Here is a 57,671-nt window from a genome sequence, read left to right as displayed (position 1 = left end):
TCGAACGCGGTTTAATGACCGAGGGGGAGCTGGACGAGATCTTCTCGGTTGAAAACCTGATGCATCCTAAGTATCGCGGTAAACGTTTTAACGCGTAGTGGGTCAGTCATCGTAGTGGGTCACTCACAACAGACACCGACGACCGATAGAGACAACAAAGGGCGCTGAAAGCGCCCTTCTTTTATACCGTAAACCGCCGTTACAGCACCTGCGTAATCAGCAAACCACAAGCGATACTGAACACCATACTCAGCAAGCCTGGTGCCATAAAGCTGTGATTAAAAATGTACTTACCTATCCGCGTGGTGCCGGTTCGGTCAAAGTCGATGGATGCAATGATAGGCCCGTAGTTAGGAATAAAGAAGTAGCCATTCACCGCTACAAAGGTCGCAATAATCATCGAAGGCGGCAGCCCCAAGGTAATCGCCACCGGCACCAATACCGCTGTCGTCGCACCTTGACTGTTCACCATCACTGACAAGGCGAACAGCGCAAACGCAAATGTCCATGGCGCCATTTCTACCAAGCCAGACACCGCCTCTTTCACCATCTCACCATGGCCACCAATCAAGGTATCACCTAGCCACGCAATACCAAAGATAGCGACAATGGCACGCATCCCCGCATGGAATACCGAACCTTGGCTAATCGCATTGCCATCTGGCTTACAGGTCAAAATGATCAGTGCACCGACTGACAACATCACGATTTCAATGGTATGCGCCATTCCCATTGGCTCGCCATCAAAGGCCGGTCGCAGGGTTGGGAATGCCCCCATGACGACGACCGCTAAAGCACCAAATAAGAACAAGCCAACCGATTTCTTCGCTGCTGGCGTGACTTCGATATCTTCCACCGCCAAATCCGCTTCCATTTCTCGACGAAAGTCGGGATCTTGTAAACGGCGTTGATATTCAGGATCGTCTTTAAGCTCTTTACCCAGCTTATTAACAATCACACACGCCAAAGCAAGACCAATAAAGGTGCTAGGAATGGTGACCGACAGCACATCGGTAAGGGTAATGCCTTGCGGCTCTAAAAAGGCCACACAGGCAACCACCGCTGCCGCGATGGGGCTGGCTACAATCGCAAATTGCGAGGCAATGACCGCCATACCCAAAGGGCGAGCCGGACGAATGCCGCTTTTACGACTGACTTCAGCGATAACAGGTAAGACCGAATAGGCAACGTGTCCGGTTCCCGCCATCATGGTGAAGACATAAGTCACTAAAGGGGCAACAAAGGTAATGTGACGTGGGTTTTTACGTAATATATTGGTGGCAATTTTAATTAAAAAATCCAAGCCACCTGCAGCTTGCATGGTTGCTGCAGCGGCGACCACCGCCATGATCATCAGCAACACGTCGATAGGTGGATGCGTGGGTTGCAAACCGAAACCAAAACTGAGTACCGCGAGCCCGACCCCGCCCATCACACCTAAACCAATGCCGCCGATACGGGCACCGATTAAGATGCAGCTGAGTACCACTAATAACTCAACCAAGAACATAACTTTCTCCTACTTTGGATAGACGTCCCCACACGCCCGTTCACATGCATTCATTGTCTTATGGCACGCACATGGCGTATTGGGGCGTAGATACGATATGACGATTCCTCCGTCTGCTTACCACCACCGATAAGCACCATCCTTGGTGGGAGATGTGAGCAACCGCGCTCAGCACCATGGCCAAATCCTAACCAGGTACAGTCACGCGCATGTTGATTCAGGTAAGAAAAAGTAACACTTTTCGCGAACTGACAACAAAAAGTTCAGAAATTGAGATCTTTCACCTAGACACTGATGGACTTTTCATCCTCCTTAGTAAGTGTTATGTTATATCATAACAAACAATAGGGAGTCGTTATGAAAGCCAATATCCACCCCGAATATCGTTCTGTCGTTTTTCATGACACCAGCGTTGACGCCTATTTTATTGTCGGCTCAACCTTGCAAACATCACGTACCATCGAGTGGCAAGATGGCAAAACCTATCCTTACTACCCGCTAGATATCTCAAGCGCATCACACCCGGTGTATACCGGAAAGCAACGAGCGACGAACAAAGAAGGCCGTGTTGCCCACTTTGCGCGTAAGTTTGGCCAAGTCGGTCGCCGCAAAAAGGAACAGGCATGAAAGTCGTCAATTCACTAAAAAGTGCCCGTCAACGCCATCCTGACTGTCAGGTCGTTCGGCGTCGCGGGCGCATGTTCGTCATTTGCAAAACCAATCCACGTTTTAAGGCGGTGCAAGGCCGCGCAAAAAAACGCAGCTAAGCGTCGGCGACGCACTGCCACTGATGTGGCAGTGCCTCACGATGTGAGCACATCTTGAGGTCATCATTTCCTTTTTCGAGGCGAGTCATGGTATGTGTGTATACTCATCCTATCTGCCGCAAAAGGAAAAAGTATGAAACCGGGTCGTCGCTTCACGCTGGCTGCTGGATTATTGATTGCTGCACTGGGTGCCAGTGCGCTTTATATTGCGCGAACCCACCAAGCGACAGTGCCACCGACAACCTCTGCTACCGCACCGCCATTTATCACCGTCAACTCGCAAGAAGCACTTGATGCAGAGCTCGCCAGCGCTGCGGCTAATCAACAAATCGCCTTGGTTGATTACTACGCCGATTGGTGCATTCCGTGTAAACAATTCGCCCAAAAAACCTTCACGGATCCGGCTGTGGCTCAGCAGCTCAGCCGTATGCACCGCATTAAAGTGGATCTGAGTGAAAATCGTCCTGATGATTTTGCGTTAATGCGCACCCAAGACGTGGCCGGGCTACCCACACTCGACTTTTGGTTGCCCAATGGAGAGCGTCATGCGACAGCTCGCATTACCGGCTTTTTAGCACCTCAAGCTTTCATTACTCACCTACGCCAGTATGGATTGAAACATGAAGTAAAAAGCGAGCAATGATCAATCTCTTAGTTCTCTTGTTACAAAATTGATAAACCCCATATCTGGTGGTAGCTTTATTGAAAACAAAGGGAAGATAGCCTCATTATGGAAGCGCAACACACCATCGTTATCGCTGATGATCATCCACTGTTTCGGAACGCCCTCTTTCAATCCGTGCATATGGCGATAAGCGGAGCCAACCTGCTAGAGGCAGACAGCTTAGACAGTTTAAATCAGATCTTAGCGCGAGATGCTGAGGTCGACTTGGTGCTGCTCGACCTAAAAATGCCTGGCGCGAATGGCATGTCAGGGCTGATTGCGCTGCGTCACCAGTATCCAACCCTACCGATTGTGGTGATCTCTGCCAGTGAAGAGCCGAGTGTGATCCGTCAGGTACGCGCTCATGGCGCCTTTGGCTTTATTCCCAAATCCAGCGATATGCGTGCGTTGGTACAGTCGTTAACCCAAGTGCTCGACGGCACACCTTGCTTTCCAGATAATCTCGGCGAAGACGATGAGAGCGAAAGCTTATCTGACAAACTCGCCACACTGACCCCACAGCAGTACAAAGTATTGCGAATGCTTTGCGATGGCTTGCTGAATAAGCAGATCGCTTATGACTTAGCGGTATCCGAAGCGACCATTAAAGCCCACATGACGGCTATATTTCGCAAACTGGGCGTGAAAAACCGCACTCAGGCGGTGATTTTATTGCAGCAATCTAATATCGAACTTTGATACGCTAGCGCTCTAGACACCGACTTTGGAGCGCCTATGTTAAGTATTCTTGCTACGCAATTCGTGATTTTATGGGCCGTGATCGACCCTGTCGGTAGCGTGCCCATCTATCTGTCGCAAACCAGCCACATGTCCGCCAAACAAAAGCGCCGCGTCGCGGTGAAAGCCGTGGCAATTGCCTTTGCCATTTTGCTGTTCTTTTTAATTGTCGGTCAGATTTTGCTTGAAGCCATGCAAATCCCGTTACCCGCATTCCAAGCGGCCGGTGGCTTGGTGTTGCTATTGTTTTCCCTCACCATGATTTTCGGTGAAGGAAAACCCGGCCAAGAAGCCAAAATGCTGAGTGAAGACGTTGATAAAGCAGAAATTGCCGCCACCGCGGTTTATCCACTCGCCGTCCCTTCTATTGCCTCCCCCGGTGCCATGATGGCGGTAGTCATGCTCACAGATAACAATCGGTATGCCATTGCGGAACAAGCGGTGACCGCTGGGGTGATGTTTGTTGTTTTGGTCGCGACCTTGGTCTTACTCCTCGGCGCCAATGTGATTCACAAAGTGATTGGGAATGTGGGGGCGTCGATTATCAGCCGCGTCATGGGGCTGATCCTTGCCTCGGTCGCCGTTGCGAATTTACTCGAAGGCATCCAAAAGTTTTATCACCTCAGTTAGACCTTTGGCGAAAGACTTGGCTGGCTCAACCCGAGTCAGCCGTACCTAGCTCACAAAAACCCTGCTTTTTCCGCTCATTATCGCTGACTGCGCTCGACTAAAGTTGCAATGTCGCTTCGTCCATCCCCTGCTATCGTCTTCAAGTAACATTCCATTAACGTGCTAAACAAGGAGAAGGCGATGGCGTTTCAAAGCAAGGAACACGCGAAAGCCTACTGGGACAGAAACGTAAAACTGATGATCAGTCTGCTGATTGTCTGGTTTGTTGTCTCATTCGGCTGTGGGATCTTATTCGTGGATGCCCTCAATACTATTCAAATTGGTGGCTACAAACTTGGGTTCTGGTTTGCTCAGCAGGGATCGATTTATACCTTCCTCGGCATCATATTTGTGTATGCCAAACAAATGCGCAAACTCGATCGCGAGTTCGGCGTGGACGACGAGTAAGAGGACTAACACATGGATTTAAGAACCATTACTTATATTGTTGTCGGGTTCACGTTCGCCCTCTATATTGGGATTGCGATCTGGGCACGCGCAGGCTCCACCAAAGAGTTCTATGTCGCCGGTGGCGGGGTGAACCCAGTGGCGAACGGGATGGCGACCGCTGCCGACTGGATGTCAGCTGCCTCGTTCATTTCGATGGCCGGCTTAATCGCGTTTATGGGCTATGGGGGCTCGGTCTTTTTGATGGGCTGGACGGGCGGCTTCGTGCTCCTCGCACTGTTGCTCGCCCCTTACCTACGTAAGTTTGGCAAGTTTACCGTGCCAGAGTTTGTCGGTGAACGCTTCTATTCAAAAACCGCGCGCATTGTTGCCGTCGTTTGTTTGATCATCGCCTCCGTCACCTATGTTATCGGCCAGATGAAAGGGGTGGGCGTCGCCTTTGGCCGCTTCTTAGAAGTCGACTATTCCACCGGGCTATTAATCGGTATGGTCATTGTCTTTATGTATTCCGTGATGGGCGGGATGAAAGGCATTACCTACACCCAAATTGCTCAGTATTGCGTGCTCATTTTAGCTTACACTATTCCCGCAATCTTCATCTCCCTCAAACTGACGGGTAACCCATTCCCACAGCTTGGTTTAGGTAGCACCATGGCGGGAACGGATCAGTACTTGCTAGACCGACTCGATCAGGTGGTGACCGAACTCGGCTTTGTCGAATACACCACCGCCGTGCGGGGTAGTACTCTCAACATGTTTGCCTACACCATGTCACTGATGATAGGTACGGCCGGTTTACCCCACGTTATTATTCGCTTTTTCACCGTCCCTAAGGTGCGTGATGCACGGACATCTGCCGGTTGGGCGCTGTTCTTTATCGCGATTTTGTATACCTCAGCACCGGCGGTGGCGGCGATGGCGCGCTTGAACTTAATGGACACGGTGAATCTACCGAACGGTGACAACCTCGCCTATGACCAGCGTCCAGACTGGTTTAAGAACTGGGAAACCACCGGGCTGCTAGGCTTTGAAGACAAAAACGGTGATCAGAAAATTCAATACACCTCGAATTCAGAAACCAATGAGCTACGTGTTGACCGCGACATCATGGTGCTGGCCAACCCAGAGATTGCCAAGCTACCTAACTGGGTGATTGCCCTGGTCGCCGCCGGTGGCTTAGCCGCGGCACTGTCGACTGCCGCCGGGTTGTTGCTTGCGATATCGTCAGCCATATCCCACGACTTAATTAAAGGGGTCGTCAATCCGAATATCAGCGAAAAAGGCGAGCTGCTGGCAAGCCGGATATCTATGGCATTAGCCATCGCTGGGGCCGGCTACTTAGGGCTCAACCCACCAGGCTTTGCGGCCGGGACGGTGGCACTGGCGTTCGGCTTAGCCGCGTCATCGATTTTCCCGGTACTCATGATGGGGATCTTTACCAAGACCATTAACAAAGAAGGGGCGATTGCCGGTATGGTCGCGGGGATCAGCGTCACCCTGTTCTACGTATTCCAACACAAGGGGATTTTGTTTATCTCTGACTGGACATACTTAGAAAGCCTCGGTAGCAACTGGATACTGGGTATCGAGCCCAATGCCTTTGGCGCAGTAGGGGCCGTGTGCAACTTTGCCGTGGCGATCATTGTCTCGCGCATGACGAAAGAAACACCGCAAGAGGTGCAAGATTTGGTCGAGCACGTTCGTATGCCGTCTGGAGCCGGTGATGCGCAATCACACTAATCCCGTGTTAACCTATCAAGCCCCTGCGGGGGCTTTTATACTGTTGGTTACGACCAGCCAAGGAGAGGCATGATGTCAACGGTCACGCGTTTACTCACCAATAAACATGTGGTTATTGCGATGCTGGTTGCGCCAGTGTTAGCGGTGATCGCCTATTTTGCCGTCGATGCCAGTGTGTCTGAGACGCCCAAAGCCGCTCAGCCAGGGCAAAGCTATCCGCTGGCGGTCCGTTCTAATTGCCGTTATACCAGCGGGTTTTGTCAGCTCGAAAATGGCGATATGAAACTCAAACTGGAATCGCAAGGCGTCGAAAACAACCGGTTAACGCTGCGGTTGGTCAGCGAGCTGCCCCTGGAAGGCGCACAAATCGGCCTGACAAACATCGCACCGCAAACCATGCAAATCCGCGATGAACAAGGCATGACCTGGACGGTCTCTCTGCCAGCACCACGCAGCGAAGAGACGCAAATCCGCCTGGCCGTGAGTATGAAAGGGAGCCACTATTATGCCGAAACGCCAGTGACCTTTATCGAACATAAAACGTTTTATACCGAGCACCAACAGGCGCAGGATGCGTCATAATGTGAGACGTCACGCGTCAATTGACATCAACGATGTTCGGATCGCCACTACGATGGTGGCGATTTTGTTTTCATACGCTTGCTCTGTCAGCCAATGACTCACATCCGCCCACCCATCACCGTCTAGGTGTGCTAATTCATCAACCTCGATATGCCCATCAACAGGGTTAAAGTGCCCTGCCACTTTAACAATACCCACATCTGTTTCTAGGCGCGGTAGGGTAAAAGGGGTCATCGTTTTCCTCGCTGTTGTAATAATGCACGCAACTTAAGCGGCTTTACCGGTTTAGAGAGATACATAAAGCCTAGTCCAGTCACGGTCTGTTGTGTCTCGGCGCTGCGGTCAGCACTGATGATCACCCCCTGAAAGCAGCACCCTACTTTTAGTTGGCATTGTTGTAGCACTTGCAACCCCGTTTGCTGGTTCGTTAAGTGATAGTCACTCAGGACAAACTCAGGCTGCCATTGATCGCCGATCGTCTTGATCGCACCACTCACGTCAGGGGCGCAGCGAACGTCGCATCCCCACAGTGATAAAAGCTGCGCCATCCCATCCAAGATGTCTTGCTCATTGTCCACACATAAGACACGGCAACCTTCGAGCTCTCGCGCCGATGAGGTGGCAGGCGCCACAGGACTTGGCTCGACCTTTTCCGCTTGGCTCGCATTCACTGTCATCGAGAACACCGTGCCTCGACCCGGCCAGGATTTCAACGCCAGAGGCTGAGTGAGGATTTGGCTAATGCCCTTCGCGATCGCCAACCCTAAGCCCAACCCCTGCTCCGCACCTTCGTGATCAATGCGTGTGAACTCTTGAAAGATATCTTGCTGACGATCGACAGGGATCCCGTCGCCATCGTCCCACACCTCAATGCGGTAGTCGCGTCCTGCTCGTCGCACACCTAACAACACTCGGCCCTCAGGGTTGTAGCGAAAGGCATTGGTCAAAAAGTTTTGCAGCACCCGGCGCAGCAAGTTCTTATCAGACTGAACAAACACCTGGCTGGTCACAACGCGAAAGTCCAACCCCTGGCGGCGAGCCAGTACGCCAAACTCCGCCTCTAGCGCATGAAACACCTCGCTTAATGCAAAGGTCTCGATACGTGCTTTCATTTTGCCCGACTCCAGGCGTGAGATATCGAGCAAATCACCAATCAACACTTCCGCACTTTCTAGTGCGCTTTCTATGTGCTGAGCAACGGCTTCAGTATCTCGGTTTGCCGCCATCTCACTGAGTGACGAAGCAAACAAACGTGCAGCATTAAGTGGCTGCATCAAGTCGTGACTGACCGCGGCCAAAAAGCGACTCTTCGACTGTGAGGCGGATTCAGCCTTGCGGGTCGCATCAATCAATCGGCTATTTAGCCGCTCTAATTCACGCGTTCGCTCAGTCACCCGCGCTTCAAGGGTTTCATTAGACTGCTTGAGCGCCGCTTCCGCATCCCGAAACGCGGTGATATCGGTAAATGTCATGACAAAACCACCGCCCGGCATCGGGTTGCCCTGCAGCTCAATCACTCGTCCGTCTGGATGCACTCGCGAAGAGGTATGCGGTTTTCGTCGTGTTAAGTGCAGCACTCGCTTGCTGACATGCTCTTCCGGATCACCCGGCCCACAAAGTCCGCGCTGAGCATTGAATCGGATTAAGTCCGCGACCGGTCGCCCGACCTGGATAAGCCCAGGTGGAAATTGAAACATATCAATGTAGCGCTGATTCCATGCCACCAGCCGGAGTTGCTTGTCCACCACAGAGATCCCTTGGTTGATATGCTCGATAGCCCCTTGCAGTAATCCCCGCGAGAAATCAAACAGCTCAGAGGCCTCATCAACAATGGTGGCAATTTCTTCCAACTGCATATTGCGCCCCTGAAGGGCCGATGAAAGGACTAAGCGTGCCGACGACGAACCAAACACGCCTGCCAACACCCGCTCGGTATGACGTATCAGCGGTGCGCTGGCTTGTTGTTGGGGCATCAGCTCTTCACCACGCTGCTCTGCAAATTGGCTAAACGCCTGGCGCATGCGCCGGCGACCCACGAAGCGAGCCGCGAGCATCTCCAGCTCCGCCACTGTCACCCGGCTTTGATACAAGCGCGCATCATCGTTTTCCGGCAGTGGCATGCCAACAAACGCGGCGGCCTGTAAACGCTCACTCAGTGATGGTCGCGTGAGTAAAGAAACCACCACAAAGCCAAGAGCATTCATTAACACACTGAAGGCCAGTCCCCAATCCACGGTATTGAGGTGAGTAAACGGTGAAAAATCGGGAGGGGTGATAATCCAAATCAATAGGTTAGATTGGCCATCTCCTGCCAGCATGCCGGTTTGGGTCATCATGGTCACCAACCACAGTGAAAACCCCACGAGTAAGCCAGCATATACGCCTTTTTTGTTGCCTTGACGCCAGTACAAGGCGCCAATCATCGCAGGGGCAAACTGAGCAATGGCCGCAAAGGAGAGAAAGCCAATTTCCGATAACGTGGGCACAGTGAGGATCAGATGATAGAAGCCCCACGCGGCAATTAAGATCAAAAAGATCAGCGCACGACGAACGTTAAGTAACAGCCCAGAGAACTGCGCAAAGTTACGGGATTTCAGCTTCATTCGCCGCAACAACAGTGGCATCACCAGATCATTCGATACCATGATCGCCAACGCAATGGTTGAAACAATCACCATCCCGCTGGCAGCCGATGCCCCCCCCATAAAAGCCAGTAGCGCCATCCCCTCAGCCCCTACCGATAGCGGCAGCCGAATCACATACGTATCAGCAGGTGCCCCAGGTAACAACGCTTGCCCCGCATAGGCGAGCGGTAGCACAAAAATCAGCATCAGTAACAAGTAGGTCGGAAAGACTTTACGCGCCGTATTCAAATCACTCGCGCGCGTGTTTTCCACCACCATGGTGTGAAACTGGCGCGGCAAGCAAATGATTGCCGCCCCTGTGAGCAAGGTGTGAATGATTAAGCTGCCCACATCCGGGCGACCAATCACGCCAGAGTCCTCAAGACTCACGGGCAAGCTGGGCGCTTGGAATAGCAGCCATACCACAAAAATACCCACCCCGAGAAACGCGACCAGCTTGACGATCGACTCGAAAGCGACCGCCATCATCATCCCTCGGTGGTGCTCCGTACTGTCAATATGACGCGTACCAAATAACACGGTAAATGCGGCCAAGGAGATACACACGAGCCAGGCGATTTGGGGCTGTGCCAAGCCAATGCTTTGCCCCAGCTCTGGCGACAGAACATCGAGCCCCATGGCAATACCGCGCAGTTGCAACGCGATATAGGGCAGCACACCGACCACGGCAATCAAGGTCACCATCACCGCTAAGCCCTGCGATTTGCCATATCGCGCCGCAATAAAGTCGGCAATGGAGGTAATGTGCTCGCGCTTGGCGATCAAGATCATTCGGGCAAGAAAACGCCACCCAAGGGTAAACACCAAGATAGGGGCAAGATAAATCGGTAGGAATGACCATGGTGAGCTGGACGCTTGGCCAACCGTGCCAAAAAAGGTCCAAGAGGTGCAATACACCGCGATAGAAAGGCTATAAATCCACGGGCGCCATGAGCGTAACCAGCGCGGTTGACGATCACCATACCAAGCAATCGCGAACAGTGCGCCCATATAAAGCAGTGAAACAGAGACAATTACCCAGCCTTGTGTCATGGCTCCCTTCCTGACGCAATCCTTTGCCGAACCCTTGAGCTGGGTGTAACACGGTATCGGCGCCCACTCAATCGTCTCGTATTCGCTTTGTGGGCACCTTAGCTAACTTTACTGCAAGCCTAATCGTGGTTTATTACAGCTTAGGCCTGTTTATGCCACCTTAGCTTGCTTGGCACGCCAAAATGCCGGCTCACGCAGGGGTAAAACGAAAACAGGCAACGCAAGCAGCGCCATGGTATAAAAAGTGCCAGAGGGCGATACAGCATAAATCCACCCACTTGCCGTGGTCAGCGCCGCCACCACTGCGCCCATTGGTAGCGCATTGTACGCCGCTTGTGTGGCCACCAATCGCGCCCCACACTCGCGCTGGATGTACTGCATCGCGCCAAGGTGTGCGCCGGCAAACGTAATGCCATGAAGCAGTTGCACCAGTATCACAGGCACCGCAGCGGTCGTCGTCCCTGTGATCCCCCAGCGCAGCAATACACCCACAGCCGCCAATTGGAACAAGGCTTTTGATGACCAGCCATTAAAAAGCCGCGCCCCCAAGGCAAATACTGCCACTTCCGCGACAACCCCGAGGCTCCACAAATAGCCCACGATGCTCTCGCTATATCCAGCCTGCTTCCAGTAGATCGCACTAAAACTGTAATACGCTGCGTGGCTGCCTTGCAGCAGGGAGGCGATTAACAAGAACACGACCACCTGACGGTCGCGGAAAAGCTGACGCATCGAGACTTTGCTATTGGTCATATCGTGCTCGCTTTGTGGCATCAATGTCGGTCGACGCAACGTCAGTAGCAAACAGGCAGACAAGCCGCCAATCGCGATCCAGGGAATAATCGCCGCCGATTGCTCGGTCACCAGCCATCCGGTCAAACTCGACCCAACAATAAAGGCTATCGATCCCCAGAGGCGAGTTCGACCATAGTCGATAACTTTATGGCGCGCATAATAGTTGGCGAGCGCATCTGACAGGGGGACGGAGGGACCAATGGCTAAATTAAATAACACGGTCACCAAAGCCAGCCACCACACATTGGCACCCATCATAGGATGCAAGGCACACGTCACTAACGCCATGAGTGTCAAGGCCCGCAGGGCCGGCAACAAGGCTTCAACCTGTTGTACGCGCGGTGTGAAGACTAAGTTGGCCACACATCGGGTTGCAAAACCAAGCCCAATCAAGGTGCCGATCACGCCTGAATTGAGACCAAGATACTCAAACCAAACCGCCCAAAACGGGAGATACACACCATAGGAAAAAAAGAAACCGCCAAAGTATTCTGACAGCCAGCGAAACGGGGAACATTGGGTTAAGGTCATCTCATTACTTCACATTAAGATAGATACCCGCTAAGTGTCGCAGCTCTGTGCGAGGAAAAAAAGACACGCGCGCCACGATTGTCGACAAATACATGGTGGTGACCAGTCCAGGTGCATGACTGGCTAGACTAAAGTCGGCTAGCGAGATCGGAAAGGGTGAGACACACTGTGAATATCACAGTGAGGAGTGCGACTATGCCTGAACCTTTTGACACCTCTCATGCGCCCTTTGACTGCCTAACCGCATCACAAGTCAAACAATGCCGCCAAGCACTCGACGTCGCCTACTTTCGCCGTGGCGACACCCTGATCCAGCCCGGTGATACGGGCGAGCAGCTCTTTATCATTATCAAAGGCAGCGTGGAAGAAGTGTCAGAAGACGGCAAGGAAGTGTTTTCTCATTACACCACCGACGACTTATTCGACGTGCCAGCACTGCTTAATGGCACCGCCAAACACCGATACCGCGCGCTAGAAGATACCCTCTGCCACCTGTTACCCGCCGAGGTGTTCCTCGCCATTTATCATCATAATCACGCGTTTCGAGGCTACTTTGATACCAACCTTCAGCGCCGACAAGCACTGATGGTGCAAGCTCGTCAGCAACAAAATCTCGCCGAGTTTATGCTGACAAGAATTGATGACAGCAATATTCAACCTGCCTTGTGTGTCTCCCCCGACGTGCCCCTGCATGCCGCTACCGCCCAGATGAAAGCGGAGCGCTGCGACTGCGCCTTGGTCGATGATGAAAATGGCGACTGCGGTATTATCACCCGCACCAATTTGCTTCATGCGCTCGTGCTCGAAGGCTACGATCAATCCGTGCCTGTTGGCGAAGTGGCCACACGTCCGGTGATCAGTGTGGAACGCGGCGACTTTCTCTTTCACGCCATGATTAAGATGACACGCCAGCGTGTAAAACGTGTCCGGGTCGTCAATGAACACGGAAACACTGCAGGGATGCTCGATCTTCCTCAGGTACTGAGCCTCTTTTCGACTCACTCTCACGTGCTTAACTTACAGATTGCCCGCGCACAAACCATTGACGAACTGGTGATCGCCGCAAACAGCCAGAGCAAGCTGGTACACACCTTATTTAACAATGGCATTCATACCCGCTTTGTGATGCAGCTTATCGCCACGGTGAATGAGCAAATCATGGAAAAAGCCTTTCGCTTGTTAGTGCCCGAGGCTTATCAACGTCAGTGCTGCTTGGTGGTCATGGGCTCTGAAGGGCGCGGCGAGCAAGTACTCAAAACCGACCAAGACAACGCCTTGATTCTCGCCGACGATCTCAACTGGCCCGATTGCCAGCAAGTGATGGAGACCTTTTCACATACACTGTATCAACTCGGTTACCCGCCCTGTCCGGGTCACGTGATGGTCAGTAATCCCAAGTGGGTAAAAACCGCCACGCAATGGCAGCAAACCGTGCGTAATCTGGCACAAAGTGCCAACCATCAAAGTGTCATGGACTTGGCGATCCTTGCTGACAGCCAGCCGATCGCTGGCGATCTTAGTCTGATTGATGCGATCCAAACACCACTCAAAGACAGCTTGACCGACAATATGTTGACGCTCAACACCTTTGTCCGTCCTGCGCTAGCCTTTCGCGTTCCTTTGACCGTATTTGGCTCCCTCAAAAGCAGCAAAGAAGGGCTGGATATCAAAAAAGGGGGGATTTTTCCCATCGTCCATGGCGTACGTACCATGAGCTTGGAAAAAGGTGTACCACACACCAACACCTTTGAGCGGCTGGAGCAGCTTGCCAACCTAGGGGCACTGGCGGAAGAAACGGCGGAAAACCTCTCCGAAGCCTTGAAGCTATTTATCCGATTACGTTTAAGACAACAATTGAGTGGCGAACCACAAAGCAACTACCTCGACGTAGCTCAACTCCCTTCTAGCGAACGCGACTTACTGCGCCACGGGCTGCATGTGGTGAAAAAGTTCAAAGAGTCACTCGCTTTCCATTATCACGTGAGGGATTAATTTGAATTGGCTGACTCGGCATTGGTACCGTCATCGTCTACGACACTCACCCTATCGGGACTTATTTTTGCCCCCCGACTCAAGCACGCTGATTTCACTGGACTGTGAAACGACCAGCTTGGATCCGCACCGTGCAGAGCTGGTTACGATTGCGGCCACTCCGATTAAAGGCAATCGGATCCTCACCAGTCACGCTCTCACCTTGACACTGGCCGCGCCAGAGAGTCTGAGCGCCGGCTCGGTCAGAATTCATCGTCTGCGCCACCAGGATCTGGTTCACGGTGTCACTGCAGATCAAGCAATCACCGCACTGGTCGACTTTATTGGTAATCATCCATTGGTCGGCTATCACATTCGTTATGATAAAAGTATTCTCGATCGCTACGCGCGGCATTTTCTCGGCTTTCCTCTCCCCAACCCTCTGATTGAAGTCAGTGATATTTATCAACGCAAACTCGATCGCCTGCTACCTAATGCCTATCACGACATCAGCATGGAAGCCATTAGTCGTCACCTCGATGTCCCTTTGCCGGCCCGGCATGATGCATTGGATGATGCGCTCGCCGCCGCATTGATTTATGTCCGCCTCACCCAAGGTGAGATGCCCATGCTGCAATCCAAATAACGCATCGAAGCCGCGACTTGCGCACGAACGCAAAGACAAAGTGGGATCTAGCCCCCACTATCTGGCCTGACAACTGCGCAAATCGCTTAAAAATCAATGGGGTCATCCTAAAGTCTAATTGTCGGACGTCCCGATATGTCACACCTTTACTGCATGGTTTTCGTTTGCCAGGCAGCGGTAACGCCTGACATCTCATGACATGGAAGCGCCGCGTGGAGCATCGCGGACACGAGGAGAAACAGGATGAGCGATAGTCACGTATACCCCGTCATGCCTTCAATAGCACAAAAGGCACACGCGGATGAAGCCAAGTATCAAGCACTCTATCAGCAGTCAGTGGCCGACCCAGAAGGCTTTTGGCGCGAGCACGGGCAAATTCTGGATTGGATGACGCCTTATACCAAAGTCAAACACACCTCGTTTGATACCGGCCACGTGGATATCCGCTGGTTTGAAGATGGCACACTCAACGTCGCAGCCAACTGTATCGATCGCCACCTCAAGGCGCGGGGCGATCAGGTTGCCTTGATTTGGGAAGGCGACGACCCCAAAGACGATGCCACGCTCACCTATCACCAACTCCACCAGCAGGTATGCCAATTTGCCAATGTCCTAAAAGATAACGGCGTAAGAAAAGGCGATGTGGTGTGTCTTTATATGCCGATGGTGATGGAAGCCGCCGTCGCGATGCTGGCGTGCGCCCGTATCGGTGCGGTGCATACCGTGGTATTTGGCGGCTTTTCTCCCGAAGCATTGGCCGGTCGGATTATTGACTCCAATGCCAAAGTAGTGGTGACAGCCGATGAAGGGATACGTGGTGGCCGTGCGGTGCCCCTGAAGAAAAACGTCGATGATGCCCTAGCAAACCCCAAAGTGAAATCGATTGAAAAAGTAGTGGTGTACCAACGCACCGGGGGACACATTGACTGGCACAGTCATCGTGATGTGTGGTGGCACGAGGCCGCCGCGAAGGTGTCAGACGACTGCCCCGCCGAAGAGATGAAAGCCGAAGACCCTTTGTTTATTCTTTACACATCAGGCTCCACAGGCACCCCAAAAGGGGTACTGCACACGACCGGTGGCTATCTGGTGTACGCGGCGATGACCTTTAAGTATGTCTTCGACTATCAAGAGGGAGACGTGTTCTGGTGTACCGCAGATGTCGGCTGGATCACCGGTCACAGCTACCTTGTCTATGGTCCGCTTGCCAATGGTGCGAAAACAGTCTTATTTGAAGGTGTCCCCACTTATCCAAGCACGGCACGCATGAGCGAAGTGGTCGATAAGCACCAAGTGAATATTCTTTACACCGCGCCCACCGCGATTCGCGCACTGATGGCAAAAGGCAACGAAGCGGTCGCGGGCACCCAACGCGACTCACTGCGGATCATGGGCTCGGTGGGTGAACCCATCAACCCAGAGGCTTGGGAGTGGTATCACAGCACCATAGGGAACCAAGCCTGTCCGATTGTCGACACTTGGTGGCAAACAGAAACCGGTGGGATATTGATTACCCCGCTACCGGGCGCCACCGCGTTGAAACCAGGCTCAGCAACCCGTCCTTTCTTTGGCGTACAGCCTGCATTAGTCGATAACATGGGCAATATACTCGACGGTGCCACCGAGGGTAACCTGGTCATGCTTGACTCGTGGCCAGGACAAATGCGCACCGTCTTCGGTGATCATGACCGCTTTGAGCAAACCTACTTTTCCACCTTTAAAGGGATGTACTTTACCGGCGATGGGGCGCGTCGCGATGAAGATGGCTATTACTGGATAACCGGCCGTGTCGATGATGTCCTCAATATCTCGGGGCACCGGATGGGAACGGCAGAGATCGAGTCGGCGCTCGTCGCATTCGATAAGATTGCCGAAGCCGCGATTGTTGGTGTGCCACACGATATCAAAGGCCAAGCGATCTATGCGTATATCACCCTCAATGCGGGTGAAGTGCCCAGCGCCGAACTCCACAAGGAAGTCAAAGAGTGGGTGCGCAAAGAGATTGGCCCCATTGCGACACCCGACTTCATCCACTGGACGGATGCACTGCCTAAAACCCGTTCAGGCAAGATCATGCGTCGCATTCTGCGCAAAATCGCCACCGGTGATACCGGTAGTCTTGGCGATACTTCCACATTGGCCGATCCTAGTGTGGTCGATAAGCTTATCGCAGAAAAAGAAAGTGTGGTTTAACCCTAACGAAAGATTGCTTAGCAACCTTTGCCGCCTTCGGGCGGCTTTTTTGATCCCCAGCACACGGTAAACTGAACTCTTTCCCTCCCTCGCAATCACACAAAAAGTAGGGACTTGCGGTGTCATCCCGCATCAAACCGCCGACGAGCAACCCTTTTGATATCGCTAACAGACAAACTGTGCTGATTAGACCAGTATTTTGCTGCGATTTGCGCTGAAGTCTCTATAATTGCTGTCAGTAAGGACAAAATTGCATGGTATGCGCCGTCATAACATGTCCATCGGCTGGAATCCGCGTTAAGCTGCACAATAACAGCGAATAGGAGAAGTAAGCGTCAAGATGTCTACAAGAAACCAAGTTTTAGTGTTAAATGGCCCAAACCTTAATTTGCTCGGTCAGCGTGAGCCCGAACATTACGGCGCCCAAACGCTTGGCCAAATCATGGCGGCTCTCGAGGCACAAGCCACGACCTTGGGGCTCAATCTTGAACACTTTCAATCCAATAGCGAAGCTAGCCTTATCGATAAAATCCACCAAGCGATGGAGACCGTGGATTTTATCATCATCAACCCAGCCGCGCTGACCCACACCTCCGTAGCCCTGCGTGACGCTTTACTGGGTGTGAGTATCCCCTTTATCGAAGTGCATTTGTCGAATGTTTATGCCCGAGAGCCCTTCCGGCATCACTCGTACTTATCAGACAAAGCCGTCGGGGTGCTCAGCGGGTTTGGCGCTGATGGTTATGAATTCGCCTTAACAGCGGCCGCGCGTCATTTAGCGTTTGCGGCTGAGTAAAACAAAACATATAGAAGAGACCTATCATGGATATCCGTAAGATTAAGAAACTGATCGAACTTGTTGAAGAGTCTGGCATCTCCGAGCTAGAAATTGCCGAAGGTGAAGAGTCAGTTCGTATCAGCCGCTCTTCCCCTGCTGCACCGGTACAAATGGCCGCCCCGCAATACGCGGCACCAGCGGCCCCGGCCCCCGCGCCAGCCGCCCCTGAAGCGCCGGCTGCTGAGCCTGCAAGTGCACCACAACCGACGGGACACCAAGTGCTTTCCCCAATGGTCGGTACCTTCTATCGCGCTCCAAGCCCTGAGTCTGCCGCATTTGTTGAAGTCGGCAGCCAGGTGAATGAAGGCGATGCTCTGTGCATTGTCGAAGCGATGAAGATGATGAACCAAATCCAAGCCGACAAGAGCGGTGTGGTCAAAGCGATTCTATGTGAAGACGGTCAGCCCGTTGAATTCGACGAACCACTCGTGATCATCGAATAAGCGAGGGCGCATGTTAGATAAAATTGTAATTGCTAACCGCGGTGAAATTGCACTGCGCATTTTACGTGCGTGTAAAGAGCTGGGGATTAAAACCGTCGCGGTGCACTCTACCGCAGACCGTGATCTTAAACACGTGTTGCTCGCCGATGAAACCGTGTGTATTGGCCCAGCGCCAAGCAACCAAAGTTACCTCAACATTCCCCGCATTATCAGCGCGGCTGAAATTACCGGCGCGGTGGCGATTCACCCCGGTTACGGATTCTTATCCGAAAACGCGGATTTCGCCGAACAAGTTGAGCGTTCAGGGTTTGTCTTTGTCGGCCCCAAAGCTGACACCATCCGTTTGATGGGCGATAAGGTGTCGGCCATTGAAGCGATGAAAAAAGCAGGGGTGCCCTGTGTGCCTGGTTCAGACGGTCCATTGGGCAGCGATCAGGAAAAAAACAAAACCATTGCTAAGCGCATTGGCTACCCGGTGATCATCAAAGCATCAGGCGGCGGCGGTGGCCGGGGAATGCGCGTGGTTCGCTCCGAAGCTGAATTGGTTGATGCGATTGCGATGACCCGTGCTGAAGCCAAATCGGCGTTCAGCAACGACATGGTTTACATGGAAAAATTCCTGGAAAATCCACGCCATGTTGAAGTACAGGTGCTCGCCGACGGTCAAGGCGGGGCGATTCACCTGGGTGAGCGCGATTGCTCGATGCAGCGTCGCCATCAAAAAGTGGTTGAGGAAGCGCCAGCCCCTGGTATTACCGCAGAGATGCGAAAATTCATTGGCGAACGTTGCTGCCGCGCATGCGTTGAAATTGGCTATCGCGGCGCAGGTACCTTTGAGTTCTTATATGAAAACGGCGAGTTCTACTTTATTGAAATGAACACTCGCATTCAGGTCGAGCACCCCGTTACCGAAATGGTGACCGGGATTGACTTGGTCAAAGAGCAACTGCGTATTGCAGCAGGTCAACCTCTGTCGTTCACCCAAGACGACATCCAAATTCGTGGCCATGCGGTTGAATGCCGGATCAACGCTGAAGATCCAGAGCGGTTTATCCCTAGTCCAGGGAAGATTGAACGCTTCCACTCGCCAGGTGGGATGGGCGTGCGTTGGGAGTCACATGTGTACGCAGGCTATCAAGTACCGCCCCACTATGACTCCATGGTCGGCAAGCTTATCTGTTACGGTGAGAACCGCGATGTCGCCATTGCGCGCATGCGTAATGCCCTCGCGGAAACCGTCATTGATGGGATTAAAACCAATATTCCTCTACAACTCGATATTATGAATGACGAGCACTTCCAACATGGGGGCGCTAACATTCATTACCTCGAGAAAAAGCTTGGTTTGTCGTAATGACATCTTGGCACTAGAAGCGATATAACCGCTTCAAGGTAAGCACAAAACCGCCGTCAATCGGCGGTTTTTTTATCCTTTTTTAGCGTGATTATCTCGCGAGCTCTCTTAAGCCTTTGCAGGCTGACCTTTATCTCTCGCTTGACCGGCCAACTTAAAATCATTCAAGGTTTCTTTTAGGTACAACGACTGACTCATCAGTTGCGCCGCAATATCTGCCGTTTGCGTCGCCTGCTCACTGGCGGTGTGGCTTTGACCATTTATTTGCTCCACCGACTCACTCATGTCTTTGGTCACATTGGCCTGCTCATCCGCCGCTGTCGCCACTTCACTCCCCATTACCTTAACTTGATTCACTTTATCAAAGATGTCTGCCAGTACCGCGCGCGATTCCGCCACCACTGCCAGCGTTTCTTGCGCCATGTGGTTATTACTTAGCACTCGTTCAGAGGAGTGATGGATCCCCGTATGTAGCCCCTCTAGCATGATTTTTATATCACGGGTCGCCTGTTGGGTGCGCTGCGCTAGGCTCCGTACTTCATCGGCGACGACGGCAAAACCTCGACCCTGCTCTCCGGCTCTCGCAGCCTCGATAGCCGCATTCAGAGCCAGTAAGTTGGTTTGCTCGGCAATGTCACTGATTGTTTGTGTCACCTGAGTAATTTTTTGACTTTCTTCAGCACTGGCTTGAATGTGTGCAATGGTCTGCTCCAACTCTTGGATAAAGTCAGTCATGCTGGTGGTCGCACGGCCGACCACATCGGCCCCCTCACTCGCACGCCCTTGCGTGAGGGAGATAATGTCGGCAGTACGGTTCATGTTTTGTGCCACTTGCTCAATGGTGGCACTCATTTGCGTCATCGCGCTGGCAACATGGGTGATCTGTGACGATTGCGTGCTCATGTTGTCTTGCACGCTACGGCCGCGTGCCGCCAGATGATCCGCATGTGCGAGGAGCACTTGGGTGTTCTCCACCACTTGACCGATGATCGCGCCAAACCGTGCTTTCACCATGCGGTAATTATCATTGAGCTCACCCAATTCATCATGACGAACCGGTTCATCCCCAGAGACAAGGTTCCCTGAAGCTAAGTGTTTCAACGCCTCACTGGTCTCTTTGATTGCGCCAATTACACGGGTTTGCATCACCCAAGTCATACCTGCCGTGAGCAGCAGCAGTGTCGCCATCACGCCGAACAAAGAGAATTGCCCCTGCCTGAGCGCCAGTCCCATACCTAAAGTACATAGCGCCAACGCCAACACAAAACAAAGGTTGAAAAAGAATCGCAACTGAAGACGCTGCATCAGAGGAGCCGGGGGGAGCGGGCGTGTCGGGTTGTCTCTCAGCTTGCGATACAGCGACTCAGCCTCGGCAACTTCATTGCGGCTAGGCTCGCTGCGCACAGATTGATAACCAACGATGTTCCCGTCTTTTACTACCGGTGACACAAAGGCGTTTACCCAATAGTGGTCACCGTTTTTACACCGATTTTTAACCATACCGCGCCAATTTTTACCGGCCTTGATGGTCTGCCAAAGGTCCTTGAACGCGGCCGGTGGCATATCAGGGTGGCGAACGAGATTATGGTCGCTGCCGATTAGCTCATCACGGCTATAACCGCATATTTCGATAAAGGCATCATTGGCGTATTGTATCTTGCCGTGAAGATCGGTTTTCGATACCAGTTCTCCTAAACCGTTAAACATCACCTCTTTTTGTGTCACTGGTCCCGTATCTCTCATTCTCCAATCCTTCGCTTATCCATGACAGTGAGGCGCAAAGCCGCCAAACTTGCTACCAGTCGCGGAGCAATAATGTAGTCAATAGCCATAATAAATAAAGGGCTATTTGCATAAAACCCGCGCTAACTTGCAAAAAATCCCACCCACCCTCAATGCTCATCATGCTGTCATCATCTTGTGCAGCGAGCACAGTATGGATCTGGTAAAATCGACGTATTCCTTTTCCGACACGAGACACACCATGCCTTGGATCCAACTCAAACTGAATGCAACGTCTGACAACGCCGAAGCGATTGGCGACCTGCTAATGGAAGAAACGGGCGCCCTATCTGTCACCTTCTTAGATGCCAAAGACACCCCGGTATTTGAGCCTTTACCCGGCGAAACGCGCTTGTGGGGCGAAACAGACATCATGGCCTTGTTCGATGCTCAAGCCGATATGGGCACGGTGTTAGCGGTATTACAAGCCAGTCCATTGCTGGCTGAAAACTTTGCTCATAAAGTCGAGCAGTTGGAAGACAAAGACTGGACACGCGCATGGATGGATAACTTTAAGCCAATTCAATTTGGCGAGCGGTTGTGGATCTGTCCAACCTGGTGTGAGGTACCTGATGACAACGCGGTGAACGTGATGCTCGACCCGGGCCTCGCCTTTGGCACCGGCTCGCACCCGACCACCGCATTATGCTTGGAATGGCTTGATAGTCTGGATTTAAGCGGCAAAACCGTGATTGATTTTGGCTGTGGCTCCGGCATTCTCGCAATTGCGGCGATTAAACTTGGAGCCGAGCGTGTGATTGGTATTGATATTGACCCACAAGCGCTGCTGGCATCAAAAGATAACGCCGAGCGCAATGGTGTCGCCGACCAACTTCACCTCTATCTTCCTAACGATCAACCGGCTGACTTAAACGCCGATGTGGTGGTGGCCAATATTCTTGCCGGACCATTGCGTGAATTATCGAGTGTCATCAAAGGCCTGATCAAACCCGGTGGTCAGCTGGCGATGTCTGGCGTGCTAGAAACTCAAGCGGATGATGTGGCGAACCATTACCGTGATAGTCTCACTATCGACCCGATTGTCGAGCGCGAAGAGTGGTGCCGGATCAGCGGTCATTTGCCCGAGTAACTGGCCAAATGATGATGCCATTGGCTTACCGCCCCTATTCACTGTCGTCGGTAAGCCATGGCTGACGTGCTACTCGAACTGCTTGATTAATCAGCGAAACACCATCGATACAAAAACTGCTGTAAAAATCAAGCCATCAATGCTCAAATATTGTCCTTTTCAGATGCTGAAAAAATGCGTAAAATGCGCGCCCTTGCTGACTCAGAGCGGCTGAAGAGGATTTAGAGCTTTTGCGTATCGGACCCTACACCCTGGATGTCCCCTTGATCGTTGCCCCAATGGCAGGCGTGACAGATAGACCATTTCGTGAGTTATGTCTTGCACATGGTGCGGGCATGGCTATTAGCGAAATGATGTCGTCGAATCCAGCGTTGTGGCGGACGAGCAAATCGCAAAAGCGCATGGTTCATATTGACGAGTCCGGTCTGCGTTCAGTGCAAATCGCGGGGGCTGAACCCGAGCTTATGGCTGACGCAGCGCAGTTTTGTGTTGAAAACGGGGCGCAAATTATCGACATCAACATGGGTTGTCCGGTGAAGAAGGTCAATAAAAAGTTAGCAGGCTCTGCCTTGCTAACGCGGCCTGATCTCATTGAGCAAATCCTCAAAGCCACGGTAAACGCGGTGGATGTTCCCGTGACACTCAAAACGCGCACAGGCTGGGATCCGGACAATAAGAATTGTGTTGAGATCGCCCGGATGGCGGAAGATTGTGGCATCCAAGCCCTTGCACTGCATGGCCGCACGCGTGCCTGTATGTACAAAGGTGAAGCAGAATACGACAGCATTAAGGCTGCCAAGGCAGCGGTATCCATTCCGGTGATTGCCAATGGCGACATTGACTCACCAGAAAAAGCTCAGTATGTCCTCGACTACACGGGTGCGGATGCGGTAATGATTGGTCGCCCTGCTCAAGGACGCCCGTGGATTTTTCGCGAAATCCACCACTATCTCACCACAGGTGAGCACTTGCCTGCCCCTTCACTAGAAGAGGTTAGGACAATTTTGTTGGGTCATGTTCAAGAGCTTCATCAGTTTTATGGGGAGCTCAAAGGGTTACGTATTGCCCGTAAACACGTGGGCTGGTACCTAAAAGAGCATGACCAAATTGGCGACTTTCGCCGCACCTTCAACGCAATCGAAGATGCACCACAGCAGATCGATGCGCTGCAAGGCTACTTCGACAACGTTGCATAAATACGAGAAGAGCTGACAGAATATGTTCGAACAAAACCTGACTTCCGAAACATTGACAGTAACGACTGTAACTTCACAAGATCAAATTACGCAAAAGCCACTTCGTGACTCTGTAAAAGCGTCCTTGAAGAACTACCTCGCGCAATTGAATGGCCAGGAAGTCAACGATCTGTATGAGCTTGTCCTCGCAGAAGTTGAGCAGCCACTGCTGGATACCATCATGCAATACACGCGCGGTAACCAAACGCGCGCAGCCACCATGATGGGCATTAACCGCGGTACATTGCGTAAAAAACTGAAAAAATACGGCATGAACTAATCAACCATTGGTTTGGTTGTGATAAAACGGGCTAACCGTCAACCGGCTAGCCCGTTTTTGTTGCCTCTGACTGCGCATAAGTGCTCCCTCTTTAGCAGCATGAGTTGGAGTCCTCACTCTCCGCCAGGGTTTCCAATATCGAGCAATGGGTCGCGTCATCGTCGTCCATACCGCAGCAGGCGGCATTTAAACGTGTCAGTGCATGCTTGACCCGCTCAAGCGCCGCTATCTTCTCTGAGACCTCATTCAGGCGCCGCTGGGTGATCCCTTTTACTTCTGCACAAGTGTGTAAGGTCGCTTCTTCGCGAATGTCGGACAACTCGTGAATTTCATCAAGCGATAACCCCATCTCTTTGCCGCGCAAAATGAACATCACTTGGCTAATGGCCTCATCGGCATAAAGCCGGTATCCACCTTCGGTGCGCGCACTCGGCGCCAGCAAGCCTGATTTTTCATAAAAACGCAGTGTGTCGGTAGAGACACCACAGTGCTTGGCAAGCTCGCCAATTTGCAGCAATTTGGTCATCACCGCTCCTCTATCGTAATGCGATTGATCCTTCTTTTTGTAGCAAAGCCGCGACCTTATGACCAGCATTGCATGAGAACCAGAAAAAGCTGAAGTGTAAAAACAATAAAAGTGTCGCCATCAGCAAATAGCAATCGATTGCGCAAACAAAATCAGATAGAATATCGCCGCTTTGACAGTTGGCGATTTAATAAAGCTTATCCATGTTGATAGACACGATGGGCTTTGATAAGCATTCAATCTGTCAGTGAAGAGAACTAAGCCATGGAAAATCTGCGTCCTATTCGTCGCGCGTTACTGAGCGTGTCTGATAAAACCGGTGTGGTCGAGTTTGCCCAAGCGCTCGCCCAACGCGGTGTCGAACTGCTTTCGACCGGCGGCACGGCCCGTTTACTCGCAGAAAGCGGCCTTGCGGTCACCGAAGTCTCCGAGCATACCGGCTTCCCCGAAATGATGGATGGCCGCGTGAAAACCCTCCATCCGAAAATTCACGGCGGCATTTTGGGCCGACGCGGTCAAGACGATGCGGTGATGGAAAGCCATCAGATCGCACCGATTGATATGGTGGTGGTGAATCTCTACCCGTTCGCACAGACCGTTGCCAACCCAGACTGCACACGTGAGCAAGCCATCGAAAATATCGATATCGGCGGTCCGACCATGGTACGTTCAGCGGCGAAAAACCATGCCGACGTCACCATTGTGGTGAACAGCCAAGACTATGATCGCGTGCTGACCGAGATGGATCAGCATCAGCACTCTTTGACACATGCCACGCGCTTTGATTTAGCCATTGCCGCGTTTGAGCACACCGCGGCCTACGATGCCATGATTGCAAATTACTTTGGCACCCAAGTCCCTGCCTACCATCACGCCGAAGAGAGCCAAGACTCGCCATTCCCGCGCACCCTGACGCAACATTGGGTCAAAAAGCAAGACATGCGCTATGGCGAGAACAGCCATCAGGCAGGCGCGTTTTATACTGAAACTCAACCGCAAGAGGCCTCGGTAGCGACGGCGACCCAACTACAGGGCAAGGCGCTGTCTTATAACAATATCGCTGACACCGATGCGGCATTAGAGTGCGTGAAAGAGTTTGAACAGCCTGCTTGCGTGATTGTAAAGCACGCCAATCCCTGTGGCGTTGCCATCGGTGAAGACTTACTCAGCGCCTATCAACGTGCTTATCAAACCGATCCTACCTCAGCATTTGGTGGCATTATTGCCTTTAACCGTGAACTGGACAGCGACACGGCACACGCCATTGTCGAACGTCAATTTGTTGAAGTGATCATCGCCCCTCGCGTCAGTGACGCCGCCAAAGCGGTGGTCGCAGCGAAGAAGAACGTACGCCTTCTCGAGTGTGGTCAATGGCAAACGCGCACCACAGGTTGGGATAGTAAGCGGGTTAACGGCGGCTTGTTAGTCCAAGCCCGCGACCAAGGCATGGTCGGTTTAGACGATTTGCGTATTGTCACTGAGCGCCAGCCCACAGACAAAGAGCTAAACGATGCGCTATTTTGCTGGAAAGTGGCAAAATACGTGAAATCGAACGCGATTGTGTATGCTAAAGACAGCATGACCATTGGCGTGGGCGCCGGCCAAATGAGCCGCGTCTACTCGGCGAAAATAGCCGGTATTAAAGCGGCCGATGAGCATCTCGAAGTGGCCGGTAGCGTGATGGCCTCCGATGCTTTCTTCCCTTTCCGTGACGGTATTGATGCTGCGGCAAACGCTGGGATCACCTGCGTGATCCAACCGGGTGGTTCGATGCGTGATGAAGAAGTGATTGCCGCCGCCAATGAGCATGGCATGGCGATGGTCTTTACCGGTATGCGCCATTTCCGCCACTAAGTGGGTATGAAGGAGAAAACATGAAGGTATTAGTGATTGGTGGCGGTGGCCGTGAACATGCCCTGGCGTGGAAAGCCGCGCAGTCATCAAACGTTGAAATCGTATATTGCGCACCGGGCAATGCCGGCACCGCCCACGAGGAAAAAGTCAGCAATATCGCCATTGCTGCTGATGACGTTGAGGGATTGCTGGCCTTTGCGCGCGAGCAACAGATTGGCTTAACCATCGTGGGCCCAGAAGCGCCACTGGTCTTGGGCGTGGTCGATGCCTTCCGTGAACACGGCTTGGCTATCTTTGGCCCTACTCAAGCAGCGGCACAACTTGAAGGCTCAAAAGCCTTCAGTAAAGACTTTTTGGCACGTCACGGTATTCCCACCGCTGACTACCAAACCTTTTCTACGGTTGAGCCCGCGCTAGCCTACATCGCTGAAAAAGGTGCGCCCATTGTGGTCAAAGCCGATGGCTTGGCCGCCGGTAAGGGCGTCATTGTGGCAATGACCGAGCAAGAAGCCACCGACGCGGTACGCGATATGCTCTCGGATAACGCATTTGGTGAAGCAGGCCACCGTGTGGTCATCGAGGAATTCCTGCAAGGTGAAGAAGCAAGCTTTATCGTCATGGTGGATGGCGAGCATGTGCTCCCCATGGCCACCAGCCAAGACCACAAACGGGTCGGTGAAGGCGATACCGGCCTGAATACCGGCGGGATGGGTGCATACTCACCCGCCCCTGTGGTGACCGATGCGATTCACCAACGCGTGATGGAAGAGGTGATCATGCCCACCGTGAAAGGGATGCACGAAGACGGTGTGCCCTACACCGGCTTTTTGTACGCAGGACTCATGATTACCGCCGATGGCACCCCAAAAGTGATCGAGTTTAACTGTCGCTTCGGCGATCCGGAAACCCAACCAATTATGATGCGCTTGCAATCTGACTTGGTTGCGCTTTGCTTGGCGGGCACAGAGGGACGCCTTGATAAGGTCGAGTCTCACTGGGATCCGCGTGCAGCCGTGGGTGTGGTCTTAGCCGCTGGCGGCTATCCAGGTGAGTATCGAAAAGGCGATCGTATCACTGGGTTGCCCACCGATAGTGAGACGGCCAAAGTGTTTCACGCAGGTACCGCGCTAAAAGACGGCGATATCGTGACCGCTGGCGGGCGTGTACTCTGTGCTACCGCATTAGGTGAGAATGTGACCACGGCAAAACAAGGGGCTGACGCGCTCGCGGCCTTGATTCATTGGCCCGGTTGTTTCTACCGCTGTGACATCGCCCACCGCGCCGTTTCACGCGAGCAAATGGCATAATTGTCGCAACACATGATATAAAAAATGCGCCAAGTAGGCGCATTTTTTCACCGCTCTTCACTTTACTCATCCAGTAAGCGAGGGCGCTGTAAACAACGCTTTTCCCCCTCGACATGTACCAAAAAGTCTATCTGGTCGCGACCGATACTTGGGCTCCCTCCTGCAATCACAAACGTGCCAGGCTGGTTGAGACGCTGCACTAAAGACGGTGTCATCGTCTCGGGAAACGCCCAACGCTGACGGTCGTCGTCGCAATCAAGCCAATATTCACCTTGTCGCTGCGCTTGCAGCACCGAGACATTGTTGGCTAATTGCGCCTGCGCTTGGTGCTCAATTTGATTCGCTTCTTGATACAGGCGGGATAAAGTCGCACTGTCTAAAGGCAACAGCGCATCACCTTGATGATAGCGCTGGAAAACCGGCTCACCATTGGCGTCAAACCGTACGTGCATCGAAAAGGGCACCAAGCGGTTATCGACCAGCTTTTTCCCTTCACGCTTTAACGCACGCAGACTACCCGCTCGCCAAGCATATTCACTGCGGTACTGACCGTAATCGCCTTGCCACGCTTTCTCCGCTAAACCGATAACCTGCCCTTGTTGGCTATCTAGCCAATAAACGGCGCGATAATCTCCCGCTGAGAATGCGGTAGTATGAGTGACGGGCTTTGGCGGCTTACCGCTAGAACAGCCTGTCAGTGCCATTACTAAGGCAAGTATACAGAGGTAAAATCGCATGGCGGGCTCAGAGACAAAAACGCCATAGCAGGAGGCTATGGCGACATCAGCATGCGTGCTTACTTAACCGCGTCTTTTAACGCTTTACCTGCGACAAACGCAGGGACGTTTGCTGCAGCGATTTGAATTTCTTGACCCGTTTGTGGGTTACGACCGGTGCGTGCTGCACGGTGGTTAAGCTTAAACGTACCGAAGCCAATCAGTTGTACCTGCTCGCCTTCTTTTAAGGCGCCTTCAATACCGCCCAAAGTCGCTTCCAAAGCTGTTTTCGCTTGTGCTTTTGAAAGGTCTGCTTTTTCCGCGATCAGGTCGATCAGTTGGGTCTTGTTCATTATGTCTTCCCTTCTAGGTTTTTTAGAGACGAAGTCACTCTAATTCAAAAGAAGCCCGGCTGGCAAAGGTTTGTGGCGCTGAGTGTGGCTGTATGGAGGCTCTTTAACCACAAACTGAGCGCGATCTCACAATTTGTTGCGTTTTTTCTCAGTTGAATGGTTGTAAAAGCCCGCCAATGGCCTGATCTTTAGGGTGTTGATTGGCTTTTAACTCCGGAAACCTATGCTCATTCTGGTTCTTTTTATTTCGCTTTCTATTGGTGTCTCATTCATCTGCTCTGTGCTCGAAGCGATTTTGCTTAGCATCACCCCCAGCTACATAGCGAACCTGCGCCATCAAGCGCATCCTGCTGCCGAGCGGCTCAATGCGCTTAAGAAGGATATTGATCGCCCTTTGGCCTCCATTTTAACCCTCAATACCATCGCCCATACAGTCGGGGCAGCTGGCGCGGGGGCGCAAGCGGCTCACGTGTTTGGCGATGCGTGGGTCGGGGTTTTCTCTGCCGTATTGACGCTTGCGATTCTGCTTCTCTCAGAAATCATCCCTAAAACCATTGGCGCGAACTTCTGGCCGCAATTGGCACCTGGCGCGGCGCTGGTACTCAAGTGGATGGTGTGGGCGCTGACGCCATTCGTTTGGCTGTCTGAACAAATTACCAAGCGACTTAGTGCGGACACTACCCATGTTAAACTGCGGGACGAAATCTCAGCGATGGCGATGCTGGCCTCAGAAAGTGGAGAAATGGGTGAGGACGAAACGCAAATGCTTCATAACATGCTGAAGTTACGTGACCTGCCCGCAACACAGCTGATGACACCGCGCCCGGTCCTGTTTCGCATTCCTGCCGAGATGGATGTGAATACCTTCCTCGACGAACACGGTGACTGCCCATTCTCTCGCCCACTGGTTTACGGTGAACAGCGTGACGATATTCTAGGCTTTGTCCACAAGTCCAATATCTATGAAGCCAAAACCCAAGGCGCTGGCCAAACGCCGATAGGCAATCTCATGCGCCCCCTCGCGGTGATCCTTCCCGGCAACAGTGTTTTGCAAGCGTTTGATATATTGATGATCCGCCGCGCCCAGTTGGCGATGATTGTCGATGAATATGGCACGGTGCAAGGTATTATCACCTTGGAGGATGTGTTTGAGTACTTAACGGGGCGAGAAATCATCGATGAGGCGGACACGGTCACCGATATGCAACAACTCGCTTATCAGCGTTGGGATGCTTGGAAGAAGCAGCACAACATGATTGAAAGCCAAGATGACGATGAACCACCGGTGCAGCGACATACGGATGAGTCATGATCAGAAAAGGCGGCTTGCGCCGCCTTTTCTCGGATAAAGTGTGCTTACTCGACACTTAACCCAAGGTTACTCACGCCCGCCTCACGCAGCTCTTGACGAATGCTTTTGATCATCTCCACATCACGGCTTTCCGCACTTTTCAGCACGCGAAAAATGGCCCATTGGGCATCCCATTCTTCGCAAACCGCTTCAAACGTCTTTTGATTCTCATCCGTCACCGCCTCACCCGTTTGCGCCTCTTCTAGCTGCGCTACGCTGTGGATAGATTGCTGAGAGACTTTCAGGGTAATAGGGAGTATTTCATCACGATCCAACAGGGCGTGAAGAAGCTGAGACAAGGCGATGCAAGCATCAATTGCCGGGTAGGTCAGGTAAATGGCCTCATCGTCAGCCACCGGGATCAATGGCTCCAGCTTCTCCAGCTGCCGCTCAAAATCAATCTTGGCCGTTTTGACTGTTTGCGACTCCCACACTGCATCGAGAATATTGCGAAACGCTTGGGGATCAGCAAACTCGGTTTGCGCACAGTAAAGGGCATAGTTGGGCACCATACGCTCCACCAGCGCAGCCATAAAACAAATATGCTGCCAATTCTCACATTTTTCCAAACGTAGTTGTAAAGGGTTTCGTAACATAGCCAGTTGATCTTTAATAGCGAGAAGGAGTGTTATCCTCATAGAATGCGCTCAGTGTACTTGATTCCCCCCACCATAAAAAGGAGCCTTTGTGGATAAAATTTACGTTGTCAGCGAGCATGCCGAGACTTATCACCAGTTGATTGAAACGGCTCAGCTCCCCGATCTCGCTATCACCTCATCCGCAGAGGAGGCCAGTATCTGGTTGGCCGATCCGCCGCTTGCGGCCCCGCTATTGCCCAAAGCCAAGGCGTTGCGTTGGCTCCAGTCGACCTTTGCCGGTACCGATGCCCTGATTAAAGCCCCTTTCCGTCAATATCAACTCACCAACGTGCGCGGCATATTCGGGGCACTGATGGCCGAATATGTCTTCGGGTTTGTGCTCAATGAAAGCCGACATATTGGTCAGTACGCGAAGCAACAAGCGCAGTGTCACTGGCAGCCTCAACCCTATCAGTCATTGCGAGGGCAAACGCTCGCCATCTTAGGCACAGGGGCGATTGGCCAGCATATCGCGACCGTCGCACACGCCTTTGGCATGACGGTACTTGGCGTCAACCAAGATGGGCGGCCAGTCGATAGCTTTGATCACACACTGACGCTGCCAGCATTACAGCAACGCTTGGGCGAGGTAGATGTTTTGGTCAGTACCTTGCCCGCGACGCCAGCCACATACCAATGCCTGAATGCAGTTTTTTGGCAGCATGGGCAACACCTCTTGTTTATTAACGTTGGCCGTGGCGCGACCGTGGATGAGCTCGCCCTGCTCGACGCTTTAGACAACAAAAAACTACGCCTGGCGGTCTTGGATGTGATGCAACAAGAGCCGCTGCCGAAGCAGCACCCCTTTTGGACACACCCCAACGTGAGCGTGACGCCACATATTGCTGCCGTCAGTTTTCCTGAGCAGGTTTTTGCGCTCTTTGCGGATAATTATCGTCGCTGGCATGCAGGCCAGCCTCTGATTCACACTGTCGACTTTGACAAAGGGTACTAATGCTCTTTCCGGATTTAGACACGGCTTTAGCCGCAGCACGTGAATGCCGTTTGTGTCAGCATTGGCTAGCAGACGGCCCTCAGCCGATGATCCAGGCCAGTGCTGACGCTCGCGTTCTGATTATCGGCCAAGCACCAGGTAGACGTGTCCATGAGAGTGGGCTGCCGTTTAATGACCCCAGTGGCGACCGCCTGCGTGAATGGCTGGGGGTCACACGTGAGCAGTTTTATCAGTCGGATTTATTTGCCATCATGCCCATGGGCTTTTGTTATCCCGGCAAAGGTAAATCGGGCGATCTACCGCCGGCGCGTATCTGCGCCCCCGTATGGCACCAGGCAATCAAAGCGCACCTTCCTCATGTTGCGGTAACCTTGCTGATTGGCCAATATGCACAGCAGTACTATTTAGCCAATAAACCCAAAACTTTGACCGAGACCGTCAAGCACTGGCAAAAGTGGGCCCCTCATACCTTTGCACTGCCTCACCCTTCTCCCAGAAATAGCTTATGGCTGCGCCGCAATCCGTGGTTTGAAGAGCAGGTGGTGCCCGCCATGCGTTATCACGTTCAACAGGCTTTATACGATTGAGGCTAAAAAGAACAACGCTCGCCAGACGGCGAGCGTGTTTGACTAATCGTGGTAAGGGCGCGAGAGTTCATGCACCGCATCAATAAAGGCGCCTGCGTTTTCTGGCGGCACATCCAAATGAATGCCATGCCCAAGGTTAAACACATGGCCCGTGCCCTCTCCAAACCCTTCGAGGATGGTGGCGACCTCTTGGCGAATGCGCTCTGGGCTCGCATAGAGCATCGATGGATCCATATTGCCTTGCAGCGCCACTTTGTCGCCAATTCGCGCTTTGGCATCCGCAATGTTAATGGTCCAGTCTAGTCCCACACCGTCGCACCCTGTGGCCGCGATATGCTCTAACCACATCCCCGCATTTTTGGTGAACAAGGTAACAGGGACACGGCGACCGTCATTTTCGCGAATAAGGCCATCAACGATTTTCTGCATATACTGCAAAGAAAAGTCGTTATAGTCGCGTGGCGTGAGCACGCCCCCCCAGGTATCAAACACCATAACCGACTGGGCGCCGGCTTTAATTTGCGCATTCAAATAACTGGTCACGCTGTCAGCGAGTTTATCGAGTAAGGCATGCAGAGTTTGAGGCTCGGCATACATCATCTTCTTAATTTTGGTAAAGGCTTTTGAGGTGCCACCTTCCACCATGTAGGTCGCCAAGGTCCACGGGCTTCCCGAAAAACCAATTAACGGCACGTCACCGTTTAACTCACGACGGATGGTACGTACCGCATTCATCACATACTGCAGTTCCCCTTCGGGATCAGGCATGCCAATTTTATCCACGTCGGCTTTACAAGTGATGGGGCGGGAAAACTTGGGTCCCTCGCCCGTTTCAAAGTACAGACCGAGCCCCATCGCATCCGGAATGGTGAGGATGTCTGAGAACAAGATCGCCGCATCTAAATCGAAACGACGCAGTGGCTGCATGGTGACTTCGCAAGCCAGCTCGGCGTTTTTACACAATGACAAAAAATCCCCCGCTTGCGCACGCAATTCACGATACTCCGGTAGATAGCGACCCGCTTGGCGCATCATCCATACGGGGGTGCAATCGACTGACTGCTTGTAAAGGGCGCGTAAATAACGATCGTTTTTTAATTCGGTCATTGTGTTAAACCTGTGTGCGAATAGTGGCGCTCATTGTATCACTGTGCGGTAGCAACAAAAGCCAAGCTTTGTTAACAGGATCATAAAACTGTCACCTAGGGGCAGCAAAGGATTGCTGATCATTTAACCGCATGTTACAACCGACCCATAACGACAATAGGTCTACGAAAGACAATATGTTCGCATCTTACCCCGGCTCCCCTACGGCCGGGTTTTTTTATGCCTGCGCCAAGGTGCAACTGGCCTCAATCAAGCGTCGGGCAATCGTCCCCCTTGGCGCCACTGGCGGTAGGGCGTCGCAATCAAACCATTGTGCGTCACTGAGCTCTTCGTAGTCAGGCTTTAACTCACCGCCCGCATACTCTGCTAAAAAGCCCATCATCAAATTAGAGGGAAACGCCCAAGGCTGGCTATCCATATAACGGATATTTTTAACCTGAATCCCCGTCTCCTCCTCGACCTCGCGCGCCACACACTGTTCGAGCGTTTCTCCGGGCTCGACGAACCCAGCAATCACGGTATACATCCCGGTTTTATGCCTTGGATGTTGTGCCAGTAGTAACCGCTTATCATCGCGCACCGCCACAATCACACACGGCGAGACACGCGGATAATCGTGACGCTGACAGTTAGCGCACCGCATCGCCACCGCCTGAGCGTCGAACGCAGTGCGCTGACCACAACGACCACAGAATGCTTGCTGCTGGCGCATATAATCGAGCTGAACCACACACCCCACTAACGCAAATAAGTCGGCTGACAGGAAGGGAAGTAAGTCTCGTAAACCCGCCATCTCATCATGGGGAAGCATCGGGTTACAATTAAATACCCCCACGACGGGCGTGTGCTGATAATCACCGACTGTTACGGTTTCACCGCCAGAAAAGGGTAACTGCGACAAGGGGATACATGGCAGCTCCCCTTTGGGTAGCCAGAGTTTGCCCTTGGTAATCGCGCACACATAGACGGCTTGTTGATTCTGAGACATGGTCACTTCCTTAGCCTTGCAGCTATACTTGAATACTGGCAATCTAGCTTTATAACGTGATGCAAAGGATTGAGCAGCCCGTTAATTTTCAGCTGGCCTTTTATAGTGCCATTCATTCGCTGATCGATCACGAGGATACCGATCATGCTGAGACAACTCGAACGAACCAAAGCACAATGGAGCGGTTACGACGAGGTTATCGATTACTGGCTCGAGCTACGTCGCCAACTGTTGGTGGAGTATTACAATGTGGCCGGCGTGGCCGCGAAAAAGAAGCAAGCCTTGCCAACCAAAGCCGAGCTTGACCGTTTTTGTGACTACCTAGTCGATTACATCTCCACCGGTCACTTCAAAATTTATAACATGGTCATGGAGCGTTGGCAGTCGACAGGCTTCTCTGCCACCAAAGAGACCGACAACCTCTATTTCCGTATTGTCGATACGACCGATCCACTGTTGGACTACAACGATAAATTTAGCGCGATCGACCTCGACGATGATGATTATGACGCCACGGATTTCGATCAAGATATGTCTGCGATTGGCGAGTGGTTAGAGCAGCGTTTTGAGTTAGAAGATACCCTAATTCGCGTCATTGCCGACAGCCTTGCTCACCCACCGGGTGCGTAAGTCAACCTGCCTGTCAGCTGTATAACGCCGCCAACCTAGGCGGCTTTTTTGTTGCTGTCGTCACTGACAACCCCACACGCCAGATAAACAAAAGGCACCTCCGAAGAGGTGCCTTTTTATTTCGCTGTGGGCGTTGATGTTATCAACGCTTCCACGCTTAGCTATCGTCGTTCAGACCCGCGTTCAGTAGCGCAGCAAGATCTTGCGAAGCTTGCTCTGCATCGACCTGAGGGGCTACTGGCTGCTCTGGCTCGGCACGTTTTGCTTGACGGTCTTTGTGATACGCGAAGCCGGTACCGGCTGGGATCAGACGACCCACAATCACGTTCTCTTTCAGACCACGCAAGTCATCACGCTTACCTGCCACGGCTGCTTCAGTCAGCACGCGCGTGGTTTCCTGGAACGATGCCGCTGAGATGAATGACTCAGTCGCCAACGAGGCTTTGGTGATACCCAGCAGATCACGACCAAAGGTCGCCGGCTGCTTGCCTTCCGCTTCGAGATCACGGTTAGCAATCATCACACGTGAGTATTCCACCTGCTCGCCTTCCAAGAACTCCGTATCACCGGCAGACTTAATGGTCACTTTACGCAGCATCTGACGCACGATGGTCTCGATGTGCTTATCGTTGATCTTAACACCCTGCAGACGGTAAACGTCTTGGACTTCGTTAGTGATGTATTCTGCTACCGCGTGAATGCCACGCAAACGCAGAATGTCGTGTGGTGATTCAGGACCGTCTGCGATCACATCACCTTTCTCGACTTTTTCACCTTCGAATACGTTGAGCTGACGCCATTTTGGAATCATCTCTTCGTAAGCTTTACCCTCTTCTGGCGTGATAATCAGGCGGCGCTTACCTTTGGTTTCTTTACCGAAGGAAACAGTACCTGTGATCTCTGCCAAGATAGCAGGCTCTTTTGGCTTACGTGCTTCAAACAGGTCAGCAACACGTGGTAGACCACCAGTGATATCCTTGGTACCGCCGCTTTCTTGCGGGATACGAGCAAGGGTGTCACCAATACCAACGCTTGCGCCGTCGTCCAGTTGAACGATCGCTTTACCAGGCAAGAAGTACTGAACTGGCATATCAGTGCCAGGTACCATCACATCGTTGCCTTGTGCATCCACCAACTTCACCGCAGGACGCTTGTCTTTACCGGATGATGGGCGCTCAGAGGCATCCATGACCACGATAGAAGACAGACCCGTAAGCTCGTCCGTTTGACGCTGCATAGTCGCACCATCAATCATATCCACGAAGCGAAGGCTACCTTCTACCTCAGTGATGATTGGCATGGTGTGTGGGTCCCAGTTAGCCACCACGTCGCCGGCTTCAACGGCTTCGCCGTCTTGCTTGCTCAGCATGGCACCGTAAGGGACTTTGTAGCTCTCTTTGGTACGGCCAAACTCATCCACAATGGTCATCTCTGACGCACGCGAGGTAATCACTAGCTTACCGTCGCTATTGGTCACAGATTTCACATTGTGCAGGTGCATAGAACCTTTGTTCTTCACCTGGATGTTGTTTTCTGCTGCTGCACGCGATGCCGCACCACCGATGTGGAAGGTACGCATGGTCAGCTGTGTGCCTGGCTCACCGATAGACTGTGCGGCGATAACGCCCACAGACTCACCGTGGTTAACCAAGTGACCACGTGCCAAGTCACGGCCGTAACAGTTCGCACAGCAACCAAAGTCAGTTTCACAGGTCACGACAGAGCGCACTTTTACCTTGTCGACAGAGTGGTGCTCAAGAATGTCACACCATTTCTCGTCCAACAGGGTGTTACGTGGCGCCAGCACTTCTTCTGTGCCCGGCTTAAGCACATCTTCAGCCACCACACGACCCAGCACACGCTCACGCAGGGCTTCTTTTACGTCGCCACCTTCGATAACCGCCATCATGTGGATACCACCTTCGGTACCACAATCGGTTTCGGTCACCACCACGTCTTGGGCAACGTCAACCAGACGACGTGTCAGATAACCTGAGTTCGCTGTCTTCAGTGCGGTATCGGCGAGACCCTTACGCGCACCGTGCGTAGAGATAAAGTACTGCAGTACGTTCAGACCTTCACGGAAGTTCGCGGTGATCGGCGTTTCGATGATAGAACCATCCGGTTTCGCCATCAGACCACGCATACCCGCCAACTGACGGATCTGTGCGGCAGAACCACGCGCCCCGGAATCGGCCATCATGTATACGCTGTTGAACGAGCTTTGCGTCTCTTCTTCACCGTCACGGTTAATCACTGTCTCATTAGACAGGTTATCCATCATGGCTTTCGCGACTTGCTCGTTCGCCGCCGCCCAAATATCGATCACTTTGTTATAGCGCTCACCAGCGGTCACCAGACCCGACTGGAATTGCTCTTGGATTTCCGCAACTTCGCTTTCAGCCGCTTCAATCAGATCGTATTTCGCTTGTGGGATCACCATGTCGTCGATGCCGACAGAGGTGCCCGATAGCGCGGAATAGGCAAAACCTGTGTACATGATTTGGTCAGCAAAGATAACCGTATCTTTCAGACCCAGCTTACGGTAGCACGTGTTGAGCAAATTAGAGATTTGCTTTTTGCCTAGCGGCTGGTTAACCAACTCGTAGGGCAGGCCGTCTGGAACAATAGTCCACAGCATGGCACGACCGACGGTGGTATCGACGAGCGCTTCTTTCTCGGTGCGTGCACCCATCTCATCGATATCGATTTGCTTGATGCGCACTTTTACACGGCTATGCAGTTCAGCATGACCGGTACGGTAAACTTTTTCAGCTTCGCCTGGGCCTGCCAGGTACATGCCTTCGCCTTTGCCGTTCACCTTCTCACGGGTCATGTAGTAAAGACCCAGTACCACGTCCTGAGACGGTACAATGATAGGATCACCCGATGCTGGCGAAAGAATGTTGTTGGTTGACATCATCAACGCACGCGCTTCGAGCTGGGCTTCCAGCGTCAGCGGTACGTGAACCGCCATCTGGTCACCATCGAAGTCGGCGTTATAGGCCGCACACACCAATGGGTGTAGCTGAATCGCCTTACCTTCGATAAGCACAGGTTCAAACGCTTGGATACCCAAACGGTGAAGTGTTGGTGCACGGTTTAGCAGGACAGGGTGTTCACGGATGACTTCATCCAAGATGTCCCATACCACGGCTTCTTCGCGCTCAACCATCTTCTTGGCCGCTTTGATGGTGGTCGCTAGACCACGAGTCTCAAGCTTGCCGTAGATAAACGGTTTAAACAGCTCGAGTGCCATTTTCTTTGGCAGACCACACTGATGCAGGCGCAAGTATGGACCCACGGTAATCACCGAACGGCCAGAGTAATCAACACGTTTACCCAGCAGGTTCTGACGGAAACGACCCTGCTTACCTTTGATCATGTCAGCCAGCGATTTCAGCGGACGCTTATTCGAACCGGTGATCGCACGACCACGACGACCGTTATCCAGCATCGCATCCACAGACTCTTGCAGCATGCGCTTTTCGTTGCGCACGATGATGTCTGGGGCAGCAAGATCAAGCAGGCGCTTCAAACGGTTGTTACGGTTGATCACGCGGCGATACAGATCGTTAAGATCTGACGTCGCAAAGCGACCACCATCCAACGGTACCAATGGACGCAGATCCGGCGGCAGCACAGGCAGCACGGTCAGGATCATCCACTCAGGGTTGTTACCTGATTGCAAGAAGGATTCAACCAGCTTCAAACGCTTGGTGATCTTCTTACGCTTGGTCTCAGAGTTGGTCTCTTCGAGCTGCTCACGCATTTGTTCTGTCTCAACCGACAGATCCATGTTCGCCAGCAGTGCTTTGACTGCTTCAGCGCCCATGCGCGCGTCAAATTCGTCGCCCCACTCTTCGAGTGCGTCTAGATATTGTTCTTCAGACATCATCTGACCACGCTCGAGGTTGGTCATGCCTGGTTCAATAACAATGTACGACTCAAAGTAAAGCACGCGCTCGATGTCACGCAGTGGCATGTCCATCAGCAAGCCGATGCGCGATGGCAGCGACTTCAGGAACCAAATGTGGGCAACAGGAGAAGCCAGCTCAATGTGACCCATACGCTCACGGCGTACTTTGGTCTGAGTAACTTCAACGCCACATTTTTCACAAATGACGCCGCGGTGCTTGAGGCGCTTGTACTTACCGCAAAGACACTCATAGTCTTTGACCGGGCCAAAGATACGTGCACAGAACAAACCGTCACGTTCAGGCTTAAAGGTACGGTAGTTAATGGTTTCTGGCTTTTTCACTTCACCAAACGACCATGAACGAATCATGTCAGGTGAGGCAAGACCGATCTTGATTGAATCAAATTCTTCGGTCTTATGTTGTGCTTTCAGAAACTTAAGTAAGTCTTTCACAATCGGCTCCTGTGAGGAGTTGACCCATAAAGGCGCTGACCGGCAGCGCCTTCATATTCTTACCGGAGAGAGTAGCGCGTGGCTTACTCGTCTTCCAGCTCGATGTTGATACCCAACGAGCGGATTTCTTTCAGCAATACGTTGAAAGATTCCGGCATGCCCGGCTCCATACGATGGTCGCCATCAACGATGTTTTTATACATCTTGGTACGGCCATTAACGTCATCCGACTTCACGGTGAGCATTTCTTGCAGGGTATAGGCAGCACCGTATGCTTCCAGTGCCCATACTTCCATCTCACCGAAGCGCTGACCACCGAACTGTGCTTTACCACCCAGCGGCTGCTGAGTTACCAAGCTGTAAGAGCCTGTTGAACGGGCGTGCATCTTATCGTCAACAAGGTGGTTGAGTTTCAGCATGTACATGTAACCCACGGTTACTGGACGCTCAAACTTCTCACCCGTGCGGCCATCGTAAAGGTCAAGCTGACCTGACTCTGGCAAATCACCCAGTTTCAATAGCTCTTTGACAACCGGCTCAGGCGCACCATCAAAGACAGGAGACGCAGTTGGCAGACCATCACGCAGGTTATTGATCAACGTGCGAACTTCCTCGTCAGTCAGTTTACTGATGTCCACTTCCTGACGGGTCTCACCCAGATCATAGACCTTCTGCAAGAACTCACGGAATTTCGCCAGTTCCTGCTGCTCTTTGAGCATGCGATTGATCTTGTCACCAATACCTTTCGCCGCCAGACCCAAGTGTGTTTCTAGGATCTGACCGATGTTCATCCGCGAAGGAACACCCAGTGGGTTCAGCACTAAGTCAACAGGCTCGCCTGACTCGTCGTAAGGCATATCTTCGATCGGGTTGATCTTAGAGATAACACCTTTGTTACCGTGACGACCGGCCATCTTATCGCCTGGCTGAATGCGACGTTTCACCGCAAGGTAGACTTTAACAATCTTCAACACGCCTGGGGCAAGGTCATCACCTTGAGTGATCTTGCGACGCTTGGTGTCGAATTTCTTATCAAAGTCGGCTTTGATTTCGTCGTATTGCTCAGCCAATTGCTCAAGCTGGGTTTGCTGTGCTTCATCATCCAGCGTTTGCGTCAACATGGTCTGACGATCCATGCCGTCGAGCTGGTTGTCGGTATAACCGGCTTGAGAAAGCAGTGTGCGAACACGCGCCATCAGACCGCCTTCAAGGATAGAGAACTCCTCGGTCAGGTCTTTCTTGGCTTCTTTCAACTGCATTTCTTCGATTTCGAGTGCACGCTTGTCTTTCTCTACGCCATCGCGAGTAAAGACTTGTACATCGATAACCGTACCAGACACACCATTCGGTACACGCAGTGACGAGTCTTTCACGTCAGACGCTTTTTCACCGAAAATGGCACGCAGCAGCTTCTCTTCTGGTGTCAGTTGTGTTTCGCCTTTTGGCGTCACTTTGCCGACCATGATATCGCCGCCTTTCACTTCGGCACCGATATACACAACACCTGACTCATCCAGCTTAGACAGCGCAGCTTCACCCACGTTTGGAATATCCGCGGTGATTTCTTCGCTACCCAGCTTGGTGTCACGCGCCACACAAGACAGCTCTTGAATGTGGATAGTGGTCAAACGGTCTTCCTGAGCAACACGCTCAGAAATAAGGATGGAATCCTCAAAGTTGTAACCGTTCCACGGCATAAACGCGATACGCATGTTCTGACCCAGTGCCAGCTCGCCCAAGTCAGTCGATGGGCCGTCAGCCAGTACATCACCTTTTGCCACTTCGTGGCCCGGCATCACTGTTGGACGCTGGTTAATACAGGTGTTCTGGTTAGAACGTGTGTATTTGATCAAGCTGTAGATGTCGATACCGGCTTCGCCTGGTACCAATTCATCTTCATTCACTTTCACTACGATACGTGAGGCGTCAACGGACTGAATGGTACCGCCACGTTTTGCTACCGCGGTAACACCCGAGTCAACGGCGACATTACGCTCGATACCCGTACCAACCAACGGCTTTTGCGCACGCAATGTTGGCACGGCCTGACGTTGCATGTTCGCGCCCATCAAGGCACGGTTCGCATCGTCATGCTCAAGGAACGGGATCAGAGAAGCAGCCACCGATACGACCTGGTTGGTCGCAACGTCCATGTACTGGACATGGTCTCGTGGGTGCAAGCCTGATTCGCCTGTCTTACGCGCCGTGATCAGTTCGTCAGTGAATGAGCCATCTTCATTTAACGCGGCGTTTGCCTGCGCAATGACGTAGTGACCTTCTTCAATTGCTGACAAGTAATCGATTTGATCCGTCACTTTACCGTCAACGACTTTCCGGTAAGGTGTTTCGAGGAAGCCATAAGCGTTGCAACGCGCAAACGCAGACAGTGAGTTAATCAGACCGATGTTCGGCCCTTCCGGTGTTTCGATCGGACAAAGACGACCGTAGTGCGTCGCATGAACGTCACGCACTTCAAAGCCGGCGCGCTCACGCGTCAGACCACCTGGACCCAAGGCAGAGATACGACGCTTATGCGTCACCTCAGACAATGGGTTGTTTTGGTCCATAAACTGTGACAGCTGCGAAGAACCAAAGAACTCTTTCACTGCCGCAGAGATAGGCTTGGCGTTAATCAAGTCTTGTGGCATCACGTTATCGAGATCGCCCAAGCTCAAACGCTCTTTAACGGCACGCTCTACACGTACCAAACCAACACGGAACTGGTTTTCTGCCATTTCACCCACAGAGCGAATACGGCGGTTACCCAGGTGATCAATATCGTCCACTTCACCAATACCGTTACGGATATGGATAAGTTTACGCATCACCTCGATGATGTCTTCTTTGCTCAGTACGCCAGGCCCGGTGAGGTCGTCACGACCCAACGAGCTGTTGAACTTCATACGACCAACAGATGATAAATCATAGCGGTCATCTGAGAAGAACAGGCTCTCAAACAGTTGCTCGGCTGCTTCACGCGTTGGCGGCTCGCCAGGACGCATCATGCGATAGATTTCGACTAGCGCCGTGAGACGATCCGTGGTGTTGTCGATACGCAAGGTATCGGACATGTACGGGCCATGGTCCAGGTCATTGGTAAACAGGGTTTCGATACGTTTGTGACCTGCTTGCGACAACTGCGCCAGTGTCTCCAGGCTGACCTCTTGGTTAGCCGAGACAATCACTTCACCTGTGTCCTGATTGACATACTCACGCGCAGAAATCTTGCCCGCAATGTACTCAACTGGCACTTCGATGTGATCAACGTTATCTTTCGTCAACTGACGGATATGACGCGCAGTGATTCGACGACCCTGCTCCACGTAGACTTTACCGTCCGCTTCGATATCAAAGCTGGCGGTTTCGCCACGTAGACGCTCAGGCACCAGTTCCATCACCAGAGACTTGCCTTTTACTTCGAAAACAACTTTTTCGAAGAACAGGTCTAGGATCTCTTCAGTGGTGTATTCCAGCGCACGCAGAATAATCGAAGCTGGCAGCTTACGACGACGATCGATACGAACGTATACGATATCCTTAGGATCGAATTCGAAATCCAACCATGAACCACGGTATGGGATCACGCGTGCGTTATATAGCACTTTTCCTGAGGAATGGGTTTTACCCTTATCGCTGTCGAAAAAGACGCCCGGACTACGGTGCAGCTGGGATACGATAACCCTCTCAGTACCATTGATGACAAAGGTACCATTTTCAGTCATGAGCGGAATTTCGCCCATATAGACTTCTTGTTCTTTGATGTCTTTAACGGTACCAGCCGGGGCATCCTTATCAAACATCACCAAGCGCAGTTTGACGCGCAGTGGGGCCGAATAGGTTACGCCGCGAATTTGGCATTCTTTGACATCGAAAACTGGCTCACCGAGACGATAGCTAACGTATTGCAGCTCGGAATTGCCGTTGTAGCTCTGAATTGGAAAGACAGAGCGAAAGGCAGCTTCAAGACCGTATTGCCCTTCTGGATCCTGCTCGATAAAGTTCTTAAAAGATTCAAGCTGGATCGACAGCAAGTATGGCACGTCCAGAACTTGCGGACGCTTACCAAAATCCTTACGGATACGCTTTTTCTCGGTATAAGAGTAAACCATAGGGTTCCTCAGCTCGCTGATAAGTGACCCAAACTGTCCAGTACAAGGGACAGTGACTAAACAACCACCGTTTAGTGTAGGAAAATCAAAGCGCTTGCTTTGATTTTTTTTGCATGGTCAGCAGTGATAAAACGGGGTGAAAATTTCACTACTGCCCTACAGCGCAAAAAGGCCGGTGGCTTTTTAGCCACCAGCCAATGCCTTTTCAGGCTAGGAAATTAAGTATAAATTACTTAACTTCAACAGAAGCACCAGCTTCTTCTAGCTGAGCTTTAAGCGCGTCAGCTTCTTCTTTCTCAACACCTTCTTTCAGAGGTGCAGGCGCGCCGTCAACAAGCGCTTTCGCTTCTTTCAGGCCTAGACCAGTTGCGCCACGTACCGCTTTGATAACGGCTACTTTGTTCGCACCCGCTTCAGTTAGGATAACGTCAAATTCGGTTTGCTCTTCAGCCGCGCCGCCTTCAGCAGCACCGCCAGCAACAACGGCTGCTGCCGCTGATACGCCGAATTTTTCTTCCATAGCTTCGATAAGCTCAACAACTTGCATTACAGACATGTCTGCAATTGCGTCTAGGATTTGCTCGTTAGTGATAGACATAACAATTCTCTTTAAAGTCAACAATAAAAGGATTAAGCAACCAAATTAAACGGGCGATTAGGCCGCGTCTTTTTGATCGCGAACAGCGGCGATAGTACGAACCAGCTTGCCGGCAGAAGCTTCTTTCAAGCCCATCATTAGGCGTGCAATTGCTTCGTCGTACGTTGGCAGTGTCGCCAGTACCTCTGGGTCAGTGATCGCGCCTTCGAATGCAGCAGATTTAACCTCAAACTCTTTGTTTTCTTTTGCGAAGTCTTTGAAAAGACGCGCAGCGGCACCTGGGTGCTCGTTAGAAAACGCAATCAGAGTTGGGCCAACAAAAGTGTCTTGCAGACACTCATACTCAGTGCCTTCAACTGCACGGCGAGCCAGTGTGTTACGCACAACTTTCATGTAAACGCCCGCTTCACGCGCTTGTTTACGTAGAGAAGTCATTGCGTCAACGGCAACACCGCGAGAATCAGCAACTACTGCAGACAGGGCTCCACTGGCAGCTTCGTTGACTTCAGCAACAATTGCTTTTTTGTCTTGAAGGTTTAAAGCCATTTGGATTTGCTCCTGGATTGTTTAACACCACTCTCTACAGCCTTGCAGAGAGAGCTTGTACGGTGCAGATCCAAGAAAGACGAGAAATCTATCATGTTCTGGCACCGTCTACGTAGGAAATATTAAGTTCGTAATGAACGCCTACGGTCTTGGACGAAGTTTGCCGAGGCAAACTCAGCCATAAAATTGTCAAGCGAGAGAGTATAAACTACTCACTCGCTTGTCGCAATTAGTTAACGCTTGCTTCCAAAGAGTTCTGGTCTAGAGAAACACCAGCACCCATGGTTGTTGAAAGGCTAACTTTCTTGATGTAAGTACCTTTAGCTGAAGTTGGCTTCGCCTTCTTCAGTGCCACCAACAGCGCTTCCAGGTTTTCTTTCAGGCTGTCTGCGTCAAAGTCAACTTTACCGATGGTGGTATGAACGATGCCGTTCTTATCATTACGGTAGCGAACCTGACCTGCTTTCGCGTTTTTAACCGCTTCAGCAACGTTAGGCGTGACAGTACCCACTTTCGGGTTTGGCATCAGGCCACGTGGGCCTAGGATGGTACCTAGCTGGCCAACAACGCGCATTGCGTCTGGTGAAGCGACGACGACGTCAAAGTTCATTTCGCCTTTCTTCACTTGCTCAGCAAGATCTTCCATACCTACGATATCAGCACCAGCTTCTTTCGCCGCGTCAGCGTTCGCACCTTGTGTGAACACAGCAACACGGATGTCACGGCCTGTACCGTTAGGCAGTACAGTCGCGCCACGAACGTTTTGGTCTGATTTACGAGCATCGATGCCAAGGTTGACAGAAACATCAACACTTTCAACGAATTTTGCAGTCGCCAGTTCCTTCAGTAGAGCAACGGCTTCGTTGATGTCGTACTCTTTGGTCACATCAACTTTTTCGCGGATTACGCGCATGCGCTTAGTCATTTTAGCCATTGTCTTAACCCTCTACGTTCAGGCCCATTGAACGGGCAGTACCCGCAATGGAGCGTTTCATCGCTTCGATGTCCGCACCGGTCATGTCTGCCGCTTTGGTTTCTGCGATCTCTTGGATCTGCGCGTCAGTCACGGTACCCACTTTTTCAGTGTTCGGACGACCTGAACCAGATTTCACGCCTGCTGCTTTCTTAAGAAGAATCGCGGCTGGCGGAGTCTTGGTTACGAAGGTGAAAGAACGGTCACTGTATACAGTGATAACAACTGGAGTTGGTAGACCTTTCTCGATAGATTCGGTCTTCGCGTTAAACGCTTTACAGAACTCCATGATGTTCACACCGTGTTGACCCAGAGCAGGACCAACCGGTGGCGATGGGTTAGCTGCACCCGCTGCAACTTGCAGCTTGATGTAAGCTTCTACTTTCTTTGCCATTATTCAATTACCTTATTTTGGGTACTAACGTCTATCTTGCGATAAACTCCCCGTTTAACAAAAGGGCGCGAAATTATAGTCAAATTTCGCGCCCTTGCCAACCATTAGCGGTGCTTTTTTGATCAGGTTTTTTCTACCTGACCGAATTCCAGCTCAACAGGGGTCGCACGGCCGAATATAGACACCGAGACTTTAAGGCGGTTCTTATCGTAGTCAACTTGCTCTACGACACCATTAAAGTCTGCAAACGGTCCTTCGGTCACACGCACCACTTCGCCCGCTTCAAACACGGTTTTATGAACCGGAGACTCGCTCGCTTTTTCTAAGCGATTGAGAATAGAGTCCGCTTCTTTATCAGAAATAGGTGCTGGGCGATCTGAGGTGCCACCAATGAAACCCATCACACGTGGCACACCACGTACCAAGTGCCAAGATTCATCGTTCATCACCATTTGGACGAGCACATAACCTGGGAAGAATTTACGCTCGCTCTTGCGACGTTGTCCCTGGCGCATTTCAACCACTTCTTCGGTTGGCACCAAGACTTCCCCGAAATAGTCTTCCATTTCGTGCATTTTGATATGTTCGCGCAGTGACTGCGCAACACGGCTTTCAAAACCAGAGAAAGCCTGGACCACATACCAACGTTTTTTGGGAGCTTCGCTCATGTACTTTTACCTCACACGCCAGTGATTAGGCGGACTAGACGGACCATGATTCCGTCAACGCCCCACAAGATGAGCGCCATAACAACAGTAACAGCCAGAACGATGAGAGAAGTCTGTAAAGTCTCTTGGCGGGTTGGCCAAATCACTTTACGCACTTCCATACGCGATTCGCGTGCAAACGTGATCGCAGCTTTTCCTTTCATCGTGAGTGCAGCGACACCACCGGCAGCGGCAACCAATACCACCACGGCAGCAGCTCGCACTACCACAGACACGTCACTGTACAGGCTATTCCCTATCACGGCTGCGGCCAATAGGACAAAAACAACACCCCATTTAAGGATGTCCATCGAACCGGATTGGGTCTCAGCGTTCGCTTTCATACATTCTACCTGTAACAAGTCTACATAGACGGCAGTGCCTTTTCAGCCATCCACAATCAGTGTTTGGCAAAGGCACATGGTGACCATAACGCCTCAATCAAGCACGATACGATCACTAAACTCTGCGCTTGCTAACGACTGCTGGCTAAATTCACACCAATAGGAGCGTCAAACGCAGAAAAAGGGCATCAAATGATGCCCTTTTTACTAGTGTTTCGTCAAATCATTATTCAATGATGTTAGCAACAACACCAGCGCCTACAGTACGGCCACCTTCACGGATAGCGAAACGTAGGCCTTCGTCCATCGCGATAGGTGCGATGAGCGTAACAACCATCTTGATGTTGTCACCAGGCATTACCATCTCAACGCCTTCTGGCAGCTCGATAGTACCGGTCACGTCAGTCGTACGGAAGTAGAACTGTGGACGATAGCCTTTGAAGAACGGCGTATGACGGCCACCTTCGTCTTTGCCCAGTACGTATACTTCTGACTCGAACTTGGTGTGCGGAGTGATTGAACCAGGCTTCGCCAGTACTTGACCACGCTCTACTTCGTCACGCTTAGTACCACGCAGAAGAACACCAACGTTCTCACCCGCACGGCCTTCGTCTAGAAGCTTACGGAACATTTCAACACCCGTACAAGTGGTCTTGGTGGTGTCTTTCATGCCCACGATTTCAACGTCGTCACCCACAGTGATGATACCTTGCTCAACACGACCAGTGACTACAGTACCACGGCCTTGGATTGAGAATACGTCTTCGATTGGCAGGATGAACGGCTTGTCGATCGCACGCTCTGGCTCTGGGATGTAAGAATCCAGCGCTTCAGATAGCTCAACGATCTTCTGCTCCCACTGCTCTTCACCGTTCAGGGCACCCAGCGCTGAACCTTGGATTACTGGGCAGTCGTCACCTGGGAAGTCGTACTCTGAAAGTAGTTCACGTACTTCCATTTCAACCAGCTCAAGCAGCTCTTCATCATCAACCATGTCACATTTGTTCATGAACACGATGATGTTTGGAATACCAACCTGACGGCCAAGTAGGATGTGCTCACGCGTCTGTGGCATTGGGCCATCAGTTGCTGCTACAACCAGGATACCACCGTCCATCTGCGCCGCACCGGTGATCATGTTTTTCACATAGTCAGCGTGTCCTGGGCAGTCAACGTGTGCGTAGTGACGGTTTGGCGTATCGTACTCAACGTGAGACGTTGCGATGGTGATACCACGATCACGCTCTTCTGGTGCGTTATCGATTGACGCGAAGTCACGAGCAGCACCGCCGTGTACTTTTGCAAGTACCGTACAGATAGCTGCGGTCAGCGTAGTTTTACCATGGTCAACGTGGCCAATAGTACCAACGTTAACGTGCGTTTTCGTACGTTCAAATTTTTCTTTAGACATGACAGTCCCTCTAAGCACGGTATTTCGGTGGCATTACGACCACACAACCAACAATCAGGTTTGTTGAGTATATATCAAACGGCTTGAAGTTACCTTGGAGAGGATGGTGCTGATAGGCAGATTTGAACTGCCGACCTCACCCTTACCAAGGGTGCGCTCTACCGACTGAGCTATATCAGCACTCTAAAAAGAGTGGAGCGGGCAGCGGGAATCGAACCCGCATCATCAGCTTGGAAGGCTGAGGTAATAGCCATTATACGATGCCCGCAATCGTTACTCGTAGAGCTATTCAAACAATTTGAAAATGGTGGTGGAAGAAGGATTCGAACCTTCGAAGGCTGAGCCGTCAGATTTACAGTCTGATCCCTTTGACCGCTCGGGAATTCCACCTAAATTTTGGTGCCGGCTGCCGGAATCGAACTGGCGACCTACTGATTACAAGTCAGTTGCTCTACCAACTGAGCTAAGCCGGCGACAAGTGCTGCGCATTCTATGCCATGGATTTGAGGGGTGCAATAGGGAATTTTAAAAAAATGGGTGATTTTTTCGTCTTTTGCGCATTTTTTCGCGTGATTGTTGCGAAAATAACCACCCCGCCCACTCAACGCCAATCGTCGGCGCTTTTCCTTCCCTTTCGTTTGCGGTATCGTCACCCTCTTTACTGGCTTAAGGCACATGGATCATGAATGCAACGCTAACGCCTTATTTGTCGTTCGAGCGTCAACAATGGGCTGAACTGAGGGATGCAGTGCCCATGACGCTCACCGAAGATGACATTGACCGCTTGCGCGGCCTTAACGAGCATTTGTCGATGGATGAGGTGCGCGATATTTATCTTCCTCTATCCCGGCTGCTTAATCTCTATGTGAAAGCGCGCAAAAGCCGGACGGAAGTGCTAGACGAGTTTTTATCCCAGCCCGTCTCAAATCATGTGCCCTATGTCATTGGCATCGCGGGCAGCGTCGCCGTGGGAAAAAGTACCACCGCACGTCTTTTAAAAGCCCTGCTGACACGATGGCCAGATCATCCTAAAGTTGCACTCGTGACCACTGACGGCTTTTTATACCCCAACGCCGAGCTTGAGTCGCGTGGCATCATGCATAAAAAAGGGTTTCCGCAATCTTATGACATGCGCAAGCTGGTTGAGTTTGTGGCCGACGTCAAATCAGGAAAAGACTGCGTCACCGCGCCGATTTATTCTCACTTGGTGTACGACATCACTTCTGACGTGCAAAAAGTGGAGAAACCCGACATATTGATCCTCGAAGGGCTCAACGTCCTGCAAAGTGGCATGGATTACCCGCATGACCCACATCATGTGTTTATTTCCGACTTTCTCGACTTTTCTATCTATGTCGACGCCGAACCAGAGTTACTAAAGCATTGGTATATTGAGCGCTTTATGAAGTTCCGCCGAGGTGCCTTTCTCGATCCACAGGCTTACTTTCATCACTACACGCGGCTATCGGTCGACGAAGCCACTCAAAAGGCGGCGACCATCTGGGATGACATTAACGGGAAAAACTTATCGGAAAACATTTTACCCACCCGTGAGCGCGCCAGTTTAATCCTAGAAAAAGGTGCCAACCACTCTGTTCAACGCATCCGTGTGCGCAAATAGTCCTTACAATCGCCGAGATTAGTCATCGCGTCTTAGAGAAATCTCTCCACCTAAATAAGGCGTGATGTCACCCTCAACGTCAAGTAATAAGGCACCGTGTTCGTCGATACCGCGCTCAATACCACGGACTTCCCGCTCTCCCATGAGTAGTTTGACGGGGCGATCAATAAAGTTATCCAACTTGGGCCAGTCGGCCATGATGCTCGATAGCCCATGTTGCTCATAGTCAATCAGTGCTTCTTTTAAACGCTCAATCAAGGTTGCCGCCAATGTATTGCGCGATGGCATTGGATGGCAAGCGTCCGCTAATCGAGCCCAAGGCTGATCGATGCTGTCACGCAAATGCGCCCCCATACCAATATTCAACCCCATGCCGATCACAAGGTGAGCCGCATCGCCCGTTTGCCCCGTCATTTCCACTAAGATGCCAGCGAGCTTTTTATCCTGAAAATACAGGTCGTTGGGCCATTTCACCTTCACACCTGGCGCGCCTAGTTCATGGAGTGCTTTGGTGATCGCCACACCAACCACTAGGCTCAGTCCCATCGCCGCCGCAGGGCCGGCATCTAAACGCCAATACATCGACAAATACAAGTTACTGCCAAAAGGCGACTGCCACGCGCGACCACGGCGACCCCGTCCTTGCTGCTGATATTCAGCCAAGCAAACACTGCCTGACGCAAGTTGTCCAACACGTTCCATCAAGTACTGATTGGTCGAATCAATGACCGGGATCACGGATAAAGCGGGCACATCGGTATGCTCACTGAGCCAGACGTCATCGAGCAACTCAATCGGTTGTGATAAGCAATAGCCTTTGCCCTGCACCCGATAGATATCCAGTCCCCACGATTGCAACACTTTGATATGTTTGCTGACCGCCGCTCGGCTCATGCCTAGCGCATCGCCTAGCATTTCGCCAGAGTGGAACTCACCATCGGATAAACGATCGATAAGGGTAAGCCTTGCGGTATGTGCACTGCTCATTGTGCCTCCAAGCTGGTTTCGCCCTTGGCGCCCATAAAGCGCACCTCATGGTGCAAGGTCACACCAAACCGCGCCTTGACTTCGTCGACCACCTGCTTTGCTAACTGAATAACGTCTTGGCTGGTTGCATGATTAGCGTTGGTCAGCACTAAGGCTTGTTTTGGATGTACACGCGCGCCTCCCACTTGCTTGCCTTTCAAACCACATTGGTCAATCAGCCAGCCTGCGGCGAGCTTCTTTTTCCCCTCTCCGGCAAAGTACATGGGTATCTCGGGATAACAGGTTTGCAAGGTTTGCGCCTGGTGTGCATCAATCACTGGGTTTTTGAAAAAGCTTCCCGCATTGCCACACTCACGGGGATCAGGGAGCTTGGCTTGGCGAATCGCACAGACCGCGTCAAAAATGGTTTGCGCTGATACCCGCTCTGGATCGAGATCCGCCAGCGCACCATATTTGAGCACGGGCTGCCACGTCTTCGCTAATCGGAACCCCACTTGCGTAATCACCCACCCTGTCATCGCGTCGGTTTTAAATATCGAGTCGCGATAGCCAAATTGGCAGGCTGCTCGGGTCAAACGACGTGTTTGCTGAGTCAATGGATTGACGATATCGACATACGCGCACCGCTCGCAAAACTCGACACCGTAAGCACCAATGTTTTGAATCGGCGCCGCACCAACACAGCCAGGAATAAGCGCGAGGTTTTCCAGCCCAGGGAACCCATTATCAATGCTCCAAGCGACTAAGTTATGCCAGGATTCTCCAGCCCCTACATGCAATACCCAGTGGTCGCCCTCATCATCGACTGATATACCAGTCAGGCGATTAAGCACCACCACGCCCTGAAAGTCTTGGCAAAAAAGCAGGTTGCTGCCTTCTCCCACCACTAGCTTAGGAAGCGTCAGATCGTCAGCATGCTGCCAAATCGCATATAAATCCTCCACGGTGTGCGCTTCCACGATAGCATGAGCGTGGGCGGGGAGACCAAAGGTGTGATGGGGTGTCAAGGACACATCAGATAACCACTTCATCAATGCATTACGCTGTCAGAAAAAATCATGGATAGGTATACTACCTGTCCTGCTCGTATTGCGCATCTATTAGGCTATGGATAATTACCACATTCACCCACTCGAGCCGTTACGGTTTCCTCTCGTGGCACGATTCTATAAAACCTACTATCCACCGGGTAAACCGAAAAAAGATGAACATATCTGGGTGGTGGATGGACCCAGCGGCTTATGTGGTGCGGTCCGCTTTCAACAACGTCAAAATTACCAATTACTCACTGGCATGTTGCTGCACCCACACTTGCGCGGGTCGGGGCTAAGTCATCAACTACTCGACGCCGTCCAGCCCGTATTGGCGCATCGTCCAAGCTTTTGCTTGGCATTTCGACCATTGACCGCTTTATACGTGCAACACGGTTTCAGCAGTGTGGACACACCAGCCCTGCCAGAGGAATTGGCGGCACGCTACCAAAGCTACTGTCATAGCGGTAAAGACTTAGTCGCGATGCAATACGCACCTAAAGCGTGACATTTACAACAAAGCCACCGCGCAGTCATCCGTGACTTGACCTAATTTCTGGTATAATTCAGGGTTTAGCATCAAACCGCTCGACTCTGGCCGTCGAACAACAAGAGGTAACAATGGATTCAGCGAACGCAAACCGGCAGCTTATCGACCGTCTGCCCACCATTGCGCACCAGCCAGAAAATCTCGAAACCTTATTAGATGCCGTCTCGTTTAGAGAGCGCTTGCTTAGTGAAATAAAAAAGGCGAAATCCAGGATTTACCTCGTCGCCTTGTATCTGCAGGATGATGAGGCTGGACGTAGCGTGCTTGATGCACTGTATGAAGCGAAACAGGCCAATCCTGATCTGGATATCAAGGTATTAGTCGATTGGCATCGCGCTCAAAGAGGCTTGATCGGGGCAGAGCAATCTGACGGCAATGCGGGATTATATCGCGCCTATGCTGAGCGTTACCCGCACAAAATAGAGGTACTCGGCGTACCAGTCAGAAACCGAGAAGTGTTTGGCGTGCTGCACCTAAAAGGCTTTGTGTTTGATGACACAGTGCTCTACAGCGGTGCAAGCTTAAACGATGTTTATTTAGCGCAACATAATAGATATCGATACGACCGCTATCATGTGCTCGACAATAAAGCGCTTGCCGACACCATGGCAGACTTTATTGTTAATACCCTAACGGCGGATAGTGCGGTCAATTGCCTCACCTCGCCAGATCGGCCAAATAGCAAAGCACTTAAGCCTAGCATTCGTGAGTTTCGAACTCAGCTGCAGCGTGCGAGTTATCGCTACGATAATGAGCCTCTCCGTGAGGACCAAGTCGGGCTAACTCCTATGGTCGGATTGGGTAAACGTAAGAACAAGCTCAATCGCTATATCTGCCATCTAATTGCGAGCGCGCAAAAAGAGTTGGTGATTTGCACCCCTTACTTTAATCCGCCACGCAGTGTGGTCAGAGAAATCCGCCGTGCACTACGCCGAGGTGTGACAGTGAGCATCATTGTTGGCGATAAAACCGCCAATGACTTTTACTCACCGCCAGAAGCGCCCTTTAAGACCATTTCGGCACTCCCCTACCTGTATGAAGTCAACCTACGTAACTTTGCGCGCCGTAACGAAGCAGCCATTGCCAAACGCCAGTTAAACATCCATATTTGGAAGCATGATGACAACAGTTTTCACTTAAAAGGAATCTGGGTCGATCGCCAATACATGTTGCTGACGGGCAATAACCTGAATCCACGCGCATGGAAGCTAGACTTAGAAAACGCTATCTTGATCCATGATAAGCATCAGCAACTCGAAGCGCAGAAACAGCAAGAAGTAGATAAGATACTGGCACACACTCAGTTGGTCGGCAGCTATAAACAGATCGAAAAAATGGAGGACTATCCCGTCCCGGTCAAACGTCTGCTCAAGCGGATTAAGCGGGTTAAGGCCGATCATTTACTCAATCAAATACTCTAGGTGATGATGCGATGAAACAAGCCAAAATTGCCGCGATTGACGTTGATGCACAATGCACATTCACACCGCTTTGTCCTGATGAGCTGCCTGTGCCTGAGGGCGACACCATCGGGCCAGCTCTGAATCAGCAAGCGGCATTGGCTGACCTACGCGTACTCACCAAAGATGCACACCCCACCAATGCTGTCTGGGTGGTTGATAAACCTGCTGATATGTTGCAGCCCTTAGCACATAAGAATGCTGATCTAACTTGGGTCAAGCATGCTGTGCCCGGCACCAAAGGATTTGAAACCATCGATGGCTTGCCCCCGGTCACCGAATACGACTATGTGGTTTGGAAAGGTATTGAGCCTGATCTTCACCCCTACGGTGCATGCTTTCATGATATTGAAGAAAAACTCAGCACGGGCTTGATTGAATGGCTACACAGCCAAGAAGTAGAAACCGTGGTTGTCGGTGGCTTAGCTACCGATTACTGCGTCAAAACCACGGCTATCCAATTGAAAAAGCGCGGCCGTTTTGACGTCATTGTCAACCTTGCCGCGTGTCGTGGTATTAACCCCGACACGGTATCGTCGGCTTGTGACGAAATGATCGCCGTCGGTATTCGACTCGTGGATAGTCAAATCGCGTTAAGCTGCTTACTTCCGCGTTAATTTGTATCGCAGTGGATCATCAATTTCCGCTGCGATCTTCCTCGCTATTTTAACGAAACTCATAGCCCGCACACATCAATAAGTTTGAGTCTTTAGACATAACTGCATTTTGACTAACAAGATTACTAGGCTTGTTAACCACTATCCTCTACTGTCTTGTTAACTATTTTCACAATAAAAAATAAGTTTGGAGGATAGCATGCTCAAACCTACCGCACTGGGTCTCCTGATCGGCGCGTCATTATGTAGCACCGCTTGGGCGATGCCTGCATCGCAGCTTGATGCACTCGGAAACGGCCTCGATGTCCAATACCAAGTCATTGATAATAAGCAAGATGACTGGCGTTCATTTATGGGTAACGTCGCCTTTACCAACCAAAGCACTCAGACACTGCCTAAAACAGGCTGGGCGATTTATTTCAGTCACATCCGCATGATCAATTCGATCGATACCGATCAACTTAAAGTCTCACACGTCAATGGGGATCTCTTCAAACTCGAGCCCACGGACAGCTTTGTTCCGCTCGCCCCTGGTGATCAATTAGTCGTCGGCTTTAATGCCTCTGACTGGCAAGTCGCAAAATCCGATATCATGCCAAACTGGTATTTAGCGTCCGACGGTGAAGCTGGCATGCATACCGCATTGATTACCAGTACCAGTAACCACAAAAATGGCCAAGTGCCCACCAAGCCGGATGATGAGCTCGCCTTTGTCGGTGACTTTGACACGCCCGCACAGTGGAAGCGCTACGGCGGTGCACTCACCGACCATTATGACCCGTTCACGGCCGAACAGCGCTATGCGCGCAATGCTGATCTGTCGTTGGTCAATACCCAAGGGCACGTGCTACCCACCCCTGCCAGTCGCATTGAGAAAAATGGCCATGTCATCCTCGATAGCGAGTGGACCGTGGTCTACGACAATGGCTATCAAGCGCAAGCACAATGGCTTGCCGATCAACTTGGCATTTCAGCCACCGACTGGGCACCTACCAACCAAAAAGTTATTCATGTGGGCTGGGGAAAAGTCAGCCTGAATGGAAGCGACCAGTGGCATGAAGCTTATCGCTTAGATGTACAACCTGAGCAGCAGCGTATTGACATCGATGCCCCTGATCAAGCGGGAGCCCTATATGCTGCGCAAAGCCTGCTGCAACTCAAAACCGGCGACACACTCAAGGCGGTGACGCTAACTGACGCACCACGCTTTGCTTACCGAGGCCTGTCTGTCGATGCGGCGCGAAACTTCCGCAGCAAAGAAGCCATCTTTAAGTTACTCGATCAGATGGCCGCTTTGAAACTCAACAAACTGCATCTACGCCTCAGTGATGATGAAGCATGGCGTATTGAGATCCCAGCCCTCCCGGAACTGGCGGACGTCGGTAGCAAACGCTGTCATGATTTGTCGGAAACCCGCTGCGTGTTGCCCTTCTTAGGTGCAGGGCCTGACGGCACAGAAGCATCCAATGGGTATTACACCACGGAAGATTATCAAGCGATCTTGCGTAAAGCAGAGGCGCTCAATATCACCGTCATTCCAGAAGTAGATATGCCAGGTCACGCGCACGCGGCCATCAAAGCGATGGAAGCGCGTTACCACAAGTACATGGCACAAGGTGATGAAGCCAAAGCGAAAGAATATTTGCTCACGGACTTTGAAGACGACACACAATACCTCTCTGTGCAGATGTTTACCGACAACGCGATAAATGTCTGTATGGAATCCAGTTATCGCTTCGTCGATACGGTGGTTGCCGCGCTCGTCGACGCGCATCGAGACATACAGCCGCTCGATACATTTCACTTTGGCGGTGATGAAATTGCCGGTGCCTGGAAAGAGTCGCCCGTCTGTCAGTCCTTTATTGCAGATAACGATGCAGGTGTGAACAGTGTTGACGATCTGAGTCAGTACTTTGTTGAGCGTATTTCGCACATTACCCAACGTCATCAGCTCGATCTCGGTGGTTGGGAAGATGGCCTCATGCACAACAATAAAGTCTATCCACGCGCACAACTTGCCAATGAGCACGTCTATGGCAACGCGTGGCAAAATATCTGGGAGTGGGGCGTTGCCGATCGCGCCTATAATCTCGCCAACAATGGCTATGGCGTTATCTATAACCAAGCCACACATCTCTATTTTGACCACCCCTATGAACCAGACCCAAGTGAGCGTGGCTATTATTGGGCACCCCGTTTTACCGACACCCGTAAGACGTTTAGCTTTATGCCCGATGATCTCTACGCTAACGCAGATGCAAAGCGCAATGGTGCACCTATCACCAAACAGGAAGTACTAGACGCTGCCACCGTGAAAACACTGACGCGTCCAGACAATGTGCTTGGTTTACAGGCATCTATTTGGAGTGAAACTATTCGCTCCGATGGCCAATTTGAATCCATGACCTTCCCTCGCCTCTTCGCCATGGCTGAGCGAGCTTGGCACCGTGCCGAATGGGAAGCAAGCACTCAAACCGGACAAGAGGCGAATCAAACCAAGCGCAACATTGATTACAACCTCTTTGCTAATCAGTTAGCGAACTACTGGTTCCCACAACTAGAGCAACAGGGTGTGGGCTTCCGCTTACCCGTTCCGGGTGGAGTGATAGAAAGTGGTATATTGAAAGCGAACTCGCCATTCCCTGGACTCACCATTGAGTACTCAACCGATAATGGTGCAAGCTGGCAGACCTATGATGCGGCGAACGCTCCTCACGTCACTGCACCAGTGCAGCTGCGTACCATTTCAGGTGATCGAGTAAGTCGAGTCAGTAAAATTCAATAATCAAGCTATTACACAGCTTAGAAAAAACAAAGCCCCGTCGACAAGACGGGGCTTTTTATTGGATATTGGATAGATGGAAAATGGAAAGACATCTACTCGGCAGGCAGTTTAAAGCAAAGCGCACAGGGCTAATACACCCTCAAGATACAAAAAAGCCCCGACCGTGAGGTCAGGGCTTGGTGTTTTCTCATCAAAGTCTTACACATATCAGCTTTGATGATTAAATCTGTTTTTGCCTTCA

The 57,671-nt window shown here is 51.7% G+C and carries 51 protein-coding genes and 4 tRNA genes (1 of these 55 running past the window's edge); 29 read left to right on the top strand and 26 right to left on the bottom strand.

The annotated features are described in order from the left end of the window. Positions 1-98, top strand: partial view of an aspartate ammonia-lyase gene (gene aspA / locus WN56_RS08030; RefSeq protein WP_046074546.1) — the 3' portion only. Its footprint begins 1,366 nt before the window's first position; 98 of the gene's 1,464 nt are visible here — the last part of the coding sequence; the start codon falls outside the window, past its left edge; the stop codon is at positions 96-98. Between the two features lie 101 nt (positions 99-199). Here aspA and WN56_RS08025 read toward each other — a convergent pair whose 3' ends face one another. Beyond that, on the bottom strand, positions 200-1,510 hold the full coding sequence (locus WN56_RS08025; RefSeq protein ID WP_046074545.1) for an anaerobic C4-dicarboxylate transporter family protein: 1,311 nt from the start codon (positions 1,508-1,510) through the stop codon (positions 200-202). Positions 1,511-1,867: 357 nt separating this feature from the next. Here WN56_RS08025 and WN56_RS08020 point away from each other — a divergent pair, with 357 nt between their 5' ends. From WN56_RS08020 to WN56_RS07985, 8 genes are all read left to right on the top strand, one after another. Continuing rightward, a complete protein-coding gene (locus WN56_RS08020) occupies positions 1,868-2,137 on the top strand; it encodes a type B 50S ribosomal protein L31 (RefSeq protein WP_046074544.1) in 270 nt (89 codons plus the stop codon). Next, on the top strand, positions 2,134-2,277 hold the full coding sequence (gene ykgO, locus WN56_RS08015; protein ID WP_046074543.1) for a type B 50S ribosomal protein L36: 144 nt from the start codon (positions 2,134-2,136) through the stop codon (positions 2,275-2,277). The genes WN56_RS08020 and ykgO overlap by 4 nt, the downstream gene beginning before the upstream one ends. 133 nt (positions 2,278-2,410) lie before the next feature. Then, the gene (locus tag WN56_RS16555; protein ID WP_052708048.1) at positions 2,411-2,920 is read left to right on the top strand and encodes a thioredoxin fold domain-containing protein; all 510 of its coding nucleotides are present in this window, start codon (positions 2,411-2,413) and stop codon (positions 2,918-2,920) included. 87 nt (positions 2,921-3,007) lie between these two features. Next, positions 3,008-3,640: a response regulator transcription factor gene (locus WN56_RS08005; protein WP_046074542.1), complete on the top strand. Its 633-nt coding sequence runs from the start codon at positions 3,008-3,010 to the stop codon at positions 3,638-3,640. 36 nt (positions 3,641-3,676) lie between these two features. Beyond that, complete coding sequence (locus WN56_RS08000; RefSeq protein WP_046074541.1) at positions 3,677-4,309, top strand: MarC family protein; 633 nt, start codon at positions 3,677-3,679, stop codon at positions 4,307-4,309. 180 nt (positions 4,310-4,489) lie between these two features. Next, positions 4,490-4,756, top strand: a complete 267-nt coding sequence (locus WN56_RS07995) for a DUF4212 domain-containing protein (RefSeq protein WP_046074540.1) — start codon at positions 4,490-4,492, stop codon at positions 4,754-4,756. A 12-nt stretch (positions 4,757-4,768) separates the two neighbouring features. Further along, positions 4,769-6,496, top strand: coding sequence for a sodium:solute symporter family protein (locus WN56_RS07990; RefSeq protein WP_046074539.1), 1,728 nt, complete (start codon positions 4,769-4,771; stop codon positions 6,494-6,496). 69 nt (positions 6,497-6,565) lie between these two features. Next, complete coding sequence (locus WN56_RS07985) at positions 6,566-7,078, top strand: hypothetical protein (protein ID WP_046074538.1); 513 nt, start codon at positions 6,566-6,568, stop codon at positions 7,076-7,078. A 9-nt stretch (positions 7,079-7,087) separates the two neighbouring features. Here the strand turns inward: WN56_RS07985 and WN56_RS07980 are convergent, their stop codons facing one another. The 3 genes from WN56_RS07980 to WN56_RS07970 all read right to left on the bottom strand — a co-directional run bounded on the left by WN56_RS07980 (position 7,088) and on the right by WN56_RS07970 (position 12,081). Beyond that, positions 7,088-7,312, bottom strand: coding sequence for a hypothetical protein (locus WN56_RS07980; RefSeq protein ID WP_046074537.1), 225 nt, complete (start codon positions 7,310-7,312; stop codon positions 7,088-7,090). Then, positions 7,309-10,755 carry a hybrid sensor histidine kinase/response regulator gene (locus WN56_RS07975; RefSeq protein ID WP_046074536.1) on the bottom strand — a complete coding sequence of 1,149 codons (3,447 nt, stop codon included), beginning with the start codon at positions 10,753-10,755 and terminating at the stop codon, positions 7,309-7,311. The genes WN56_RS07980 and WN56_RS07975 overlap by 4 nt, the downstream gene beginning before the upstream one ends. Before the next feature lie 150 nt (positions 10,756-10,905). After that, complete coding sequence (locus tag WN56_RS07970) at positions 10,906-12,081, bottom strand: 3-phenylpropionate MFS transporter (protein ID WP_046074535.1); 1,176 nt, start codon at positions 12,079-12,081, stop codon at positions 10,906-10,908. 195 nt (positions 12,082-12,276) lie between these two features. On the opposite strand from WN56_RS07970, the gene WN56_RS07965 reads away from it, so the two are divergent. From WN56_RS07965 to accC, 6 genes are all read left to right on the top strand, one after another. Next, positions 12,277-14,073, top strand: coding sequence for a DUF294 nucleotidyltransferase-like domain-containing protein (locus WN56_RS07965; RefSeq protein WP_046074534.1), 1,797 nt, complete (start codon positions 12,277-12,279; stop codon positions 14,071-14,073). A 1-nt stretch (position 14,074) separates the two neighbouring features. Further along, positions 14,075-14,698 (top strand): 3'-5' exonuclease, encoded by a 624-nt coding sequence (locus WN56_RS07960; RefSeq protein ID WP_046074533.1) that lies wholly within the window; start codon positions 14,075-14,077, stop codon positions 14,696-14,698. 243 nt (positions 14,699-14,941) lie between these two features. Then, the gene (gene acs, locus WN56_RS07955; protein ID WP_046074532.1) at positions 14,942-16,891 is read left to right on the top strand and encodes an acetate--CoA ligase; all 1,950 of its coding nucleotides are present in this window, start codon (positions 14,942-14,944) and stop codon (positions 16,889-16,891) included. Positions 16,892-17,231: 340 nt separating this feature from the next. Next, complete coding sequence (aroQ, locus tag WN56_RS07950; protein WP_046074531.1) at positions 17,232-17,687, top strand: type II 3-dehydroquinate dehydratase; 456 nt, start codon at positions 17,232-17,234, stop codon at positions 17,685-17,687. Positions 17,688-17,713: 26 nt separating this feature from the next. Beyond that, entirely contained in the window at positions 17,714-18,172 is a 459-nt protein-coding gene (gene accB, locus WN56_RS07945; protein WP_046074530.1) for an acetyl-CoA carboxylase biotin carboxyl carrier protein, read from the top strand. Positions 18,173-18,182: 10 nt separating this feature from the next. After that, entirely contained in the window at positions 18,183-19,526 is a 1,344-nt protein-coding gene (gene accC / locus WN56_RS07940) for an acetyl-CoA carboxylase biotin carboxylase subunit (protein WP_046074529.1), read from the top strand. 108 nt (positions 19,527-19,634) lie between these two features. Here the strand turns inward: accC and WN56_RS07935 are convergent, their stop codons facing one another. Beyond that, positions 19,635-21,269 carry a PAS domain-containing methyl-accepting chemotaxis protein gene (locus WN56_RS07935; protein ID WP_046074528.1) on the bottom strand — a complete coding sequence of 545 codons (1,635 nt, stop codon included), beginning with the start codon at positions 21,267-21,269 and terminating at the stop codon, positions 19,635-19,637. Between the two features lie 241 nt (positions 21,270-21,510). Here WN56_RS07935 and prmA point away from each other — a divergent pair, with 241 nt between their 5' ends. The 3 genes from prmA (at position 21,511) to fis (ending at position 23,913) form a co-directional block, all read left to right on the top strand. Then, complete coding sequence (prmA, locus tag WN56_RS07930; protein WP_046074527.1) at positions 21,511-22,398, top strand: 50S ribosomal protein L11 methyltransferase; 888 nt, start codon at positions 21,511-21,513, stop codon at positions 22,396-22,398. Positions 22,399-22,628: 230 nt separating this feature from the next. Beyond that, complete coding sequence (gene dusB / locus WN56_RS07925; RefSeq protein WP_046074526.1) at positions 22,629-23,594, top strand: tRNA dihydrouridine synthase DusB; 966 nt, start codon at positions 22,629-22,631, stop codon at positions 23,592-23,594. Between the two features lie 22 nt (positions 23,595-23,616). Beyond that, entirely contained in the window at positions 23,617-23,913 is a 297-nt protein-coding gene (fis, locus tag WN56_RS07920; RefSeq protein WP_021024113.1) for a DNA-binding transcriptional regulator Fis, read from the top strand. A 91-nt stretch (positions 23,914-24,004) separates the two neighbouring features. Here fis and zntR read toward each other — a convergent pair whose 3' ends face one another. Then, complete coding sequence (gene zntR, locus WN56_RS07915; RefSeq protein ID WP_369795702.1) at positions 24,005-24,430, bottom strand: Zn(2+)-responsive transcriptional regulator; 426 nt, start codon at positions 24,428-24,430, stop codon at positions 24,005-24,007. A gap of 273 nt (positions 24,431-24,703) precedes the next feature. On the opposite strand from zntR, the gene purH reads away from it, so the two are divergent. Together purH and purD are read left to right on the top strand one after the other, a co-directional pair. Next, positions 24,704-26,293 carry a bifunctional phosphoribosylaminoimidazolecarboxamide formyltransferase/IMP cyclohydrolase gene (gene purH, locus WN56_RS07910; protein ID WP_046074524.1) on the top strand — a complete coding sequence of 530 codons (1,590 nt, stop codon included), beginning with the start codon at positions 24,704-24,706 and terminating at the stop codon, positions 26,291-26,293. A gap of 20 nt (positions 26,294-26,313) precedes the next feature. After that, a complete protein-coding gene (purD, locus tag WN56_RS07905; protein WP_046074523.1) occupies positions 26,314-27,600 on the top strand; it encodes a phosphoribosylamine--glycine ligase in 1,287 nt (428 codons plus the stop codon). A gap of 62 nt (positions 27,601-27,662) precedes the next feature. On the opposite strand, the gene WN56_RS16550 is transcribed toward purD, so the two are convergent. Together WN56_RS16550 and hupA are read right to left on the bottom strand one after the other, a co-directional pair. Then, complete coding sequence (locus WN56_RS16550) at positions 27,663-28,337, bottom strand: DUF1481 domain-containing protein (RefSeq protein WP_077639296.1); 675 nt, start codon at positions 28,335-28,337, stop codon at positions 27,663-27,665. 59 nt (positions 28,338-28,396) lie between these two features. Continuing rightward, positions 28,397-28,669: a nucleoid-associated protein HU-alpha gene (gene hupA / locus WN56_RS07895; protein ID WP_046074522.1), complete on the bottom strand. Its 273-nt coding sequence runs from the start codon at positions 28,667-28,669 to the stop codon at positions 28,397-28,399. Between the two features lie 223 nt (positions 28,670-28,892). On the opposite strand from hupA, the gene WN56_RS07890 reads away from it, so the two are divergent. Further along, a complete protein-coding gene (locus WN56_RS07890) occupies positions 28,893-29,981 on the top strand; it encodes a CNNM domain-containing protein (protein WP_046074521.1) in 1,089 nt (362 codons plus the stop codon). 44 nt (positions 29,982-30,025) lie between these two features. Here WN56_RS07890 and WN56_RS07885 read toward each other — a convergent pair whose 3' ends face one another. Further along, positions 30,026-30,616, bottom strand: a complete 591-nt coding sequence (locus WN56_RS07885; protein ID WP_046074520.1) for a YjaG family protein — start codon at positions 30,614-30,616, stop codon at positions 30,026-30,028. A 91-nt stretch (positions 30,617-30,707) separates the two neighbouring features. Between WN56_RS07885 and WN56_RS07880 the strand changes: the two genes are divergently transcribed. Beyond that, a complete protein-coding gene (locus WN56_RS07880) occupies positions 30,708-31,613 on the top strand; it encodes a D-2-hydroxyacid dehydrogenase (protein WP_046074519.1) in 906 nt (301 codons plus the stop codon). Continuing rightward, positions 31,613-32,200 carry a uracil-DNA glycosylase family protein gene (locus WN56_RS07875; RefSeq protein ID WP_046074518.1) on the top strand — a complete coding sequence of 196 codons (588 nt, stop codon included), beginning with the start codon at positions 31,613-31,615 and terminating at the stop codon, positions 32,198-32,200. Before WN56_RS07880 ends, WN56_RS07875 begins: the two co-directional genes overlap by 1 nt. Before the next feature lie 42 nt (positions 32,201-32,242). On the opposite strand, the gene hemE is transcribed toward WN56_RS07875, so the two are convergent. Next, a complete protein-coding gene (hemE, locus tag WN56_RS07870; RefSeq protein ID WP_046074517.1) occupies positions 32,243-33,307 on the bottom strand; it encodes a uroporphyrinogen decarboxylase in 1,065 nt (354 codons plus the stop codon). A gap of 217 nt (positions 33,308-33,524) precedes the next feature. Next, positions 33,525-34,295: an NAD(+) diphosphatase gene (gene nudC / locus WN56_RS07865; protein WP_046074516.1), complete on the bottom strand. Its 771-nt coding sequence runs from the start codon at positions 34,293-34,295 to the stop codon at positions 33,525-33,527. A gap of 144 nt (positions 34,296-34,439) precedes the next feature. Here nudC and WN56_RS07860 point away from each other — a divergent pair, with 144 nt between their 5' ends. Then, positions 34,440-34,925: an Rsd/AlgQ family anti-sigma factor gene (locus WN56_RS07860; protein ID WP_046074515.1), complete on the top strand. Its 486-nt coding sequence runs from the start codon at positions 34,440-34,442 to the stop codon at positions 34,923-34,925. Between the two features lie 157 nt (positions 34,926-35,082). Here the strand turns inward: WN56_RS07860 and rpoC are convergent, their stop codons facing one another. The 13 genes from rpoC to WN56_RS07795 form a co-directional block, all read right to left on the bottom strand. Then, entirely contained in the window at positions 35,083-39,297 is a 4,215-nt protein-coding gene (gene rpoC, locus WN56_RS07855; RefSeq protein WP_046074514.1) for a DNA-directed RNA polymerase subunit beta', read from the bottom strand. A gap of 83 nt (positions 39,298-39,380) precedes the next feature. After that, the gene (gene rpoB / locus WN56_RS07850) at positions 39,381-43,406 is read right to left on the bottom strand and encodes a DNA-directed RNA polymerase subunit beta (RefSeq protein ID WP_046074513.1); all 4,026 of its coding nucleotides are present in this window, start codon (positions 43,404-43,406) and stop codon (positions 39,381-39,383) included. Between the two features lie 229 nt (positions 43,407-43,635). Next, the gene (gene rplL, locus WN56_RS07845) at positions 43,636-44,004 is read right to left on the bottom strand and encodes a 50S ribosomal protein L7/L12 (protein WP_046074512.1); all 369 of its coding nucleotides are present in this window, start codon (positions 44,002-44,004) and stop codon (positions 43,636-43,638) included. Positions 44,005-44,061: 57 nt separating this feature from the next. After that, positions 44,062-44,550, bottom strand: coding sequence for a 50S ribosomal protein L10 (gene rplJ, locus WN56_RS07840; protein WP_046074511.1), 489 nt, complete (start codon positions 44,548-44,550; stop codon positions 44,062-44,064). Between the two features lie 229 nt (positions 44,551-44,779). Next, the gene (rplA, locus tag WN56_RS07835) at positions 44,780-45,484 is read right to left on the bottom strand and encodes a 50S ribosomal protein L1 (RefSeq protein WP_046074510.1); all 705 of its coding nucleotides are present in this window, start codon (positions 45,482-45,484) and stop codon (positions 44,780-44,782) included. Between the two features lie 4 nt (positions 45,485-45,488). Then, positions 45,489-45,917, bottom strand: coding sequence for a 50S ribosomal protein L11 (gene rplK, locus WN56_RS07830; protein ID WP_046074509.1), 429 nt, complete (start codon positions 45,915-45,917; stop codon positions 45,489-45,491). A gap of 122 nt (positions 45,918-46,039) precedes the next feature. Further along, the gene (gene nusG, locus WN56_RS07825) at positions 46,040-46,585 is read right to left on the bottom strand and encodes a transcription termination/antitermination protein NusG (protein WP_025744447.1); all 546 of its coding nucleotides are present in this window, start codon (positions 46,583-46,585) and stop codon (positions 46,040-46,042) included. An 11-nt stretch (positions 46,586-46,596) separates the two neighbouring features. Next, on the bottom strand, positions 46,597-46,968 hold the full coding sequence (secE, locus tag WN56_RS07820; protein ID WP_025674747.1) for a preprotein translocase subunit SecE: 372 nt from the start codon (positions 46,966-46,968) through the stop codon (positions 46,597-46,599). 226 nt (positions 46,969-47,194) lie between these two features. Beyond that, on the bottom strand, positions 47,195-48,379 hold the full coding sequence (gene tuf, locus WN56_RS07815) for an elongation factor Tu (RefSeq protein ID WP_046074508.1): 1,185 nt from the start codon (positions 48,377-48,379) through the stop codon (positions 47,195-47,197). A gap of 104 nt (positions 48,380-48,483) precedes the next feature. Continuing rightward, positions 48,484-48,559 (bottom strand) — tRNA-Thr (locus tag WN56_RS07810). A 13-nt stretch (positions 48,560-48,572) separates the two neighbouring features. Beyond that, positions 48,573-48,647 (bottom strand) — tRNA-Gly (locus WN56_RS07805). A 37-nt stretch (positions 48,648-48,684) separates the two neighbouring features. Further along, positions 48,685-48,769, bottom strand: a tRNA-Tyr gene (locus WN56_RS07800). Positions 48,770-48,776: 7 nt separating this feature from the next. Beyond that, positions 48,777-48,852 (bottom strand) — tRNA-Thr (locus tag WN56_RS07795). 209 nt (positions 48,853-49,061) lie between these two features. Here WN56_RS07795 and coaA point away from each other — a divergent pair. Next, complete coding sequence (coaA, locus tag WN56_RS07790; protein WP_046074507.1) at positions 49,062-50,000, top strand: type I pantothenate kinase; 939 nt, start codon at positions 49,062-49,064, stop codon at positions 49,998-50,000. Between the two features lie 18 nt (positions 50,001-50,018). On the opposite strand, the gene birA is transcribed toward coaA, so the two are convergent. Further along, on the bottom strand, positions 50,019-50,987 hold the full coding sequence (gene birA / locus WN56_RS07785; RefSeq protein ID WP_046074506.1) for a bifunctional biotin--[acetyl-CoA-carboxylase] ligase/biotin operon repressor BirA: 969 nt from the start codon (positions 50,985-50,987) through the stop codon (positions 50,019-50,021). Next, positions 50,984-52,018 (bottom strand): UDP-N-acetylmuramate dehydrogenase, encoded by a 1,035-nt coding sequence (gene murB, locus WN56_RS07780; RefSeq protein WP_046074505.1) that lies wholly within the window; start codon positions 52,016-52,018, stop codon positions 50,984-50,986. The genes birA and murB overlap by 4 nt, the downstream gene beginning before the upstream one ends. Positions 52,019-52,142: 124 nt before the next feature. Between murB and WN56_RS07775 the strand changes: the two genes are divergently transcribed. The 4 genes from WN56_RS07775 (at position 52,143) to WN56_RS07760 (ending at position 57,430) form a co-directional block, all read left to right on the top strand. Next, on the top strand, positions 52,143-52,526 hold the full coding sequence (locus WN56_RS07775) for a GNAT family N-acetyltransferase (RefSeq protein WP_369795700.1): 384 nt from the start codon (positions 52,143-52,145) through the stop codon (positions 52,524-52,526). Between the two features lie 113 nt (positions 52,527-52,639). Continuing rightward, positions 52,640-53,989, top strand: a complete 1,350-nt coding sequence (gene pssA / locus WN56_RS07770; RefSeq protein ID WP_046074503.1) for a CDP-diacylglycerol--serine O-phosphatidyltransferase — start codon at positions 52,640-52,642, stop codon at positions 53,987-53,989. An 11-nt stretch (positions 53,990-54,000) separates the two neighbouring features. After that, on the top strand, positions 54,001-54,645 hold the full coding sequence (locus WN56_RS07765) for a nicotinamidase (RefSeq protein WP_046074502.1): 645 nt from the start codon (positions 54,001-54,003) through the stop codon (positions 54,643-54,645). Positions 54,646-54,844: 199 nt separating this feature from the next. Beyond that, a complete protein-coding gene (locus WN56_RS07760) occupies positions 54,845-57,430 on the top strand; it encodes a family 20 glycosylhydrolase (protein ID WP_046074501.1) in 2,586 nt (861 codons plus the stop codon). Positions 57,431-57,671: the final 241 nt, after the last annotated feature.

Source organism: Salinivibrio sp. KP-1, assembly GCF_000968645.1.
GTDB classification, from domain to species: Bacteria; Pseudomonadota; Gammaproteobacteria; order Enterobacterales; family Vibrionaceae; genus Salinivibrio; species Salinivibrio siamensis.
Note: the sequence above shows the minus strand (reverse complement) of the source record. Positions and strands in the feature narration are given on the sequence as shown.

Bases quoted from the DNA above. Each gene is read 5' to 3' on its own strand.
- nusG (WP_025744447.1), bottom strand. From the start codon at position 46,585: ATGAGCGAAGCTCCCAAAAAACGTTGGTATGTGGTCCAGGCTTTCTCT.
- WN56_RS07975 (WP_046074536.1), bottom strand. From the start codon at position 10,755: ATGACACAAGGCTGGGTAATTGTCTCTGTTTCACTGCTTTATATGGGC.
- WN56_RS16555 (WP_052708048.1), top strand. From the start codon at position 2,411: ATGAAACCGGGTCGTCGCTTCACGCTGGCTGCTGGATTATTGATTGCT.
- acs (WP_046074532.1), top strand. From the start codon at position 14,942: ATGAGCGATAGTCACGTATACCCCGTCATGCCTTCAATAGCACAAAAG.
- WN56_RS07995 (WP_046074540.1), top strand. From the start codon at position 4,490: ATGGCGTTTCAAAGCAAGGAACACGCGAAAGCCTACTGGGACAGAAAC.
- ykgO (WP_046074543.1), top strand. From the start codon at position 2,134: ATGAAAGTCGTCAATTCACTAAAAAGTGCCCGTCAACGCCATCCTGAC.
- WN56_RS08005 (WP_046074542.1), top strand. From the start codon at position 3,008: ATGGAAGCGCAACACACCATCGTTATCGCTGATGATCATCCACTGTTT.
- WN56_RS07765 (WP_046074502.1), top strand. From the start codon at position 54,001: ATGAAACAAGCCAAAATTGCCGCGATTGACGTTGATGCACAATGCACA.
- WN56_RS08020 (WP_046074544.1), top strand. From the start codon at position 1,868: ATGAAAGCCAATATCCACCCCGAATATCGTTCTGTCGTTTTTCATGAC.
- WN56_RS07985 (WP_046074538.1), top strand. From the start codon at position 6,566: ATGATGTCAACGGTCACGCGTTTACTCACCAATAAACATGTGGTTATT.
- birA (WP_046074506.1), bottom strand. From the start codon at position 50,987: ATGAGCAGTGCACATACCGCAAGGCTTACCCTTATCGATCGTTTATCC.
- WN56_RS07990 (WP_046074539.1), top strand. From the start codon at position 4,769: ATGGATTTAAGAACCATTACTTATATTGTTGTCGGGTTCACGTTCGCC.
- WN56_RS07980 (WP_046074537.1), bottom strand. From the start codon at position 7,312: ATGACCCCTTTTACCCTACCGCGCCTAGAAACAGATGTGGGTATTGTT.
- accC (WP_046074529.1), top strand. From the start codon at position 18,183: ATGTTAGATAAAATTGTAATTGCTAACCGCGGTGAAATTGCACTGCGC.
- murB (WP_046074505.1), bottom strand. From the start codon at position 52,018: ATGAAGTGGTTATCTGATGTGTCCTTGACACCCCATCACACCTTTGGT.
- WN56_RS07760 (WP_046074501.1), top strand. From the start codon at position 54,845: ATGCTCAAACCTACCGCACTGGGTCTCCTGATCGGCGCGTCATTATGT.
- rplL (WP_046074512.1), bottom strand. From the start codon at position 44,004: ATGTCTATCACTAACGAGCAAATCCTAGACGCAATTGCAGACATGTCT.
- rplK (WP_046074509.1), bottom strand. From the start codon at position 45,917: ATGGCAAAGAAAGTAGAAGCTTACATCAAGCTGCAAGTTGCAGCGGGT.
- rpoB (WP_046074513.1), bottom strand. From the start codon at position 43,406: ATGGTTTACTCTTATACCGAGAAAAAGCGTATCCGTAAGGATTTTGGT.
- purH (WP_046074524.1), top strand. From the start codon at position 24,704: ATGGAAAATCTGCGTCCTATTCGTCGCGCGTTACTGAGCGTGTCTGAT.
- hemE (WP_046074517.1), bottom strand. From the start codon at position 33,307: ATGACCGAATTAAAAAACGATCGTTATTTACGCGCCCTTTACAAGCAG.
- WN56_RS07885 (WP_046074520.1), bottom strand. From the start codon at position 30,616: ATGTTACGAAACCCTTTACAACTACGTTTGGAAAAATGTGAGAATTGG.
- WN56_RS07965 (WP_046074534.1), top strand. From the start codon at position 12,277: ATGCCTGAACCTTTTGACACCTCTCATGCGCCCTTTGACTGCCTAACC.
- secE (WP_025674747.1), bottom strand. From the start codon at position 46,968: ATGAAAGCGAACGCTGAGACCCAATCCGGTTCGATGGACATCCTTAAA.
- WN56_RS07860 (WP_046074515.1), top strand. From the start codon at position 34,440: ATGCTGAGACAACTCGAACGAACCAAAGCACAATGGAGCGGTTACGAC.
- WN56_RS07875 (WP_046074518.1), top strand. From the start codon at position 31,613: ATGCTCTTTCCGGATTTAGACACGGCTTTAGCCGCAGCACGTGAATGC.
- rplJ (WP_046074511.1), bottom strand. From the start codon at position 44,550: ATGGCTTTAAACCTTCAAGACAAAAAAGCAATTGTTGCTGAAGTCAAC.
- accB (WP_046074530.1), top strand. From the start codon at position 17,714: ATGGATATCCGTAAGATTAAGAAACTGATCGAACTTGTTGAAGAGTCT.
- fis (WP_021024113.1), top strand. From the start codon at position 23,617: ATGTTCGAACAAAACCTGACTTCCGAAACATTGACAGTAACGACTGTA.
- tuf (WP_046074508.1), bottom strand. From the start codon at position 48,379: ATGTCTAAAGAAAAATTTGAACGTACGAAAACGCACGTTAACGTTGGT.
- prmA (WP_046074527.1), top strand. From the start codon at position 21,511: ATGCCTTGGATCCAACTCAAACTGAATGCAACGTCTGACAACGCCGAA.
- coaA (WP_046074507.1), top strand. From the start codon at position 49,062: ATGAATGCAACGCTAACGCCTTATTTGTCGTTCGAGCGTCAACAATGG.
- WN56_RS16550 (WP_077639296.1), bottom strand. From the start codon at position 28,337: ATGCGATTTTACCTCTGTATACTTGCCTTAGTAATGGCACTGACAGGC.
- pssA (WP_046074503.1), top strand. From the start codon at position 52,640: ATGGATTCAGCGAACGCAAACCGGCAGCTTATCGACCGTCTGCCCACC.
- nudC (WP_046074516.1), bottom strand. From the start codon at position 34,295: ATGTCTCAGAATCAACAAGCCGTCTATGTGTGCGCGATTACCAAGGGC.
- WN56_RS08000 (WP_046074541.1), top strand. From the start codon at position 3,677: ATGTTAAGTATTCTTGCTACGCAATTCGTGATTTTATGGGCCGTGATC.
- rplA (WP_046074510.1), bottom strand. From the start codon at position 45,484: ATGGCTAAAATGACTAAGCGCATGCGCGTAATCCGCGAAAAAGTTGAT.
- hupA (WP_046074522.1), bottom strand. From the start codon at position 28,669: ATGAACAAGACCCAACTGATCGACCTGATCGCGGAAAAAGCAGACCTT.
- purD (WP_046074523.1), top strand. From the start codon at position 26,314: ATGAAGGTATTAGTGATTGGTGGCGGTGGCCGTGAACATGCCCTGGCG.
- WN56_RS07935 (WP_046074528.1), bottom strand. From the start codon at position 21,269: ATGAGAGATACGGGACCAGTGACACAAAAAGAGGTGATGTTTAACGGT.
- WN56_RS07970 (WP_046074535.1), bottom strand. From the start codon at position 12,081: ATGACCTTAACCCAATGTTCCCCGTTTCGCTGGCTGTCAGAATACTTT.
- WN56_RS07890 (WP_046074521.1), top strand. From the start codon at position 28,893: ATGCTCATTCTGGTTCTTTTTATTTCGCTTTCTATTGGTGTCTCATTC.
- aroQ (WP_046074531.1), top strand. From the start codon at position 17,232: ATGTCTACAAGAAACCAAGTTTTAGTGTTAAATGGCCCAAACCTTAAT.
- WN56_RS08025 (WP_046074545.1), bottom strand. From the start codon at position 1,510: ATGTTCTTGGTTGAGTTATTAGTGGTACTCAGCTGCATCTTAATCGGT.